This window comes from Ectobacillus funiculus, from assembly GCF_004138295.1.
Classification (GTDB): Bacteria; Bacillota; Bacilli; order Bacillales; family Bacillaceae_G; genus Ectobacillus; species Ectobacillus funiculus.
This window is the reverse complement of the sequence record NZ_SCFM01000004.1, coordinates 1-57,671: the sequence shown is the minus strand read 5'-3', so window position 1 is coordinate 57,671 and position 57,671 is coordinate 1. Positions and strand designations below refer to the sequence as shown.

At 39.5% G+C, this 57,671-nt stretch carries 53 protein-coding genes, 1 pseudogene and 2 riboswitches (1 of these 56 running past the window's edge); of the genes and pseudogenes, 14 read left to right on the top strand and 40 right to left on the bottom strand.

Annotated features, from left to right (window positions below):
• On the bottom strand, nt 1-691 hold the 5' portion of the coding sequence (locus EP737_RS01755; protein ID WP_165350662.1) for a nucleoside-diphosphate kinase. It extends 164 nt beyond the left edge of the window; 691 of the gene's 855 nt are visible here — the first part of the coding sequence; the start codon lies at nt 689-691; the stop codon falls past the left edge of the window.
• A gap of 795 nt (nt 692-1,486) precedes the next feature.
• Here EP737_RS01755 and EP737_RS01750 point away from each other — a divergent pair.
• Both EP737_RS01750 and EP737_RS26480 read left to right on the top strand, forming a co-directional pair.
• Nucleotides 1,487-1,744: pseudogene (locus tag EP737_RS01750) on the top strand (DUF3898 domain-containing protein); the annotation flags it as partial.
• A gap of 367 nt (nt 1,745-2,111) precedes the next feature.
• Nucleotides 2,112-2,648 (top strand): CBO0543 family protein, encoded by a 537-nt coding sequence (locus EP737_RS26480; RefSeq protein WP_342772872.1) that lies wholly within the window; start codon nt 2,112-2,114, stop codon nt 2,646-2,648.
• A gap of 190 nt (nt 2,649-2,838) precedes the next feature.
• On the opposite strand, the gene EP737_RS25330 is transcribed toward EP737_RS26480, so the two are convergent.
• From EP737_RS25330 to EP737_RS01730, 5 genes are all read right to left on the bottom strand, one after another.
• Nucleotides 2,839-2,976 carry a hypothetical protein gene (locus EP737_RS25330; RefSeq protein ID WP_165350661.1) on the bottom strand — a complete coding sequence of 46 codons (138 nt, stop codon included), beginning with the start codon at nt 2,974-2,976 and terminating at the stop codon, nt 2,839-2,841.
• A 611-nt stretch (nt 2,977-3,587) separates the two neighbouring features.
• Entirely contained in the window at nt 3,588-3,794 is a 207-nt protein-coding gene (locus tag EP737_RS25325; RefSeq protein ID WP_205650856.1) for a hypothetical protein, read from the bottom strand.
• Nucleotides 3,795-4,138: 344 nt separating this feature from the next.
• Entirely contained in the window at nt 4,139-6,640 is a 2,502-nt protein-coding gene (locus tag EP737_RS01740) for a U32 family peptidase (protein ID WP_425455826.1), read from the bottom strand.
• A 305-nt stretch (nt 6,641-6,945) separates the two neighbouring features.
• On the bottom strand, nt 6,946-7,347 hold the full coding sequence (locus tag EP737_RS01735; protein WP_129726205.1) for a cytosolic protein: 402 nt from the start codon (nt 7,345-7,347) through the stop codon (nt 6,946-6,948).
• 88 nt (nt 7,348-7,435) lie between these two features.
• The gene (locus tag EP737_RS01730) at nt 7,436-7,696 is read right to left on the bottom strand and encodes a hypothetical protein (protein ID WP_129726204.1); all 261 of its coding nucleotides are present in this window, start codon (nt 7,694-7,696) and stop codon (nt 7,436-7,438) included.
• A 692-nt stretch (nt 7,697-8,388) separates the two neighbouring features.
• On the opposite strand from EP737_RS01730, the gene EP737_RS01725 reads away from it, so the two are divergent.
• Nucleotides 8,389-8,724, top strand: a complete 336-nt coding sequence (locus EP737_RS01725) for a L,D-transpeptidase (RefSeq protein ID WP_129726203.1) — start codon at nt 8,389-8,391, stop codon at nt 8,722-8,724.
• 505 nt (nt 8,725-9,229) lie between these two features.
• Here the strand turns inward: EP737_RS01725 and EP737_RS01715 are convergent.
• The 3 genes from EP737_RS01715 to EP737_RS01705 form a co-directional block, all read right to left on the bottom strand.
• The gene (locus EP737_RS01715; RefSeq protein WP_129726202.1) at nt 9,230-10,210 is read right to left on the bottom strand and encodes an LCP family protein; all 981 of its coding nucleotides are present in this window, start codon (nt 10,208-10,210) and stop codon (nt 9,230-9,232) included.
• 493 nt (nt 10,211-10,703) lie between these two features.
• On the bottom strand, nt 10,704-10,889 hold the full coding sequence (locus tag EP737_RS01710; protein WP_129726201.1) for a YozQ family protein: 186 nt from the start codon (nt 10,887-10,889) through the stop codon (nt 10,704-10,706).
• Nucleotides 10,890-11,194: 305 nt separating this feature from the next.
• Nucleotides 11,195-11,914, bottom strand: a complete 720-nt coding sequence (locus EP737_RS01705) for a metallophosphoesterase family protein (RefSeq protein WP_129726200.1) — start codon at nt 11,912-11,914, stop codon at nt 11,195-11,197.
• A gap of 199 nt (nt 11,915-12,113) precedes the next feature.
• Between EP737_RS01705 and EP737_RS01700 the strand changes: the two genes are divergently transcribed.
• The 4 genes from EP737_RS01700 (at nt 12,114) to EP737_RS01685 (ending at nt 15,975) form a co-directional block, all read left to right on the top strand.
• Complete coding sequence (locus EP737_RS01700; protein ID WP_129726199.1) at nt 12,114-12,326, top strand: methionine aminopeptidase; 213 nt, start codon at nt 12,114-12,116, stop codon at nt 12,324-12,326.
• A 363-nt stretch (nt 12,327-12,689) separates the two neighbouring features.
• Nucleotides 12,690-12,965, top strand: coding sequence for a hypothetical protein (locus EP737_RS01695; RefSeq protein ID WP_129726198.1), 276 nt, complete (start codon nt 12,690-12,692; stop codon nt 12,963-12,965).
• 163 nt (nt 12,966-13,128) lie between these two features.
• Entirely contained in the window at nt 13,129-14,370 is a 1,242-nt protein-coding gene (locus tag EP737_RS01690; RefSeq protein WP_129726197.1) for an NAD(P)/FAD-dependent oxidoreductase, read from the top strand.
• A 348-nt stretch (nt 14,371-14,718) separates the two neighbouring features.
• The gene (locus EP737_RS01685) at nt 14,719-15,975 is read left to right on the top strand and encodes a VanW family protein (RefSeq protein ID WP_129726196.1); all 1,257 of its coding nucleotides are present in this window, start codon (nt 14,719-14,721) and stop codon (nt 15,973-15,975) included.
• A gap of 349 nt (nt 15,976-16,324) precedes the next feature.
• On the opposite strand, the gene EP737_RS01680 is transcribed toward EP737_RS01685, so the two are convergent.
• From EP737_RS01680 to EP737_RS01640, 10 genes are all read right to left on the bottom strand, one after another.
• On the bottom strand, nt 16,325-17,032 hold the full coding sequence (locus EP737_RS01680) for a 4'-phosphopantetheinyl transferase superfamily protein (protein ID WP_129726195.1): 708 nt from the start codon (nt 17,030-17,032) through the stop codon (nt 16,325-16,327).
• The gene (locus EP737_RS01675) at nt 17,029-22,239 is read right to left on the bottom strand and encodes an SDR family NAD(P)-dependent oxidoreductase (protein WP_129726194.1); all 5,211 of its coding nucleotides are present in this window, start codon (nt 22,237-22,239) and stop codon (nt 17,029-17,031) included. The genes EP737_RS01680 and EP737_RS01675 overlap by 4 nt, the downstream gene beginning before the upstream one ends.
• Nucleotides 22,236-22,826 (bottom strand): hypothetical protein, encoded by a 591-nt coding sequence (locus EP737_RS01670; protein WP_205650855.1) that lies wholly within the window; start codon nt 22,824-22,826, stop codon nt 22,236-22,238. The genes EP737_RS01675 and EP737_RS01670 overlap by 4 nt, the downstream gene beginning before the upstream one ends.
• The gene (locus EP737_RS01665; RefSeq protein WP_129726192.1) at nt 22,826-27,685 is read right to left on the bottom strand and encodes a type I polyketide synthase; all 4,860 of its coding nucleotides are present in this window, start codon (nt 27,683-27,685) and stop codon (nt 22,826-22,828) included. The genes EP737_RS01670 and EP737_RS01665 overlap by 1 nt, the downstream gene beginning before the upstream one ends.
• A 544-nt stretch (nt 27,686-28,229) precedes the next feature.
• Nucleotides 28,230-28,469 carry a hypothetical protein gene (locus EP737_RS01660; RefSeq protein WP_246040142.1) on the bottom strand — a complete coding sequence of 80 codons (240 nt, stop codon included), beginning with the start codon at nt 28,467-28,469 and terminating at the stop codon, nt 28,230-28,232.
• Between the two features lie 120 nt (nt 28,470-28,589).
• Complete coding sequence (locus EP737_RS25320; protein WP_165350658.1) at nt 28,590-28,745, bottom strand: hypothetical protein; 156 nt, start codon at nt 28,743-28,745, stop codon at nt 28,590-28,592.
• Nucleotides 28,746-29,138: 393 nt separating this feature from the next.
• Nucleotides 29,139-29,414, bottom strand: a complete 276-nt coding sequence (locus EP737_RS01655; protein WP_129726190.1) for a hypothetical protein — start codon at nt 29,412-29,414, stop codon at nt 29,139-29,141.
• 471 nt (nt 29,415-29,885) lie between these two features.
• Nucleotides 29,886-30,113: a hypothetical protein gene (locus tag EP737_RS01650; protein WP_129726189.1), complete on the bottom strand. Its 228-nt coding sequence runs from the start codon at nt 30,111-30,113 to the stop codon at nt 29,886-29,888.
• 391 nt (nt 30,114-30,504) lie between these two features.
• Entirely contained in the window at nt 30,505-30,846 is a 342-nt protein-coding gene (locus EP737_RS01645) for a hypothetical protein (protein WP_129726188.1), read from the bottom strand.
• Between the two features lie 302 nt (nt 30,847-31,148).
• A complete protein-coding gene (locus EP737_RS01640; RefSeq protein ID WP_129726187.1) occupies nt 31,149-31,403 on the bottom strand; it encodes a hypothetical protein in 255 nt (84 codons plus the stop codon).
• A 184-nt stretch (nt 31,404-31,587) separates the two neighbouring features.
• Here EP737_RS01640 and EP737_RS01635 point away from each other — a divergent pair, with 184 nt between their 5' ends.
• Together EP737_RS01635 and EP737_RS01630 are read left to right on the top strand one after the other, a co-directional pair.
• Nucleotides 31,588-32,238, top strand: coding sequence for a DUF421 domain-containing protein (locus tag EP737_RS01635; protein WP_129726186.1), 651 nt, complete (start codon nt 31,588-31,590; stop codon nt 32,236-32,238).
• Nucleotides 32,239-34,087: 1,849 nt separating this feature from the next.
• Complete coding sequence (locus EP737_RS01630) at nt 34,088-34,438, top strand: hypothetical protein (RefSeq protein ID WP_129726185.1); 351 nt, start codon at nt 34,088-34,090, stop codon at nt 34,436-34,438.
• A gap of 135 nt (nt 34,439-34,573) precedes the next feature.
• Here EP737_RS01630 and EP737_RS25315 read toward each other — a convergent pair whose 3' ends face one another.
• The 6 genes from EP737_RS25315 to EP737_RS01605 all read right to left on the bottom strand — a co-directional run bounded on the left by EP737_RS25315 (nt 34,574) and on the right by EP737_RS01605 (nt 37,341).
• Nucleotides 34,574-34,747: a hypothetical protein gene (locus tag EP737_RS25315; RefSeq protein WP_165350653.1), complete on the bottom strand. Its 174-nt coding sequence runs from the start codon at nt 34,745-34,747 to the stop codon at nt 34,574-34,576.
• Nucleotides 34,748-34,991: 244 nt separating this feature from the next.
• Nucleotides 34,992-35,285 carry a hypothetical protein gene (locus tag EP737_RS01625; protein ID WP_129726184.1) on the bottom strand — a complete coding sequence of 98 codons (294 nt, stop codon included), beginning with the start codon at nt 35,283-35,285 and terminating at the stop codon, nt 34,992-34,994.
• Between the two features lie 56 nt (nt 35,286-35,341).
• A complete protein-coding gene (locus tag EP737_RS01620; protein WP_129726183.1) occupies nt 35,342-35,794 on the bottom strand; it encodes an NUDIX hydrolase in 453 nt (150 codons plus the stop codon).
• Between the two features lie 36 nt (nt 35,795-35,830).
• On the bottom strand, nt 35,831-36,340 hold the full coding sequence (locus EP737_RS01615; protein ID WP_165350657.1) for an RDD family protein: 510 nt from the start codon (nt 36,338-36,340) through the stop codon (nt 35,831-35,833).
• 261 nt (nt 36,341-36,601) lie between these two features.
• Entirely contained in the window at nt 36,602-36,877 is a 276-nt protein-coding gene (locus EP737_RS01610; RefSeq protein WP_129726181.1) for an ArsR/SmtB family transcription factor, read from the bottom strand.
• A 182-nt stretch (nt 36,878-37,059) separates the two neighbouring features.
• Nucleotides 37,060-37,341 (bottom strand): ArsR/SmtB family transcription factor, encoded by a 282-nt coding sequence (locus EP737_RS01605; RefSeq protein WP_129726180.1) that lies wholly within the window; start codon nt 37,339-37,341, stop codon nt 37,060-37,062.
• A gap of 27 nt (nt 37,342-37,368) precedes the next feature.
• Nucleotides 37,369-37,457: riboswitch (cyclic di-GMP riboswitch) on the bottom strand.
• Between the two features lie 834 nt (nt 37,458-38,291).
• On the opposite strand from EP737_RS01605, the gene EP737_RS26475 reads away from it, so the two are divergent.
• On the top strand, nt 38,292-38,420 hold the full coding sequence (locus EP737_RS26475) for a hypothetical protein (protein WP_281278866.1): 129 nt from the start codon (nt 38,292-38,294) through the stop codon (nt 38,418-38,420).
• Nucleotides 38,421-38,486: 66 nt separating this feature from the next.
• On the opposite strand, the gene EP737_RS01600 is transcribed toward EP737_RS26475, so the two are convergent.
• On the bottom strand, nt 38,487-39,173 hold the full coding sequence (locus EP737_RS01600) for a TerC family protein (protein ID WP_129726666.1): 687 nt from the start codon (nt 39,171-39,173) through the stop codon (nt 38,487-38,489).
• A gap of 634 nt (nt 39,174-39,807) precedes the next feature.
• Between EP737_RS01600 and EP737_RS01595 the strand changes: the two genes are divergently transcribed.
• Both EP737_RS01595 and EP737_RS01590 read left to right on the top strand, forming a co-directional pair.
• Nucleotides 39,808-40,029: a spore germination protein gene (locus EP737_RS01595; RefSeq protein WP_129726179.1), complete on the top strand. Its 222-nt coding sequence runs from the start codon at nt 39,808-39,810 to the stop codon at nt 40,027-40,029.
• A 246-nt stretch (nt 40,030-40,275) separates the two neighbouring features.
• Nucleotides 40,276-40,578 carry an iron-sulfur cluster biosynthesis family protein gene (locus EP737_RS01590; protein ID WP_165350656.1) on the top strand — a complete coding sequence of 101 codons (303 nt, stop codon included), beginning with the start codon at nt 40,276-40,278 and terminating at the stop codon, nt 40,576-40,578.
• Between the two features lie 175 nt (nt 40,579-40,753).
• On the opposite strand, the gene EP737_RS01585 is transcribed toward EP737_RS01590, so the two are convergent.
• Nucleotides 40,754-41,920 (bottom strand): DHH family phosphoesterase, encoded by a 1,167-nt coding sequence (locus EP737_RS01585; protein WP_129726177.1) that lies wholly within the window; start codon nt 41,918-41,920, stop codon nt 40,754-40,756.
• A 451-nt stretch (nt 41,921-42,371) separates the two neighbouring features.
• On the opposite strand from EP737_RS01585, the gene EP737_RS01580 reads away from it, so the two are divergent.
• Nucleotides 42,372-42,896 carry a DinB family protein gene (locus tag EP737_RS01580; RefSeq protein WP_342772871.1) on the top strand — a complete coding sequence of 175 codons (525 nt, stop codon included), beginning with the start codon at nt 42,372-42,374 and terminating at the stop codon, nt 42,894-42,896.
• A gap of 252 nt (nt 42,897-43,148) precedes the next feature.
• Here the strand turns inward: EP737_RS01580 and EP737_RS01575 are convergent, their stop codons facing one another.
• The 4 genes from EP737_RS01575 to EP737_RS01560 all read right to left on the bottom strand — a co-directional run bounded on the left by EP737_RS01575 (nt 43,149) and on the right by EP737_RS01560 (nt 46,652).
• A complete protein-coding gene (locus EP737_RS01575) occupies nt 43,149-44,327 on the bottom strand; it encodes a phosphoglycerate dehydrogenase (RefSeq protein ID WP_129726176.1) in 1,179 nt (392 codons plus the stop codon).
• Between the two features lie 12 nt (nt 44,328-44,339).
• Nucleotides 44,340-45,419: a 3-phosphoserine/phosphohydroxythreonine transaminase gene (serC, locus tag EP737_RS01570; RefSeq protein WP_129726175.1), complete on the bottom strand. Its 1,080-nt coding sequence runs from the start codon at nt 45,417-45,419 to the stop codon at nt 44,340-44,342.
• Nucleotides 45,420-45,776: 357 nt separating this feature from the next.
• Nucleotides 45,777-46,175, bottom strand: coding sequence for a hypothetical protein (locus EP737_RS01565; protein WP_129726174.1), 399 nt, complete (start codon nt 46,173-46,175; stop codon nt 45,777-45,779).
• A 282-nt stretch (nt 46,176-46,457) separates the two neighbouring features.
• Nucleotides 46,458-46,652 carry an NETI motif-containing protein gene (locus EP737_RS01560; RefSeq protein WP_129726664.1) on the bottom strand — a complete coding sequence of 65 codons (195 nt, stop codon included), beginning with the start codon at nt 46,650-46,652 and terminating at the stop codon, nt 46,458-46,460.
• A gap of 601 nt (nt 46,653-47,253) precedes the next feature.
• On the opposite strand from EP737_RS01560, the gene EP737_RS01555 reads away from it, so the two are divergent.
• On the top strand, nt 47,254-47,445 hold the full coding sequence (locus EP737_RS01555; protein ID WP_129726173.1) for a hypothetical protein: 192 nt from the start codon (nt 47,254-47,256) through the stop codon (nt 47,443-47,445).
• A 702-nt stretch (nt 47,446-48,147) separates the two neighbouring features.
• On the opposite strand, the gene EP737_RS01550 is transcribed toward EP737_RS01555, so the two are convergent.
• The 9 genes from EP737_RS01550 to rraA all read right to left on the bottom strand — a co-directional run bounded on the left by EP737_RS01550 (nt 48,148) and on the right by rraA (nt 57,606).
• Nucleotides 48,148-48,867: a YwiC-like family protein gene (locus EP737_RS01550; protein ID WP_129726172.1), complete on the bottom strand. Its 720-nt coding sequence runs from the start codon at nt 48,865-48,867 to the stop codon at nt 48,148-48,150.
• 213 nt (nt 48,868-49,080) lie between these two features.
• Nucleotides 49,081-49,827, bottom strand: coding sequence for an SDR family NAD(P)-dependent oxidoreductase (locus tag EP737_RS01545; protein ID WP_129726171.1), 747 nt, complete (start codon nt 49,825-49,827; stop codon nt 49,081-49,083).
• A gap of 634 nt (nt 49,828-50,461) precedes the next feature.
• Complete coding sequence (locus tag EP737_RS01540; protein ID WP_129726170.1) at nt 50,462-50,710, bottom strand: DUF2164 domain-containing protein; 249 nt, start codon at nt 50,708-50,710, stop codon at nt 50,462-50,464.
• Complete coding sequence (locus EP737_RS01535) at nt 50,707-51,414, bottom strand: ECF transporter S component (RefSeq protein ID WP_410776985.1); 708 nt, start codon at nt 51,412-51,414, stop codon at nt 50,707-50,709. The genes EP737_RS01540 and EP737_RS01535 overlap by 4 nt, the downstream gene beginning before the upstream one ends.
• Entirely contained in the window at nt 51,384-53,039 is a 1,656-nt protein-coding gene (locus EP737_RS01530; protein WP_129726168.1) for an ABC transporter ATP-binding protein, read from the bottom strand. The genes EP737_RS01535 and EP737_RS01530 overlap by 31 nt, the downstream gene beginning before the upstream one ends.
• Nucleotides 53,018-53,896: an energy-coupling factor transporter transmembrane component T gene (locus tag EP737_RS01525; RefSeq protein WP_129726663.1), complete on the bottom strand. Its 879-nt coding sequence runs from the start codon at nt 53,894-53,896 to the stop codon at nt 53,018-53,020. The genes EP737_RS01530 and EP737_RS01525 overlap by 22 nt, the downstream gene beginning before the upstream one ends.
• Before the next feature lie 5 nt (nt 53,897-53,901).
• Nucleotides 53,902-54,756 carry a DUF4430 domain-containing protein gene (locus EP737_RS01520; protein ID WP_205650854.1) on the bottom strand — a complete coding sequence of 285 codons (855 nt, stop codon included), beginning with the start codon at nt 54,754-54,756 and terminating at the stop codon, nt 53,902-53,904.
• 97 nt (nt 54,757-54,853) lie between these two features.
• The gene (locus EP737_RS01515; protein WP_129726166.1) at nt 54,854-56,638 is read right to left on the bottom strand and encodes a DUF4430 domain-containing protein; all 1,785 of its coding nucleotides are present in this window, start codon (nt 56,636-56,638) and stop codon (nt 54,854-54,856) included.
• 133 nt (nt 56,639-56,771) lie between these two features.
• Nucleotides 56,772-56,963, bottom strand: a riboswitch (cobalamin riboswitch).
• Between the two features lie 160 nt (nt 56,964-57,123).
• Complete coding sequence (gene rraA, locus EP737_RS01510) at nt 57,124-57,606, bottom strand: ribonuclease E activity regulator RraA (RefSeq protein WP_129726662.1); 483 nt, start codon at nt 57,604-57,606, stop codon at nt 57,124-57,126.
• Nucleotides 57,607-57,671: the final 65 nt, after the last annotated feature.

Sequence of the window (57,671 nt, the reverse complement as noted above, 5' to 3'; positions counted from 1 at the left end):
ACATCTGATATTCCTCCTGTAAGGTTTTATACAGCCAAGTTTGCTTCAAGGAATTGCTTACGCTCATGGCTTGATAATGCTTCTCATCAATGTAGTTTTTATATCTTTTCTTCACTTCGGGATGCATGGATGAAACTTGTATGCATTGCTGCTTGATACGAAAGTATAGATCTGCAATATCAAGATTGTGCTTCTCTTTTTGTTTAAGTGAGTAAGGCACACGTTGATATGGTAATCGTTCTATCTCTTCAGCCGTAAAAAATATTGATGATTCTCTTTTCGTAGCGCTTGTACAATCTGAAGAGTGAAATAGATTAAATATTCCATTCCTCGATCCAAACGTATGCCGTATTGTCCCTTCCTTTGCTTTCTCAGGCCTGAAGTTTCCTTTCCACTTTTTTTCAATCAGATCAGAAACCGATTGGTACGATGATGGTGGTGTACCTTGAACCAGCACACATAAACTTTCTCCTAAATTAAAGAATTCGCTTTCTAGTTCATGCCACCACTCAGAGTAATCTTTATTTTCCTCCCAATATAAACGTCGGCATAGATCCGGTGTAATAGTCACATATTTGTAAGTAAGAATCTGAAAACCCTTTTGCCGCAGAAATGATAAAATATCTTGTTCTAAACCTAAGTACACCGCGTCCGGTTTACATATCACGAATCCTAAGTTGTTCCAATTCAATGTCTGTATCCCCTTTCTACTCTGTGTAATAATATATGACGAAAAAATAAGCTTGCTTGTACACAAAATAAATTGGGCTGTTTATTTTAAATATGAATACCGTATTTATGAGAGGTTTACATAAGTAAGCATTCAGGAAGTAATAGTTCCTTCAAGGTTACAGAAATGGAAAGAGATTTCTCCATTACAGTACATGAAATTATCCTTGTTTAACTATTAACTCTCACGTTTGTATTCCTTCACTTTGCGATAAAACGTTGCTTTTTTCATACCTATAGCTTCCATGAAATGCACTGTCGTTATCTCTTCAGCTTTCTACCGCTTGTAGAAACTCTCCAGTCCTTTGGCATTTCTATGGCAAGACCAACAAATTTGATTCCCTCATAATGAGCCATTATCCACCATACAATAGTATCTATGAGCTGAATAAACAAAAACAGCAACTTTAACCTTTAATCATTAAGATTATTAGGGAATAATAAAATCCTTAGCAAAAACACTGGATAAAAACAAGGGGTCATGTCATACTTAATAAGCTATGTCTCAAAATGCGCGAAAACATAATTAAAAATTTAATTATTTTCGATACCAGAAAGGGTGAGAAAATGCAAAAAAATCTGTTTACTAGTGGTCAAGAAGTAAATATTAGAACGTCTGGTGAATCGGTAACAATCTCTAAATGTAAATATATAAAAAACATGAAAAGGTACGCTTACATTGTCAATGAATATCCATCTACTTTTTTCTTTGAAGAAGAATTAACGAAAGAATAATGGCAAAAATCTTTCTTTATAAGTCATGGAAGTGGCGGCTCAGATTATTTGAGCATACACCTGAGATTGAACTGTCGCTAAAGGCTGACCATATTTCTATCACAGGTTTGCTTGCAGACTTTGGGGAGCGATTCATATTGCGAAGGTGAATGGGCGGTATGTGCTGATGATTGAGGCGGATACGTTGTTGTTTGAAAAAGGCTTTTCGCCGATTGAGTTTTTGAAGCCTGATGAACTCGAGAATGTGATTGATCATATTGGGCGGAAAGTGGAAACTTGACTTGCCCAATTAATACGAGTAGCAGGTCTTTCATCTATATATACTACGTGTGCTTTTTTTATGAGACTGTCCCTTGTCGAATAATGTTTAGGACTTCCTAATTCTGTCCATCCAATTGAAGCAACACTTTTTTCTTCCAAATTGATATTAATTCATTGTCATTGCCTGCACGAACCATCCACCACTTTGTCATTCACCTTATCAAACCTTTCCTATCATGAAAAAGAGCCATACACATTGTATGGCTCACTCATTATTGGAGTTTTCGCTTCTACATGTGTACTTTCTGATACCATTGCAAAGAATATTTACTAACGGCCCTTTAGGTTAAACTATCCAAGGAGATTTACAGGATGGAGGCATCAGCATGAATAAAACTTTTATAAATAACACTTTCGAAAAAGCGACTCTAAGGTTTCTATTCCTTTTTGGGATAATTGCTTTTTTCAACTTGATAAGAAAGCCTCTTATGAAAGACTGGCTCATTATCTTTTTTCTTAAAAGTTACATTTCAACAATTCTAGACGCTGTAGTCGTGAAAAAAGGTTACATAAAATATCCTGTTAATTTGTTTAAAATCTTTGATTTCAGCTTCTTGTTCAGCTACATTCTCTTCCCCATTTCATGTGTGTACTATAATCAACTAAGCAAAAATTCAAATATTTTCGGTATGATAGCAAAATCTCTATGTTTTAGCATCCCTATGACAATTGCTGAAAATTGGCTCGAAAAGAATACACGACTAATTGAGTACAAAAAGTCATGGAATTGGAAATATACGCTTTCTTCTCTAACCACAACATTTTTGATTGTCCGTTTGATTATCGGTATAATCCGAAAGAGTACCAACACAGGACGCACTGCTATTAACAAAAGAACAATAAAAACACCTGTCACACGATAGGTGTTTTTCTACATACCTCACTCATAACGGTTTATTAAATCCATAATCGCAATCTCCAGCAAGTCACTCTAATTGAATCGTTTCTCTTCCAAATTCGTCCAGTTACGCTCTCAGATATAACAATGGTCTTCCTTACCTTCTCAAGCATCATAATGCGTTTATGTAAGACATCTCGCTTTGTTTAATGCTCCTATTCCTTCATGTACTCAGATGCCATCTCCTTGAGTGCTTTAACCTCTTCCTGCGTGAAGTCCGTTGCATTGGCAAGTGAAATACTTGATGCACACTCTCTCACTGCTTGTGATACTTCTTGTCGTACTCGTTTCACAATAGGTGAATCGCTGTATGAACTCACAAAATCAAATGAGGACAGGTTGTTAGTCCTTTCCCTTTTTTACTGGTTACCGTAATGCATCTTTATGATCTGTTGTATATTAATAAACTCCTATCTCTCCAAATGGGGTTGATAAAAATACCCCCAACCTTCCTCCATGAATTTCCCTATTGTATTTCTTTAACTATCGAAATAATATTTAAACCGCTAATTTCATTTTTGTAACGTTTTATCACTATGATTTGCCTTAATTAATTGTCCGCGTGTTATCCCCAACTGATTTGTTGCTTTTAATGCCCTCCATACGCTCGTTCCGTTTCGTTTTCCTTCTAATGCCTTGTAAACATTCTAGAAACTCATTGATATCAAGGTTTTGTTGAATATTTTTCCTTACTATTCCCCCGAAATTGTCGATACAAGCAATCAATTTACATCAGCTAAATGCAACCCTAGCAGCTGTTGGATTTCTGTTTTTTAAGATAATGCTATCGACTGTTTTGTATTTACTGAAAAAAGATATTTTCAAAAAATTAATACGGTATATGAAATTATTAATTATTTAACTACAAACTTTTACGCTCGTATTCCTTATTAAATCGTATCTGTTAGTTGAGTCGTGTCGGATATTTACCGAATGTGTGGATGAGGGTGGTTTCTGCATCCCACCAACACACTAACACATCAACTCCACAGCAGGCTTGCGGAATGGAAGGACCGTCAGATTCAATTAAAGGTAAGGAGAACACCTTAAATGCCTCCATAAGCCATTCAGGGCGTCTTTGAGTGTATGCTTTATAACACACTAAACTCATTTATTATTTGTTGTGAAACTAAAGCACCAGTTGAATAAGTAACAGTATTAAAACAATGTCGTTTTTGTGAAAATTTAATCGGATAATTTCCTTGTTTCTGTAAAGCATATATATACTAAGTAATTGTTTATATGGACTTAAATTACATAATAAACTGCAGATGAATACAAGAAGGCAAGCTACAATTCAATCGTGGCTTACCTTCTTGTTAAGACAGTCATCTTTTTTCAATTTAGCTTTGTATTAAATCAGCAGGAGAGTAATAGGAATGAACCATACCCGTACATTCCGTTGTTCCTTGTTCCGATTTTCAGCGTCTGGCAAAAGCTTTTAAACCGCTAATTTCATTTTTGTAACGTTTTATCACTATGATTTGCCTTAGTTAATTGTCCGCGTGTTACTCCCAACTGATTTGTTGCTTTTAATGCTCGCCATACGCTCGTTCCGCTTCGTTTTCCTTGCAGCGCTTCTCGGTATAATGTTATAACCTCTTTCACTTTATCTGCACCTTCTTCAAGGAACTCTATACGATAATGCTGAACACCATGCTGTATAAAATGATTTAAGTATTCAGCCCCTGATTGTTCAATCGCATTATATACAGTATTACGACAACCGATATCTACCCTGACTGGATGAGACATACCAATACGATCTTGCAGGGAAACTCGATGCGTTTCGCATGGTCGACCACAGTTTGTAAAATCAGTACCTTCACTTAAGAACGTACAGTATACACAATGTTCCGTGTGGAACATTGGTAAGTGTTGGTGAATAACCATTTCCATTTGATCCGTCTTTGCTACCGCAAGCATATCCATCATCTGTTGGATATTTAAATCATAGGATGGCGTAACTCGTTCTAATCCGCGCTCTAAAAACATCTCGACAGCTTTATGGTTTGCGATGTTTAAAGAGAAATCGCCAATGAGCGGTAAAGAAAGCTGTTGTTCAATATAATAATGTGCTGCTCCTAAGCTTCTTACGAGAATAGCATCTGGGCCCGCCTTGACAATGCCATTTAAAATTCCGTTTTCGCCTGGCATATGAATGCGTGGTGTTGCTAGAGCTATATGTTTTCCTGCTTTACGTACGGCTTGTACCGCCTTCGGATAATCTGTTGTAAATTCAAAATCAGCATAGATAAAGGTAACATCTGTTTCACACGCTGCATGAATTTGTTCCATTGTGCGGCAAAGCACTAACAGCTGAGGAGCTTCTGCACTTATGTGATTCTGTTTTTGAACTGCTGTTGATACTGCATGCTTTTTATATTGCTTCGGCTCCTGTCTTAGTGCAAGTAATGCCTCAGAAGCTTCACGGCGCATACGATTCAGTTCTTTTACAGGAACAATAACATTGCCTGAGAAATGTGCGGTAACATGTGCTAGTTCAAACACAGTGCCTCCTAAGCGGCCCCATTGCTCCTGCAAATATTCTGATGTTAACGGTCGTTTTATTGCCTCCTGCAGCAGCTCTTCTGATTCAACTGTTACAGTATAACCTGTCACTTCGTCACGCCATACAGAAACAAGAGGCTTTCCTGCTTTTCCATATGCGTCAATCGTTATAGGAAATAGCTTATAGGTATATTCTGCTTCAAATGTTTTACGCAGACGACGATCTAATTCTTGATCACTCGTTTTCCAAATACGATCGCCCACACGTACCTTCGTTAAGTTCACATCATGACGGCCCGGGACAATTTCAATTAGACCATTTTGCACTTCGCCTTCAACTTTTTGCCCCATTTTACGAAGATCGTAGATGCGCCCGCCTTCTTCTTTCTCCTCCGGACGGCCAGCATCAAAAACAATACCGTCACCGCGTTTTACCGGTGCCTGTAATTCACATAATACAGCATCCTTTAATACTTTTTTCACCGTACCTAAAAACACACCGCGGCTTTTTGGAAATGTTCCGTCAAGCAGCTGTTTATGATTCGTCCCGCTTAAAAAGCCATATGTGAATCCGCGGCTGAAGCTTTGCTGTAGTTCGCGCAAATCTTCTTTTGTAGGGTTGTAATCACGGCCGGCTATATATTCATCAATTGCCTTCCGGTATTTACTTACTACGTTTGCTACGTATTCGGGAGATTTTAAACGACCTTCGATTTTAAAGGTAGAAACGCCTGCTTCAATTAACTCAGGTACAAGCTCTAATGCAGCCAAATCCTTTGGTGACAGTAAATAAGCAATATTTCCCATTTCCCGCTTTTCTCCGTCTACAATTAAATCATAAGGAAGACGGCATGCCTGTGCACATTCCCCGCGGTTCGCAGAACGTCCACCCCACATTTCCGAAGTTAAACATTGTCCAGAGTATGATACACACAATGCACCATGCACAAATACTTCAAGAGGCACATCTGTTTTATTTGCGATAGTTTGAATTTGCTTTAAGTTATTCTCACGGCCAAGCACGATAACTTCTAAATCATACGGCTGCAAAAATTGTACGGCTTCTGGAGATGTAATCGTCATTTGTGTAGAACCATGGATTGGAAAATCAGGTGAAATTTCACGAATTAACTGTACTAATCCCATATCCTGCACAATCAGAGCATCCACTCCTGCCTCAATACATGCTTCTACTAACTTGCGTGCATCCTCTAATTCCTGTTCAAATACTAATATATTAAACGTAACGTATCCTTTTACATTGTATTTATGCAAGTACTTCATCACATCTGGCAGTTCTTCCATTGTGAAGTTTTTTGCACGTACACGGGCGTTAAATTTATCTACTCCAAAAAATACGGCATCTGCTCCGTTAGCAACAGCGGCACGTAAACATTCCCAATTACCAACAGGTGCTAATAATTCTATTGCACGTTTGCCCTTCAAGCATCTCAATCCTTCCTAGTTTAAACTCACGACTTTAATATTACTGCATAAACAGTTTGTTTACAAATGTGTTTGTATATGTTCTTGCAATTTGTAAAAAACTAATTATTAAATTCGAATTACGCTACATGAAATTTTATAGCGTGTGAGATAATGTGGTTGATTTTAGACAACAAAAGCAAACTTTCACTATAAATATACGAGTGTGCTTTTTACTAATTCGGCTGACGTTTTTTAAAAATAAATTTTTATTTCGATACGTGAAATTAACCCCCTCAGAAGTATAAAGCAGGTGTCTTCCTGCTTTATACTTCTACATCCTTCCCCTCTTCTGCTACGTGATAAAGCAAGTGGGCAAGATGATGGATTGAACCGTACTCCTGCTCCTCTTCATTCTCATCCTCTTCCCCTTGGAACTCAAGGTCATTTAAATATAATGCCATGAATTCATAAAAATCCTTAAGTTGGAACGAATAACAAGCAATAGGATCTTCCCCATCCTCTTCATATTGCAAAGATAAGTAATATTCGGTCCCATCTGTATCTTCCGCATCAAAAAACACGAAAAAGCCGATATTTGTATCAAGTTCAAACAAATGTCTAGTTCCACCCGCTGTAACTCGGTTAAAATCATCCTCATTTAACTTTTGTACCGTTATCATAGGCATTTCATCTTCGGCGTGAAACGTTACCGTAAAAGATTTCATATTACCACCTCCGCATTTAATACCTCTAGGATACACAAGTTTTTTTCATTTCAAACCAGTCAATATCCCTGCATTTTACTTAGAAATCCTATCCCTTATATTGTAAATAGCCCTCCAGCAACTGTTTCTTCATTTGTACATGATTCTCTGAATCACGCAAAGATTCGATATATAAATGAAGGGCAGCCCTTGCTTTTTCTCGAAAATTCGCTTCTTCGGCTAGTTTCTGTAAATCCTTCGGTACAAACAAAAGCTGCTCCTTCACCTTTCCCTCTAGTTCATCCCCTATGTATCCCTCTTGCTCAAGTTTTTTTCTTATCCATGTATGAAAACTGTTTTCTTCTTCCACAAACATATCCTCCTTTCTATTCGTCTTGTTATGCTTATTGTATCTATTTCGCTTTACACGTGTACAGAGATTATTAATTTTTATAAAACAGCTAACATTTGTTTCTTAATTACTGCAATAAATGGATAGTGCTCTCGTTGAACATTTAATTACTATTTAAGGTCACTTGATGAGCGACTTTTGTTACAAATAGCACAAAGACAAAGACCACTTAATTGTAACCCTCAATTGTTTTTTAACTGAACTTCCATTAGGCTAGTATGGATTTATCCCAGAATCTTATGTAGTAAGGGTTGTTATTTAGCAACTTTAAAATTTAAAAGGAACATGAAAGTAAGCTATTAGGAAGACAATAATAAATAAGGAGAGGATATAGGCTCGGAATGGATAACGCTGATCCAGTGCAATAACCGAGAACATAACAATGTCAAATAAAAAAGAATACCAAAATTGGCAATTAGTTCACCCCCTTTCCTTAAAACTCTGTAAACATTAGTGTTGATAATTTGAACAAAGGAAGAAAGGTCCAATTTGGTCCTTCTGCTGTATGTCTTATAAAGCTAAATCCTTCATTGAACAAGTAGTACCTTCTTTTCATTGCGAATAATCTTCGTATTGTTCAATCAATTCCTAATTAATTAACAAATTCCTGAGTTCCTTCATACGATATTCAAAAAATGGAGTTGATTTTCATGGTGAGATGGATTGACGTATCTGTATCACAACATCAATTAAAACTTTTTGATGGAAACAGGCTTATAAAAGCTTACCCAATTGCAGTTGGGAAAATATTGTCACCAACACCCTCTGGGACATACACGATTATCAATAAACAACATAATCCTGGTGGACCATTTGGAGTGCTTTGGATGGGGTTGTCAAAACCTCATTACGGTATACATGGAACAAATAACCCAGCTTCAATCGGTAAGAATGTCTCACATGGATGTATTAGGATGTTTAATCATGATGTTCTGGAATTATCCTCTAGAGTTCCCGTTGGTACTGGGGTTTTTATTCATACATGACTCTATTAATCTCGCCTCCTTTACTGCATACTTTTGTAAAATGCTTCCATTTCCTTTTTTTGCAACTGCTGGAGACTGATTATAGGCTTCCCACTGGCTTCTGCTACACGCTGCAAGGATTTCAGTCTGAGCAGTCATTCTCGTTCGTTTACGCTTAAACTGCGGCAAATCCTTTAGCTTCAATTCAATCCCAGCAATACTTTCACCATTCGCAAGTCCATATTTCAATTTTAGACTTCTGCTCTTCCTCTTTATTCCCGTATTCGTCTACATTCTCGACTTCGAGTAAGAGGAATGTTTGTTTTGTAAACTCCTCCTTGTGCTAAATGCTTTTCAAAATAAAAAGCCATCTTTTTAAAAAGACGGCACACTAATCCTGTTGAATGCTGTTATTGTGTTTAGAGAAAAACCACTTATAGTACCTATATGATTACAAAGCTTTATAGTGCTTTTATTTTAGCATTGTATAAATTGATGATAAGATAATCTACAACCTCATTTTCACCTATTGCTTAAAATGTTGGTCAATAATTTCTTCCAGTTGAGCTTTATCCATAACGAGCTGGTCGTTATTATTCTTTAAGATATCATCGTACATGGTCTTCCACTCGCCACCAACTTGATAGTAGTGGAGTTGCGTATCCGGATTAAAGTCTTTTATAGCTACGCCTAAACTTATCATATCGGATGTATTCATATTGGATGCAATCAAGAAATTCGGCACTTGTTTTATAACCCCAGGCAACTTTGTCACATTAGAAGGCTTTAATGCTGTTTTTGCAATCCCTATCAAGGCTTCTTCTTGTAATTTTTGACGATCATATTCTCCATTCTTTAGAGAATAACGCTCATGCACAAGTTCTGTTACCATCTTGCCATCAACTGAATGAACACCAGCGTTTACCACTTTATTTTTATTTTCTGGGTACCAAGGATGGGTCAATTTCACATCGAATGGTACGTTCATATCGATACCACCTATAGCATCCACCATCCCCTGCAGTCCTTGGTAATTTGTTTCTACATAATAATTAATTGGAACACCTGTCAATTCACTAACAGCATTTACAGCTGCATCTACACCTTTTTGGGCACCCTCTGTTGCCTGCTTAATATATTGTACACTTGTAAGCTTTGTATAACCATAACCATCCAAATGCACTCTGGTATCTCGTGGTATGCTTATCGCCTGATATTGATTTCTATTTAAATCCACATGAAAAAGCATCATAGAATCAGAGTGTCCAACGTTCTGTCCTTTTCTTTCATCTGACCCAATTAGTAAAACATTAAATACACCGTATTGAGATTGTGTATTATTAGGGGTCTTGCTTACTACAGGAACTTCTTTGAAATGATTTTGGGGCTGTAGTTGTTTATATACAAACCCTGTAATCGCCAAAAGTATAATAGCCAATACACCTACACTATAACCAATAATTTTACGTTTGTTTCTTTTTCTTCTTTTTTTCCTTATTTCACCCATAAGCTCTAATATCCCCTCAATTTAATTAATCTTTTAAAATATAAAATCATTCTACTATTAAGTGAAGTGATTTCCAAATCTATTTTAAAAAAGTAAAACTTACCGGTGGATAAAATAGTAATTGAATTGCAAGCAACGTTTCTTTGCTTCATTCAGCTACCTCATATGCTTCTCGATACCAACCATAGGAAGTAGCTCAAAAAAGCGGAAGAGGCGGATATCCCTCCACTCAAGCCAAAAGCATTTTATGAAGAACTGGTATTGTCGAATCATATTCTCCACAATGAACAAACAGCAGTTTCCGCTACCGCTTGTCTACATATCGAACACACAATAACCAAAGTATACATATATAGGTGGCAATCGTACGACAAAAAAGCGAACTGCCGCAGCAATCCGCTTTCGAATAATTTATTTACTAATAGCTAGTAACACTTAAGCACTAACTATCGCATCAAGGATAATTTCGACTCGCTTGTCCTTTACTTCGTAATTATTGCGGGTTTTCAAGTGAAGCAGAATCATTACCTATGGTATCAATTGTACCGTCTGTATACATACTGCTCACTTGTCTATGCGTGATTGCAAACCCTTGTACCGTTTCCGAATCATCATGATGCTCAGCCGGATTGTAATGCAACAAATCCGCCATAAATAAGCTTGGTTTCTTTTCTGTCATATGGCACGTCTCCTTTAACTATTGTCTTACCTACTTTTTGTTTAAGTAGAAAAAAATATAATAGGAAGAATAATCCAATCCTCCTTATCAAATATCACTTAGTTTCTTTATATGAATTTTCTTATGGTAGATGTTTTTGAGGATAAATAAATTAAATACAGTAAATGAAATTTCGTGGTTTTTTTTGCATCATCAAAAAAACGTTTCCACCGTTGAAGTTTCACACTCAAAAAACAAATCCCCCATAACTCACACATTGTATCGTTATGGAGGATTTGTTTTATTGTAAGCTTAAAAAGATTTGCCTATATTCTAGCTTTACGCAAAACTTGTGTCATCATATCTGCGTTAGGATAATCCTTTTCTTGATATTGTTGAATCACCTTTTCTATAGCAAAACTCACGCGCTCAATAGATGTTCTAAAACCATCCTCCTGTATCTCGACAATACCATAGGAAGCTTTATTCATTCCATCGAAGGGCAAGCCAACACTCCCAATATTCATAATTACTTTACCATCAAGATAGCGAATATACGGCTTATGAATGTGCGCGTATACATACAGATTGGCTTCCACAGTTGACATCATTTTAGATTGTAAAGTTTCATCATCCGCGTTTGGCGGTATAATATCGAACAGACTGTTCGGCGTTGCATGAAATGCATGAAATGATATACCTTCGACTGTAGAATTTATTTCTGTAGGCAAGCTGTCTAAGTATTCAATATCAGCTTGGTCTAACTGAGATACAATCCAGTCACGTTCCGTGTTCATTAGTTGCAAAATCTTATCAGGCACTTCTCCCTGACGAACTCCACGGACTACCCATTCATCTGCATTCCCCTTAATAACCTCTGTATGTAATGAACGAATTAAATCAAGAGAACGCTTAGGTTCTGGACCACGGTAACAAATATCACCAAGCACATACACTTTATCAACCTGTTTTTTACTTACATCCTCTAATACAGCCTCAAGTGCAACTGCGTTTCCGTGGATATCAGATATAAATGCTAGCTTCATTCCCATTCAACCCCCATTCTTACTTACAACATCCCTTTTCAAAGCTATAAAGAATGATAAGACAAGATTACCTTGTTAACCATTTTTATTCAAGTTCAAATCGCACTTCTTTTGTAAAAGAAAAGTGAAGCTGATCATGATCCGAGAATAAAATATCATCCTTCCTCACAAACTAAAGAAATGAATGGGAGGTGAGTAAATGGGACTCTTTAGTACAATTTCTAACTGGAGAACCGCAAGTTATGAAAAACATAAATCTAATATGCAATCACTAGGTCATTGTCCCGATTGCAGCGGAGCAGGCATGATTCTTTACCCTGCACTCAGCAGCTCGTTTTATATTCCTACGTATGATTGCCCAGGCTGTAATGGAAGCGGTTTATACACTGACTGGTTTGAGGCCAATCAATAAATCTTTTATTAAAAGGGATATCTCGTCTCTGAAAAGCCCAAAGAAGGGACAACTGCTACCTTAAAATTGTTAAAAATTATCGATCTAGGCAGTTTAAAACAAGTTAAGTTTACTATTGAACTTAATTTGTTTTTTTGTTCATAAAGCTTCTAGTTTCGTGCTTAACGCTAACCTTTAGTAAATTTTATGATTTTGCTTTTGACGACATGATTGTGACAACTTCTATAGACAAATAAAAAAATATATCTATTTAAAAACCTCCTCCCTAAAAATTATCTACAAATTAGTTAGCAGGAATGAATCCCCTAAACAGCGAACTATACTAACGTACGTAGACTTTTAATTGGGAAAGGGGTAAAGATGATGATATTTTCCGAATGGGATGAAGCATTCAGCCACCAGGACCCGCAGACAGAAACAGAAGCAGTTTCTCAACAACCTATCAATGATAATAATATTTTGCTTTTGTTGGACATAGCAAAGCAGCTAGACAAATGCATTAAAAGTTTAGAAGCGGAATACGGAGCAAAAGCTACAAAGCTTGCAGAAATTCCATTTAATCAGCTAATAGATTATATTTTCAATATTTGCAAAATAACTCCCTCTATCAACACCCGTAATATAAATCTTTCTAAATAAAAAGCAGTGCTACAGCTGCTTTTTTTTGTGTGCCGAACAATCTTCCTTTTGTTTTATAAACGAAATATGCACATATAAGTTAACCTTCGAAAGATAATGATAGTTACTTTTATCCTGATAATTAAGTGTAACGCTAGTATCTATAGGCAGGAGGCAGGGAAGGATGAAACAAAATTATGATGTCATCATTGTTGGAGCCCGTATTGCAGGGTCTACATTAGCTTATGAGCTATCAAAAAAAGGATATGACATTCTCCTCTTAGAGCGAAGTACCTTTCCAAGCGATATTTTGTCCACTCATAACTTTTTTAATAATTCTGTAGGTATGCTCAGAGAAATGGGTGTATTAGATCGATTACTTGCAACCAGAACACCAACATATAAGCGAGCTTATATACAATTTGACCAAAATATAATTGACGGTTCCTTTCCTGAAGTAAATGGTGAAACGGATTGTTTATGTATACGTCGTACATATCTTGATCAGATTTTGTTCGAACATGCCTCAGAGCACGAAAAAGTCACTGCGATAGAAGGATTTCGTGTGACTGACGTAGTTTCTAAGAATGGCAGAATAGAAGGAGTCATCGGAATAGATCAAGCAGGAAATACAAGCATCTATATGGCCAAACTCGTGATTGGGGCAGATGGCAGAAATTCCACAATTCGAAGATTAGTCAACAGTGAGAGATTAAAATCTGTCCCCACAGATTTTGCCTCCTATGTCGCCTATTTAGATCACTATCCCCAGAAGAATGAAATATGTACTGAATTCTATAAAATTAATGATAAATTATTAATTTCGTTTCCAACAAGTGATAATTTGTGCGTGATGGGCATTATGTTCCCACTAGAGGATATAGAATGGAGAGAAACCTTTAGGAGCAACCCTGTGCTAGGCTTCCGCTCCCTCATTAATACCGAATTTAGCAATACTGATCTTCCTGCTCGAATGCAAGACGCCCGCTTCGTAGGGCCGATTAGAGGACTTTTAGGCTACGACAACGATTGGTATAAAGGGATGGGCAAAGGATGGGCCTTAGTCGGAGATGCCGTGTCCTTTAAAGATCCTGCTGTAGGTCAAGGCATGCATGATGCGATCTATGAATCACGAATACTAAGTGAGATATTAAATACACATAGCTCTTGGGATGACAACTGGGAGGAAATGGCGAACACTTATCAAAACTTGATGGAATCAAAAATGAAAACACGATTTGAAATGGCATGCCAATTCACAAAAAATATTCCATTTTCAGATCAACAGCACTTCATAAACAGTATGATTGCCTCTGACTCTAACCTAACGCAAATGTTTCTCGGTGTATATAACTATACGTTTGAACCCCAAGATTTAGAGAATAAAATTAAAGAACTCATTGCTAGAGGACTTAAAAATGAATAGGGATTTTATCGTATTGAAAAAGATAGGTCTGATACAAAGATCTTTTACAAAAAACGTAAAAAGAACTTCTTGTTAAATCTCGGATTATGATCCAATCCCAAAACATTTATCCATAAATGTTTTCGATTTTGGACAGATTTCACTTTGGTGAAGCTGTCCCTTTTTTAGTAGCTGATAGCTTTATTATTTTTCAAAGTCACAGCAGCCTTACACATAACAAAACAATAACAAAACTTGTTTTATAATTACAATTTTTACCATAAAATGTTATAATAGTTTAAGAATATTCTAAATTTTCATATCATTCATATACTGCATCACTATACTGTTTGCTATAGGAGGAGACAAATGAATGTACGAAAGTGGATTATCGGATCTGTAGTGGCTAGTGGAATTGGTCTTTGTATTACAGGGGGGGTAGCCTATCAATATGTTTCTGCCATGAACAAACAGTTAGATACCTACGTTTTGCCCCATACGACTTTTGAAGATACCCCCCTAGGCGGAAAAACAAAGCAGGAAGTTGAAGAAATTGTCCAAAAAAGAATAGATCAGATGAATCAACAATCTATGAGGTATTCCCTACAAAATACTATAAGCACCTATACATGGCAGGAGATAGGAGTTCAGTACAAGGGTACGAATATTGCGGATCAAATCTTTAAAAATCAAAAAGGGACAATTCTAGAACGCTACAAACTGCGCAAACAGGCAGAGAACGGAAAAACACAGCAAAACTATCATCTCAATGCTTACTTAGACTCTTCAAAATATGACGTATTTATCAAAGATAAATATAACGAAATTGTCTCATCCCCACAAAATGCTTCTCTTTCTGCTACAGGACCAAATATCACTATTATCCCAAGCAAGGATGGAGAAAAAGTAGATAAAGGGAAGATGAAATCTTTAACAGAACAAGCAGTGAAATCCATAAATACGGATATTCAAGTACCTATTGCTGCAGTAAAACCGGAGCGGACAACAGAGGATATACAAAATATGGGGGTAAAGGAAATTATTGCAGAATATCGTACACCTACGAGCGGCAGAAATAGCAATCAACTATTTAATGAAAGTCGAGCAGCTGCGGCGTTAAGCAATACGCTTGTCGCGCCAAATGAAGTCTTCAGCTTTAATGGCCGAGTCGGAGTAACCGATGCTGCTAATGGGTATAAGCTAGCAGCTGCATACGTGAATGGAAAAGTGCAACAAAGTGCAGGCGGTGGCGTTTGCCAAGTGAGCACTACATTATATGGTGCTGTCTTACGTGCAGACCTTTCTATTGAAGAGCGAAGCAATCACTCTATGCCTGTTCATTACGTGCCGCTCGGACAAGACGCTACTGTCGCAGATTACGGACCAGATTTCAAGTTTAAAAACAATACCGAACATTATATCTATCTTCAGGCTGGAATTGAAGGTAATCAGGTTGTTGTTCGTATTTTTGGAACAAGCACAGGAAAAAGCGTCGATATTTCCTCCAAAGTAGTAAGTGAAACGAATAACAGCATAGTGGCCGTAACTTACAAAACAGTAACACAAAATGGCCAAGTGATTCAGAGTGGTCTGCTCGATAGAAGCATTTACAAAAAATCTACCTGAAAATACATATTATAATACCATCCCTTCTTACCGATAACGAAATTAGCTGTAAGAAGGGATGGTTTCTATAACATAAAGAAAACTCGCCGATTGGCGAGCCCTGCTCTTGGGCGAAGACAGAGGCGTAGTTGCCCTTATACTGTATTCCTAAAATTTCTCTCTACGTCGAATGACCTTCTAGCTAGAAATTTATACTTTCCTACAGTGTAAAAAAGATGGATTCTAAAACTGCACAAAGAACTACATGCCAATTCATCATATAAAAAATATAAGGAAGAAGAAATTTAGCTCTTTCCCCATCCTATGCAGCATGTCTGATGCTCACCGTAGTTTTATTTGTTTCATCTGGCTATTCCCCTGTCAACAATACAATAACCTGCCGGTCTTGAATGGAGAAGTATCCATCAAGTATCCTTAGTTCTGGCGCGTCCCCCGTTTCATGATGCACATAGCATGCAGCATGAAACTGCTTCTGGAAAAACAAGCTTTGAGAGACTGTTTGGGAAAGAGGAATAATTTGTGTCATCGGCAATGTACCGCGCAGTCCGATCCCCAGCCATTTTAGAAAAGCCTCCTTTGCAGCAAAACCAGTACACACTGCAAGTGGATGGTTGCAGTCGCTCCTGAGCCAATCTGCCCATGCTTGTAGTTCCTCTGGTTGAAACACATCCTGAACAAAAGCGTCATTGTACGTCTCTATAGTAACGTTATCAATTCCTATTCGGGTATGCGAGGCTGCTGCATACGCTTTTTTGTCAGCATGTGTAATCGAGAGATGTATCTCTGGCAATATTGTTCCTGCATCATCACTCACAGCGCAGGGCTTCCCAGCTTCATTTCCATGTTCCGTTCGCAAAATAGAAAGTGGAAGGGAATCCGGGAGAGAGAGATGCGAGCGAATGGCCAGTTTAGCAGCCACTCTTCCCGCAATAAAATCTCCAATACGTTTTGGCGTTGCTTTTTCACTTAATAGCTTCCTCTCGCTCACCGTAATGCACGACAAAGCTTGAAGCGGTGGGCTTACTGGACAGAAAGCCAACGAAAAACCCTCTGTCATCGTATAATCCTCCTTGCAAGGAACTTGTCAATTTCCATAATCGTATCTCCATTTTCGCCAATAACATATATATTGGAGGTAATATCCATATCGCTTCTCTCACAGATCCGGCTGTATACCTTGACTCGCTCATCATCTCTTCTTCTTCTGCCGAACAAAATCGTTTCCATAGAAACCGGCAGGCTAACTTCAGAGGAATGGAAGGAATCAACATTTACGGCAATTTGCATCGCAATATCGACTAAGAACGGATCAATCTGAAACGTCGGCGCACTTGTGAAGGAAAACAGCTTCCGTTGAATGGGAGGTGCCGCTTCTGCCGTCCCCTCTCTCCTATTCACCATGTATTCTCCGGCCCGACAAAACAGCGGACCGATTTGTAGAGCGTCATAACGTAAGTTATCGTATACACTTGCGTAAGCAGTACCCTTAACAGCAGGAATGAACCTCTTTACTATATCCGTTCCCTGCTTTGTAAAAGTAAACAGAGCAAAGGCTGTTACACGATCCTTTTGCAAAATTCGCCCTTTTACGAGTAAATCCGTTAATCCTCTCACCGCTATAATTCGCTGTCCGTTCTTCTCTTCTACGAGAGAAGCTTCTGCTCGTATGATGACAGGCTGATCTGAAAATAATTTTACAGGGTGGACTACTTGAAATTGTTGAACAGATTGAACAGTCCATCCAGGTGAGCTAACAGCGGCAGCCTCAGCAAGCATTTCTAAATGGCAAACCATCGGAAAAATAGGAATTCCATCTAAGCAATGCTGCTCCAAATACAAATCTTTCTCTCTTGTAATCGTCCGCTCAATGACTGTTGTTTGTAATGTGCTCTCCTTGAGAGAATCAATAAATGGCCAATCCCCAGAGTTAATAGGAATATGGCGATCCTGGAATACCAACAAACGTTTCCCTTGTCCATCTGCCCCAGCGCCGCTAAAGGGCCATTTTCTCAAAAACTTCTCTCCAACATTTAAAACTTCCTTATCTCTCCCTAGCGTCAATTCACTGATAAACCAGTAAATACCCTCTTCTGTAGAAGTAAACGGGACACCGCTGCTTTTCAATGCTTCCGTCACAGATGAGTCAGAAACAGCTGCACCGACAGATTGCCATGCTGTCCAGTTAAGTGTAGCGTGGTGTAACCCTGCCCGTTGACGGCATTTCGCAACAAGCAGAGCTGACATTAAGGAATTTGCCGCACTATAATCAGCCTGACCCTTGTTGCCAAATCGTCCTGCTCCGGAACCAAAGCAAAGAAAAGATTGCAGTGGAATGTTCTTCGTCGCTTCCAAAAGATGACACATTCCGATAACCTTTGTTTCAATTGTACGCTGAATAATTTCTTTTGTCTTTTTCGGAATAATCATTGACCACTCGACCATCGCCCCGTGAATAACCCCATCAAGTCTGCCATATCGCTTCAGAATGTCCTGAACCATATTATGAACCTGATTACTATCATTGATATCGCATACTTCATATACAATGCCCAACCGCTTTGCTTTTTTCATATTTTGATAGAGTTCTCGTTCCTTTACTAAGCGGGCAAACGCCTTTTTAAAACTGGCAGGAGTAAACGAGGATACTGTTTGATGCTGCTTGATAAGCTGCTCCCGTTCGTAGGCAGCAAATTCTTCATCATCCATCTCTAACCATGGAGCAGATTCATCCTCTATTTTTGTCCGACCGCAAACAATAACTGTCACTCCTAATAACGCAAGTGCAACAGCACACTCAAACACAATACCGCGGCCGCCGCCGGAAAATACATATACGTCGCCTTCGCGGATAAAACGTGCCAACGGTGTCTGGTCAGAAAAATTGGCTTGTTTATGATGAACAACATAACGTCTATCCCCATATGCCACTTCCATTCGATCATTTCCGTCTTCTACTTCCTGTATTACGCTCGAAATCATAGTCTCCATTAATGCATGAGCAGGAAAGTCAATCGTTTTTGCCAGAACGGCTGGCAACTCTTGTTTAATAGATTTTAGCACCCCCTGCAAAAAAGCACCTAGCACATTACCATAGTCACAATCTGTGAGACCAAGATTCCCTCCTAAACATGTAACAGCGATATAACAGGAAGTAAGCGGCTTTGCCTGTTCAAAGCGGTCATAAAAGTATCGCAGCAGCATAAACGTAAAATCACTCATTCTCCCTATCTCTTCAGATAATTTATCAGCTGGCATTCTGAGCAATTCCGGTCTCTCCTGCAGGGCGCGAAGATCAAGAATACCATTCAACTCGCCGTACCTCTTCTCCCATAAGGCAAGCTTTGTATGAAACATCTCCTCTGTTATCACTTCTGCAGGAAAGAGGGAAAGAACCGTAGCACCGCGTTGCTCAAGTGATTTTTGGTATACACGCCATTTATCACCCCCATCCTGTACAAGGACGATTCGTTTTCCTTGAAGCGGAAACAATGCTGTCCTTTGAGGGAGTGATACGGGTACAAGTTCTACAGTAAAACGGTCAGACTGAAGGGGATGAAGAGGTCGGTGGATAGGCTGTGAGAATAGAGCTGGCATAGTTTCCTTATTAAATTCCTTCCACTCTTCCAAAACAAGAAAATAGTTAATGCCCCCAAGTCCAAACGCGCTTACCCCTGCGCGTCGAGTGTCTTCTTCTCTGCTTCCCCATATCCTGGCCTCCGTAGCAAGATTAGGCAGCAATAGAGAAGAGCGACGATCCGTATAGCTGGGCGGAATAACCTTTTCATGTAAGGCTAGTACTGTTTTAATAAGACCAATTATGCCTGCTGCGGAGCTGAGATGTCCGATCTGTGACTTGATAGCACCGATGGAATATGGTTTATAGTTATGATAGTCCCCAAATACCATTTGATATGTGCTCATTTCAGTTTCATCACCTAGGCGAGTTCCGGTGCCGTGTGCTTCTATATGCGAAAGATCCGCAGCTTTCAGATGCGCTGCTTGTATCGCTCTCTCAATGGAGCGTTTTTGCCCTTGACTGCTCGGCGCAAGCACTGAAGTCCCTCTTCCATCACTGGAAGCACCAATGCCACCAACAACAGCATAAATATGATTGTTGTCACGAATGGCATCAGACAACCTTTTTAGCACGATGGCTCCTGCTCCTTCCGCTGGCACAAATCCATCAGAATCTTGATGAAATGGCGGTATGCCTTTTGTAGACAGGGCACCTATAACGTGCAGCGTCAAGTTATATTCAGGAACCAAATGATGCGCGACACCCCCAGCAATAACAACATCCGCAAGATTGGCGCGCAGGTGATGAACAGCAGCTTCCACAGCAGCCAGAGACGAAGCACAAGTAGCATCGACTGATAGAATACTTCCGCCCGCCCCTAGAACCTTTGCCACATAATAGGCATTTGTTATGCCTGTGCTTGCTGCGTAAAAATCATATGTTTGCACATTCTCTTGCTTATAATGAGAGATCATGCTCTGGAGCACCCTTGAACTTATATCCAAGGATACACCCTTTTTTTGAAAAACTGTACGGACACGCTTCATGTAGTCTGTAAAAAACACTAGCTTATTTTTAGCATTTTCCGACTCTCGAATCGGTAATTGGCCAAATACAACATCAATTCTGCTTTTATCCGCTTCTAGATTCGTTAGTCCTGCTTGCCCGGCCGCCTCCATAGCAGCTAGCAGGGAAAGGGTAACGCCCCCGTCCAGACAGCTCAGCTCCTCTGCGGAAAGTCCCCATTCCTCTGTGTTAAGCTCCGGTATTTGTACGACTCCTGCCAGACGTGACGGAGCGTACGTATTCAATTCTTCATTCTTGGCAATGATTTTGTCAAAGCTCCATTTTCGCTCCGGTAAATTGCCAAAACTTCGGTAGCCGAGCTTTGTATGCTTCCAAAACAGCTCAAGGTTCCCTGAACCAGGAACAATTGCCCCCATGCCGACAATAGCAATTGGCTCTGTCGACATGCACAAATCCCCAACTTGGTGTTTTAACGATATAGCCCGAGCGCTTAAAATAGCATGATAAGCAGCTGGAGCAATTCCTGTATCACTTACTGCGCTGAAACCAGACGTATTTTCATTATAAAATAATGTCAGTGCTTCCCTTACGATTGCTATCATCCCAGATGCAGCCTGCAGGAATCCAATATGAGGCACACAGGATGTGACTGACACATTCCCTCCCCGCTGTTGAACCTCGTATACAGAGGAGAGTCCTTTTAACTCAGCCTTTTCCCAAAAGCTAAGACCACGATTCCGACTCTCAATCCTCGTCACACTGCCAGGGGAGGTTCCTGCGCGTTGTAAAGCCTGTCGGGCAGCTTTTTCTACAGCAAGCGCGACGTCTCGTTCGTTCGTACGATTGTGTATGACGGAAGATGCAATTCCTTCTATATATCCGTATACCTTTCTCTCTCCAATATCATTCTCACGCATCAGAACGATTGCCGCTCCCCCCTCGCCTAAAACCGGCATAAAAGAGAAGGATGGATCTTCCATATATTCTACAATGCTGGATGCTGTAATAAGCGGGGAAATTCCAGCAACTACAGCAAACTCGCACACATTTTCACGAAGTGCAAGAACCGCCTCCTCGACCGCGGCCAAGGAACTGCAAGTTCCAGCATCAATTGCGGTATGACCGCCGTGCATATTGTACAAGTTCGCGATTCTCCCAGCAACGATACTAGCAGATGTTGTCATCGTATCAGGACGGATCGAGGGTACTGTTTGCTTATGCAGCGCTAACACTTCATCGCGTATACTTGCCAAGCGGGGAGAGACATCCTGTAATGCCAATTCTAATATGTGGGTGAACTCTCCTTGACGAATACGCGGACCGTGATCTGTTTCCGGTGAAGGACCAAATGTACTAGATGCAACGTACACTCTCCCTTTTGCTGCAAGCTCCGTTCCCTGCTTGATTCCTCCATCGCGCAGCGCCTCATGCATAACAGAAAGTCCTACCTTCTCCATTGGATGCATATGGCGAATTTGTTCTGGCGGAATCGGGAAATCACGGTAATCAATCTCAGGAATTTCGACAAGCGCCCCAACATTCTCCCCTTTTCCTCCCAACCCCCAGCAGACTTCATACATATTTCTATCAAAGCGCTCTAGTGGAATACTTCCCGTCACCAGCTTACCCTCTGACACTAGTTCCCAGAACCCTTGCAATGTATGGGCACCAGGCACTCTACATGACATGCCGACGATGGCAATTCGTGTTTTCACGCTCATTCCTCTCCCTTCCCCCTGTCCGTTTCACCAATTGTCAGTGACTGATCTAGCTTCACTGCAGCATCCGTTCCCTTCTCTCTGCTTCCAGACATCTCTTTCCAATAAGCCAGTACGCGTCCGTGCCTATCAATGAGGGTGAGATCAGCCCGATACTCTGTATATCGCATGGACAACAGCTCCACAATTAAATACTTTTCTCGCTGATGTATATCATCACTGCAGCATATCATATCCCCTATATCGCTTATCCTGACTTTCCGTCCATACTGATACCACCAGGTGTAAACAGCGACGAAGCATGCGGCCTCGGTCAAAGACTGGAATCGTTCAGCAAGAGTTTTATCCATCTGTTTCATGTTCACTTTCGCAATCATACCCCAACTTCCATCATGCTGAAGCCATTCAATAACCATACCTGCTCCTAAAAACGCCCTGCTTTCCTCCTGTACCCCAGCATACTGCAATTGACTTGCTGCGCGTTGGTTCATAGCTCGGATTGTTTCTGTAAAATCAGATCGCAGCCTATGAGTCGTTGGCTTATAGGCTGCAATCCACTTTTTTGACTCGAGCTCGGGATTAGAGGGCATTATTCGAAAAAAGACGGTTTCTTTCCTTCTGTTAATCGAGTCTGGAAATACGTTATAATTTTTCGGAGGGTATGATAATCACGGACGCGAAAACCTGATTCTTGTTCCAAGCCAAATTGTTGCCGGACATCTGCTAAAATAGCGACTTGCTTGACTGTGTCAATGCCAAGGTCGGCTTCTAAATCCAGGTCAAGTTCCAGCATGTCTGCCGGGTATCCTGTGCGTTCTACAATACGATCTACGATAACCTGGCGTACGTCCTGCTCCGCGAAGAGTGTAGATTTTTTGACGTTGCTTTCAGTTGCCGGCTGCGGCGGTTCTTCGTTTACAAAAGACTTTCTTGCGGCATATACCGCCTCTGTTCGTTTTGAAAACTTCTCTGGCTCCTTCCATACCGTCGCCTGTTGCTCCAATTGCGGCTGCATTGCGTCTTGCAGTGCTGTCGGCTCCTCTACCACTCTTAAGCTGTCCGACACGGGTACCTTCACCTCTTTGCTGCCGGATTTCAATTGTACAAATGCATCAATCATGTCTCGTAACGACTTGAGGAATAAAAGGGTCGCATCATCTTCTCCCTTTCCCGAAACAACTTTGGATACCCCTTGCAGTAAACCGGCTGCGGCAGTTGTCTCTTCACTTGTTTGGTTTTTATATTCCATGCTCTTAACCGTCCTTTCTTTATTAGCAGATACAGGTGTTAATCGGCCTTTTCCATGTACAAACATACAAGCCAGTGCGCGGTGAATTTGTTCAACTTCGCCAATCTTAGGATGCAAAGAGGCTTGCACATAAAAGTCTTTCCCTTCCAATATTTCTGAAATAAACGTACTAATTGCCCACTTAGGGCCACATTCTATAAACAATTGCATCCCCGCCTCATGGGCATTCTCAACTGCCTGCTGCAGGCGGACAGGTTCAACAAATTGACTTTCGAGCAATGCCGGATAATCATCAACACGCAGATAACGAAGACTGCTTCCCGTAATCGTTGAGATGATATCGTACACTGGTTGATAGAATGTACACGTATCTAATGCACTCCGATACGGCTTTTTTGCATGTGAAATCAGCAAAGAATGATAGCCATGCGATACAGGAAGCAACTCTGTCTGGATACCCGCCTTTTCATAGATACCACGCAAAGCCCGAATTGCTTCGGTTTCCCCTGACACAATACACATCCGTGGACTGTTGTCGGCAGAAATATCACAATAGCCGCTCACTTCCTTAAAGTACTCCCTCGCTTCCATGGCACTGCAGTAAACTGTCAGCATTTTTCCTGCATCCTCTGTTGATAAGGAGAGGACTGACAACGTTCTTTCTCTTACCACCCTGAGGGCATCTCGAAGTGACAGAGCTTCAGCGGCGACAAATGCGGCCAACTCCCCTGCGCTCTGTCCGATTGCTGCATCAAATTCTAATCCGTACGCCCGCAGTAACGTAAACATGGCACAATTTATAGCGAACACCGCACAATGAATATCCTCATCCGTTTGTTGAAAATCCTTTGAACGCTCCGTGAAAAAAGTACTGCTCAAGGTTCTCCCGCATAGCACCTGATATTCTTCGTCTACCTGCGCCATAAACTCAGCTGCCAAAGGGAAGTGCTCGAGCGCTTCTCTCAGCATGTTTGGGTATTGGCTCCCTTGACCAGGAAAGACAACCGCAACTTTCAAGTTCGGATCGATTTCAGCTGTGAATATCCCTTGTTGCCGTAAAAAGTTAAGATTAATTCCTTTAGAAATAGCTGTTACAAGTAGTCTGGTCTTTCTTAACAGCTCCCGTGAATTGTTGGCAACGATGGCCACGCGATACAGACCGGGATGCATGGGAGGAACGGCCTGCTGCATCCTGCGTATCACTAACAAGTACTTCTCATCAGGCTGTTCTTCTAGAGTTTGCGCAGCCTGAAGCAAGCTCAAGGCACAATCTGAGAGGCTCGCCCCCTGTGTGACTGCAATCGGCAGAACATTGCTGCACTGCGAAGTTTCATGGGAAAGGAAAGAATCAAACTGCTGCTCGGTCACTTTATATTCTTCGAGTATCATATGACTGTTAGCTCCGCCTAATCCAAATCCGCTTACTCCAGCCCTCCGCGGTTCATGATATTCCGTCTCCCATCGCTCACAGGATGTCACAACTTGGATTATTTCCCTAGTACTGTTCAGCTTTGGATTTACAACTTCTATATTAATAGACGGCGGGATTACTCCCTCACGCAAAGCAAACACGGTTTTCATTACCGCCGGAACAGCAGCAGCGGCCAATAGATGACCTATATTCGATTTTACTGATCCGATTTGCAGTGGTTTTGTTCTATCCGTACCATACGCCTTCAAAAGCGCCTCAATCTCAGTTGCATCTCCCATGACCGTTCCAGTACCATGGCACTCCACGTAATCAACTTGTTCCGGAGACACTCTGGCCTGCCTAAGCGCCTGCACCATTGCACTTGCTTCACCTTCGAGCGACGGCGAGAGAATAGAACCGCTTTTCCCATCAGATGTAGCTGCAACCGAGCGAATAAGAGTAAGTATATTCTGTCCATCACGTTTTGCATCCGATAAACGTCGCAAAACAAAAAATCCTGCTCCTTCTCCGGGAACAAAGCCATCTGCCCGTGCATCAAACGGCCGAATCCCATCAGCTGATAATGCTTGAATTCCGCATCCCCCCACATAAAATTCTGGGGTCATATCAGCATTAATGCCTCCTACTAACACAACATCACTTTTTTTATGACGGAGAGATTGCACAGCAGCTAAAAAAGCAAGGTGGGTTGAACAACAGGCACCATCGATGGCCAGCTGCGTTCCCTTAAAATTAAAATGCTTTGCAACACGGCCGGCTGCAAGACTGCCTAAATAGCCCGCCAGCGTATCTTCTGTAATCTTTGGACGCTGATCCATAAAACATTGTTCTGCCTCATCCAAAATACAGCGCTGTAGGGCAGGAGAAATGATGTATTCCTGCTCTTCGAGAACTCTCGCAAAAATATTGCGGATTTCCTGATAGTTTACACGAACATCAGCAAGAAGCTTTTTAGTTTGGTAAGGTAAAAATCCCAGCATAACAGACACTTGCTCTCCATCCCATATGTTCGGATCATAGCCGGCATTTTGAAGGGCTTGTTCAACACAAGTTAAAGCAAGTTGATGAGCTTCATCAATATATGGGGCAGAGGATGGGGGGATTCGCCATTTTAAAGGGTCCCGCTCTGTATGGGAAAGAAACCCACCTAACTTTGTATAAGATTTTTCTGGAACTGCCCGGGAACTATCATAAAATAATTCACTGTCAAATCGTTCATCGGGGATTTCTGTAACCGAATCCTTTCCTTGCAGCAAGTTTGACCAAAATGTTTCCTTATCAGCAGCATCAGGAAATATCCCTGACATTCCAATAATCGCGATTGGCTCCTCCTCAAAATCGGAATATACTCCAGTTTTACATGCTGTATATTGGGAAGAATATGCTTCTAGCACAGCATGATAATTAATTCCTCCAAAGGCAAAAGAACTAATACCTGCCCGCGGTAAGAATGTTCCGTCTTGTGGCTGCAATGCAATCGGTTGTAAAGGAACGGTAAATGGAGTGGATGCGAGCTGCATTTGTAGGTTTGACGTATGAAAGCTAACTTGAGGAGGGATGAGTCCATGGTACAGCGTCAATATCGTTCGCAACAGTCCCGCAGCGCCTGCGGCCGCCCCTAAGTGGCCAATATTTGCCTTCACTGATCCAAGGATAATGCGATACGAGGCTTCTTCATGAAAGCTAGAGAGAGCTTTCACTTCACTCACATCTCCTAACTGTGTGCCTGTAGCATGACACTCAATATAGCTAATTGTTTTCGGATCTACATGAGCGTCTTCATAAGCACGTTTCATCGCAAGGGCCTGACCTTGATGATCCGGCGCAAGCAGAGATCTTCCACTCCCATCAGAAGAGCTGCCGATCCCTTTAATGACAGCATAAATATGCTCTTCATCCCGCACTGCGTCCTCCAGCCTCTTTAAGGCAAACATAGCTGTTCCTTCCCCTAGAAGTGTTCCATCCGCCTCCCCATCGAGCGGTCGGATAATAGACTTCGACAGGCCGCCTAGCTTAGAGAAAGCAATCATGTTCAGCGGGGTCAAAATTTCGCTTGCCCCTCCGACAAGCGAAAGATCCACACTTCCTTCCTGCAGCGAGCGAATTCCTATCTCCAGCGCAGCCAGCGAGGAAGCGTATCCAGCATCAACAGCAACGTGAGGACCTTTTATATCGAAATACTGCGCAATTCGGCCACACGCAACGCTTGCGAGTGAATGAACAATTAAATTTTCAACCCCCGCTGAGTTTAGGGATTTTCCTATACTATGCTTTATAGAACCTATAACTTTTTCCTGGATGTTATTAGGTAAGGATAAAAAGCTTGAACTCATCTTGAGAGCCTCAAGCATTACATCTCTATGAATTTGTAAACCAGTATCCTTTTGCCATCCTGATCCAATAGACCCAATGTAAATTCCGGTCCGATCCGTTGGCAGCAGCCGAACACCCTCTAACGCCTGTGCACCTGCATCTAAAATCATAAATTGCATCGGACTGCTTGCTTGCACCTCAGATGGCGGAATGCGAAACTTTTTCCAATCAAACTCATAATTTTCAATTGCTCCAGCTGTAATCGTGTATGTTTTATCTACTGCATCAGGATCTGAGTCGTGAAAAACCTCCCAATTCCATCTATGGTGAACGTTTAGGGAGCGTAACGATGTATGTCCCTTCCTATTATTCTCCCAAAACTGCTGCGGCGTAAACGCATCGGGCAAAACACAACCAAGTCCGACAACCGCTATTTCTTTTCCATACTGATTCAACTACTATTCCTCCTTGCCTGGATACTGTCTCACTTCCTTTGAGGAATGGCTCCTTCCCCCGTCCTTACCTTCCTACCCCACGCTTTATACAATAATCTGAAACTATAAAAAGAAGACCAGTTACAAGAATATTCAGTAAACAGCAGTTCTATTCATTCACTATAGATCTTCACACTTTTTGGCTATCGGAAATACATGAAGGAATCGGGCTGAAGGTACAAAAAAGTTCGCGTAAAGAAAACTCACCGACTGGCGAGCCCTGCCCTTTTGGGAAGACAAAGGCGTAGCCCTACTTATACTGTATTCCTAACATTTCCAACTACGTCGAATTTACTTCCAGCTGGAAATTTATACATTCCTACAATGTAAAAAGAAAAGAAGCAAATCACTTACTGGATTGTAAACAATTCACTTCTTTTCTTTTTTTGTATATTGATCAAACCCTCATACTTACTCAAAGTAGGTACTTTCTCAACACTCTCGTTACACGTCAATCAATTAAATATTATCCTATTAAGGTCTTTATATTAATATTTTTAGACGTTTAATTAGACTGCTTCTTGTTTCTGTTCATTAATGCTTCTAATTTTCTAACAGCTAGGTTGAACTCATTTTTAGATAGTTTCCCCTGTGCATACAATGAGCATAACATCGCATAAGCAATTGGCTTAGTATCCACTTCGATATGAGTAAAAACATCAACATCTGAATTTCCACTATGACCAATGTTCGCTTGTACTTGGGTTGATTCCTCATCATTTGTTGTATTAAGATATCCGAACATAATCATTCATTCCTTCTTTTCCTATACACATGGTATAAAAAGGGAAAGGATATTATCTTTATATCGTTTCCCCTTCTATTGGCATTACTATAAAACTTGATTAGGCGCCCTTTTCTGTACTTATTCTTCTTCTTCAACATTTACTCTTACATTAACAGTAGAATTGCCACTATTCTGTACAGAAGCTGTATTAGTATTGCGATCAACAATTCTATTTGTGTTATCGTTATCAGAGCGGACATTTGTTTCTTGCTCATTCTCAAATCTGTTCCACATTGTATTTATCCCCCCCTTGTAATCTGTATTCGTTATACTATATGTAAAATTCATCAAAAAGATTGGACAGGTTACCAAGTATGATAGAACAGAAGAAAATTTTTTATAAAATAGGATTATGTAAGAATGGACATACATCATAACCACATCAAAAAGCCCTCACGTACGGACACAAAAAAACTTTTTATTAATGTAAAAAAGAAAGTCCCTGGCTGATGAAGCAGGAACTTTCTTAATTGATTTTGCGTTCAAATGAAGCGCTGGTTATACCATTAAGAAGCTGTCAATTGAAAATACAATTCTAGACAGATCCCTAATCCTCTAAGAAACTATGCTTTTCCACTTTCTCATAACTAACACTAGGAAAAACTCACACTCTTTTATTTACCAAGTTTACTTTTGAAGTACTAGCATACTCTGTCTAAATGTTGCTCGATTGCTCCAGATAAAATCCACAGCCTCTTTTTCAGTTAAGAAAGTTTCTCCCTCGTCGCAGTACTCGGCCCCTTTACCGTGCACACTCCACTGCCCTTCTTTCAACATGAGTGTCCACACCCCTTTTCGTTTACGGTCCTCAAACACAATGTAATGCTTTTGTAACATCTCATCAAACGAAGCAAACTGAGTAAAGTTAGAAATTGTAGCTATAATATCTTTCTTTGTTCTCATCCTCTTACCAACTCCCTGAAATAAATTTTATAAATTCAGTAAACAATTTCATTAATAAAGAAATCATTTAGATAATAATACAATATATTCCTGCTTTTTGTATATTTCACCATTTATTGCTAATCGCTTCGTTCCTTAGTCTTTGACTTGACAGGGCTGCTATATGGGGATATTGCTACTTTGAGGAAACAAAAAACCAGACAAATTAGTATGCAATAAACCACACTTTGTCTGACGCAAATTCATCGCCTCCATCTCAAGCCATACTCTTGAGGAAGAAGTGCTCCTTGCGTATTTTGATAGAAACCAACCATGACTTTTATATCAAGCACAATCGTATTAGCTTTTATAACATTCTAACTTAAAACACTTCTTTTCCTCTTACACTCTCGCATTATACTCACCTCAGCTTCCGGCGTTAATCGCTTTTATAAAATAAAAAGCATCCCCCGAAGGAATGCTAAATTTAAATTAGCCCACTGCATTTTCAATATCTTCAAGGGTAAAAATCTCGAAATTTACTGCCTCAAGCGATGAAATATGTTGAGGATTAATAAATATATTATCAAACTGAAGCATTCCCCTCAGAATGTTTCCAAACTCATCTGTAATGTGTATCGCGAACAATTCAGGATGCATGCTAACTATGTATTCCTTTCCGCTATCCATAATTACCTTGGTTTTAACTTTTTGTAACATTACAGCACCCCCTGTTTAAATAATTGTATTCTTCTTATGAATAGGATTTTCCTCCTATGGCACCCTTAAAACATCTTATATTATCCATTATTTTTAAATTTATTACACTTTTATACTCATGAAACATTTTAAACCTTCTTTTCTTTTGAATACCACGTAAAATTACTTTCCACTGTCTAAGTTTAGCTTTCGCCATTTTATCCTGAGTCTTTTAAGAACGGACTTCTATAAGGGTAACGACTCCGATGACTGCTTTTTTCAAGATGATAAAAAGAATGAGAGCCGTATAGAAAAAGCCCCTCCGTGCAGGAGAGGACCTCGTTCATTTATATCAAGCTTGTATTTAAGAAAAAAATTTCTGTAATACAATAAAAACTATACTATTTTATTTTTATTGTATAGAGTCGCTTAAAGCCGTCATTGCAGAAGTTGCAGTAGCTTGTGCCTGCTGAACTTTTGCTTGTGCCATTCTAACCTCCTGTTGTTCTTGCTTAACTTTTTGTTGCGCTTGCAGTAATTGTTGCGTTTCTATTTCCACCTGTTGTTGTGCTTGCAGTAATTGTTGATTCTCTAATTGCAGTTGTTGATATGCCTCCTGGACATCCTGCTGTGCTTGTTGTAATCGTTGATTTGGCTGAGAGTTAGTAGCTTGGATACTTTTTAGTTCCTGTTCCGCTTGTTGGACATCTTGAATAGCTTGTTTTAATTGCTCCTGTGGATTTTTTTGTGTCATAAAGCAAAAGCCTCCAAATAATTATTATTTTGATACTTAAACTTCCGACAATTATTGTGCGCATTATACCGCTTTCTATACTATAGCTCAATTCAGCCGATTCACTATACCCTTTTTTAAGATGACTTGGTTTACTAAAGAAAACTCGCTGATTGACGAGCCCTGCTCTTGGACGAAGCCAAGGGCATAGTGGTCCTTATACTTTATTGCTAAAATTTCTCTCTACGTTACATTCTCCTCCAGCTAGAAATTTATATCTTAAGGTGAAATAAAAGCACTCCCGAGGGAATGCTCAAATTCACTTAAAGTATTTCAGTAAGGCGGCTTGCGCCTTTACGGGTTACACTAGTATTAGAGTCGAACCAAACTGTTAAAACTTTATTGTCCTGCCCCCCTGTTGCTTTCTTCACACCCAGTAAATAGCCATCTTTCTCAAGTTGAAGAGCTGCTTCCTTAAAGATCCTACCCTCCAATTCAGTTGTAGCGCTATTAATGTTACTGAGATTGGCTGTTTCTTTATTGAACTCTTCATAAATTGCTCTTAAAATTTGATCCATTGCATTAATACCAACACCCCCTTTTTCATATCTTTCCTCTTATCCGAAAAGAAGTATCACCCTTCTGAAAAAGTAAGGGAGCAATTATTAAAGTAAGCATGTGCTACTATACACACTAGTTTAAAGTAAAAAAAATATGTCCATAACAGAGTTATAAGGAAGATGGTTAGGGGTTAGATAAAACATGAGTTACTTACAGGTTCTAATTGAACTCACAGTTGGATACTTAGCTCTTTTCATGCTTGTGAAATGGCTAGGAAAAACACAAATTAGTCAGATCACTACTTTCGATTTTATATCTGCCCTAGTATTGGGAGATATAGTTGGAGGGGCTATATTTGATGGAGATGTCGGCCTTTTAAAACTCCTCTTAGCAATCGGATTATGGGGCCTCCTTATTTTTATTACCGAGATTGTTACACAGAAATTTCGAAAACTGCGCTATATACTAGAAGGAAAACCTGCCATCATTATTAACCAAGGAAGATTAGATTGGAACGAAATGAAAAAGAACCACTTGGATATTAACCAATTACAGCAATTATTGCGCTCCAAAGATATTTTCTCACTTCAGGGTGTAGAATATGCCATATTGGAAAACGATGGAAGTATTAGTGTTTTACAAAAAGCAAATGCTGGTGAACAAAAGAAAACTCTCCCCCTTACTATTATTAGTGATGGCGAGGTTATCCTCAAAAACCTCCAGAAAGCAGGTTTAAATAAAGACTGGCTGTATCAGCAGCTAAATACTCATGGGATAAGTCAACCTGCAGAAATCAGTTATGCAGAATGGCAACCAGGAAAAAACCTTTTTATTCAAAAGTATTGGCCATGACACTATTAAAGGAATGCTACAAAAAAACAGAATATAGGGAGGTCCTAATCCCTCCCTACTCATACATTACAAGAAAGATTAGCAGCATATGAACTTCATTCAAGGAATATTTTTGTTTTCGTACAAAAGTTCAAGGTCTGATATTAATTTACTTTTGAAGTTAATGTGCAGTATTTCACAAAACTTGAGAAGTTGCTTTCTCTACTCGTTTCATAAAGAGAATGAGGTTAGACAAATCAAGAACAATATCCCAAAAGGGCTAATGAATTGTATGACCAAATCGCTGCTGCACGTAGCGAAAAAGTAAAATTTTGGAGTGGAAATGTCGTTTTCACTTGGCAGTGGTGGTTAGGAGTTGTTTTAGCAGTTGTTCCGTGAATTTTATACTGTATTCCTAAAATTTCCGACTACGTCGAATTGACTCCTGTCTGGAAGTTTATACTTCTTACAGTGAAAAAAGAGAGCTATGCAGCTCCCTTATGGTAAATGTTTAAATTTCTATAACAATTTTACGTTTTAAAAAAATTCACATTTCTCAAGCGAAGAAATGAAAGCCAGTAATAATTATACCCCAAAGAGGTACGCTCAACAGGGATCCCCATAGAAGCCCTTTAAACATATTTCCTTCCTGTTCCAGAGGAGTTTGATAGATTGTTGATTGAATATTGATAACTCCTTGTCCATTTTGACTTTGCTCAAGTATAATCATTTGGCTTCGCCTTCCTTTCCATCACTATTCTCATCATAACAGTTTACAGATTACCTTTATTAAATGAAAACTTGGTGAAAAATCTAAATATGAATCGATTCCAAAAGCATCCTTAAATAACTATGAAACAGAGCTTCACCATGTTCTCTCCATCATTCTAACTGCTATTAAATTAAGATTTAGCTATCTTTAACTTTGTATACTCATTATAAATGAAAACGCTTTCTTTGTATATACTTTTTACAAACTTTACGTTTTCTAATTAAGAAAAGCGGACAAGGCCCGCCTTTTATGGCAACGTAGGGGTGGGCCGGAGTAAAAGGCGCTTTTTGCCTTTTGCGGAGATTCAGCCTGGAGTCTGCCTGTTGGGCCTTGGGAGCTAGACATCACCCCGAAAAGCTATCCTTTCTTATCCTGTAAAGAAAACTCGCCGAATGGCAAGCCCTGCTCTCGGGCGAAGACAGAGGCGTAGCCCTACTTATACTGTATTCCTAAAATTTCCGGCTACGTCGCATTCACTTCCAGATGGAAATTTACACCCTTTTGCAGTGTGAAATAACAAGCTTATATCATCCAAGTTAAGATATGACCATAAAAAGGCAGTCGGTTCTGATCTGTTCACACATTCTTCTCACCGCCTTTCGATTTCAAGGCAAAAGAAAAAAGACCGGAAATAGGACTCTTCCAGTTATAAAGCTATTCAATAACGCTCTTAACCAACCAGATAAGTGCAATCCATAATGGAATAGAGATTACCAATCCCCAAAGGCATCCTCTCGCAAAATTCCCTTCTCTCTCCATAATATCGACCTCTCTTTTTTGACTTATTATTAAGATAGTCAGGTTTAGAGGAAATAAAACCAATTGCAAATAAAAAGGACGGCTAAGAGCGGCCCGTAAATTACTAACAATGATGTTTTGATTCGATTCAACTCGTTCCCCACTTAAACAAATCTTGTCAGGCTTTAGTAACGACACATTAAGGAATAACTATACATTTTATGTTCTCACAATAGCCTAGTACGTTTTTCCCCTGTTTTTAAGAGTAGTACCATGTTAAAGAGAGATGTTTAATTTATCAATATTCTGATAAAACTGATAAATAGGTATGATGATATCTAAAAGTGAGGTGTGTCGAATTTGAATCAAGCTGCTAAATTGTTGGCACAAAGAGCATTAAGAGCGAAATTCGAACTTGTCTCCCAAACAGCGGCCGATATGTACAATGTCTATTGTCGGGAAGGAAAGATTGGCCATATCTATCGTGAGCATAAATGGAGCAACTATAGGTGCGTTGATGTTGATCATAGTGAATCATTTGCAGCTTCTACAAAAGATAAATGGGAAGCTGCTGAAGAATTATGGGAACACGTTATGACTTCTCCTTTTTGCCACTCAGCAGTACTGTTGAGTGATTTTTTGTGTATAAAGAAAACGCCTCGGCAAATAGCCAAAGCGCACCATAACATATTAGGGGTAACTTCATTATAACACATTTTCCCTATTTTGGTAATTTAAACAACAAAAAGCGGTCTAGAATAAATAAAAAGAGAGCTATGCAGCTAGCTCCCTCTGGTAAATGGTTAAATGTCTATAATAATTTTACGTTAAAAAAATTCACATTTCTTAAGAGAAGAAATGAAAGCCAGCAATGATTATACCCCAAAGAGGTACGCTCAATAACGATCCCCACAGAACTCCTTTAAACACACTTCCTTCCTGTTCTAGAGGAGTTTGATAGACTGTTGATTGGGCGTTGATAACTCCCTGTCCATTTTGCATTTGCTCAAGTATAATCATTTGACTTCGCCTTCCTTTCCTAGCACTATTCTCATCGTAACTGTCTATAGATTACCTTTCTTACATGAAAATTTGGTGAAAAACCTAAATATCACTTACTTTCACAAATTCAACTTTGTACATTAATTATAAATGAAAACGCTTTCTTTGTATAGACCTTTTACAAATCTTTTAAACCCACACTTTTCTTAAAACAACACCCCCATCTTATCCGAGCCCAGATTTAAACATAAAAGCCTATTTATTAGATCTTGCCTAGTGTGAAAAATATTAACCACCATATAACCGGCAATACACTCCACAAAACCAATTGTAAATATTTCTTCTTCATGAAGGTGATCCATCCCATAATAATTGAAACAATAACAAATAGCGGGTAACTTGTTACAAAGATAGTTGCTACTGATGCAAATGCATCCTCAGCAAATGCCATGGCCCAACCCATAAACCAAAACAGTGTTGATAATACCGCCACAATCTGGGTAATAATTAACCAAACCAACGATATAATTTTAATTCGTTTCTCTTGAGTCCCCATCGCTTACCCTCCCTGTTAACCCTGCCCGCTCCTTTCACTACAGAACATCCGCTTCACTATTCGGTTTTCCCACTTACATATTTATCCAACATTACTTTACTTGTTTTCATTATGTTTTCTGGGAAGGATTGAATATCAAAATATCTAAGTTCTTTACTCTCTTCATCAAGTCTAATCTCTCCAGCGATATCAGAAGAATAGTAACAAATAATAACATTATATACTTGATCACCATTAGGGTATTCATAATACATTTGGTCCCCTGAAAAAATATGAAAAAGCTTTAATTCCCCCACCGTTAACCCTGTTTCTTCAAAAATCTCTCTTCTCGCTGTATCCTCAATCGTTTCACCAATTTCCATAAAACCACCCGGTAACCCCCAGTCGTTTGTATCTGTTCTATGCTGCAACAGAATTCTGCCTTCAGTATCGAGTAAGATCACACCTGCAGCAGTTAATATTAATGGACGAGTTCCTACAGCAGATCTTAATTCTTGAATGTAATTCATGTTAAATCCTCCTATGACACTAACCTCAGTTCAATTTTATGAATACCTTTTTAACTTTTCGCCTCTTATTAAGTTTTCATCTATTCTCTTATAGACAACAGCAGTTTTGGCAACAAAGTCATGGATAGCGCGTCTATCTTTTCGAAATATCACCATAAAAATACTGATCACATATGTAGTTCCTAATGTAAGCATACCTAATCCTACTTTTCCAATAAATTCTCGAACTAGCATTGTACGAAAATTCAGCTGTTTTCCGTCTATCTTAATCAATTTTAACCCTAATACAAGCCTACCAATTGTGCCACCTTTTAAAATTAAAGGTATTAATGCGAAATAAATCCCATCAATCCATAGGGATTTCCAGCCTTTATAAAATGTATCAGAGTGATTTGCCGTAAGAAAAAAGGATATAGTGACTAATACTGCTGTTACACAAAACACATCTATGACGATTGCAGAGAATCGCTTTCCTACGCTTGCAAAACACATTGTCTGTTGGATATTCTGCTGTCTAACTACTACATATTTAGCCTTAGCATACATATACTGAAATCTCCTTATATAGCTTTTCATTCTTAATAATTCTTTAGAGAATATATTTATGTTAAATTGTGCATTGGAATAAATGTAAATAACTCCCTTGTAAGTGTACGCTTTTTATGTCTAATTAGCAATATATAGATTTATTCAAAATAAAAACCGCTCACCCATTGGCAAGCGGCATACATAAAAGTGGATAAAGCTTTTGCTTCATTCAGCTACTTCGTGTGCTCAGTCGTGCAGGACCCATGACCCAAATCGTACTTAAGCGTTGATCATTGCATTCAGGATAGGTTTTACTCTCTCGTCCTTTATCTCATAATAAATCTCTAAACCTTTGCGCGTTCCTGAAATAATCTTGGCAGTCTTTAATTTTGATAGATGTTGGCTAACTGTACTTTGTGGCGCTTCAAGCTCTTCGTAAAGAGAGGTTACATTTGTTGGTCCTTTTTCAATCATAAATTTCACAAGCGCAATTCGTGCAGGATGGGCTAATACCTTTAAAATTTCCGCACTGTCATTAAACTTTTCAATGTTCATTCTACTACTCTCCTAACTTTATTTATCGACTATAATGCAATAATATTCGAAATTTATGAAAAAAGTATGAAGTTTTCCTAATAACTTTTTTATTCAACCTCTAATCTTATACTTTCTTACAATGCAAAAAAGCACCTGATTTCCACCAGATGCTTCAAAATAATTCGGTTTGGTAATAACCCTTAAGCACTAACTACCGCATTAAGGATATTTTCTACCCGTTTGTCCTTTACCTCATAATAAATCTCCAAACCCCTACGTGTTCCCGAAACAATCTTAACAGATTTTAATCTTGATAAATGCTGGCTAATGGTGCTTTGCGGCATTCCGAACGCCTCATAAAGGGTAGTTACATTTACCGGACCTTTTTCAATCATAAAATTCACAAGCGCGATTCGCGTAGGGTGGGCTAATACTTTTAAGACTTCTGCCCCATCATTAAATCTTTCAATTTGCATATACATTCACTCCTCTAATTTTTCTTTCCCGTGAACGGCAGCTGGCTAGCTTGATAGCATTCACTATTTTAGCCCCTAAAGCTTTGCGTCCCAAGTTTTCACAAGGTTTGCCCTTAATAATTATAATTTTTTGTCGAGTTTTAGTACAGAGAAAAATATTACAAAATTTTTATAACTGGTTCTAAAAAAATAGCAATTAACACGGAACTTTACACATTCTATATATTTATCTTAATATTTTTTTCGTTTTCTCCAAAAGAAAAAAGCATTCACTATATGAACACTTCGTATTATTATAATGAAGTTAAGTTAAAATGTATAGGTAAAACCAATAAAAGAACCGATTAAACAAGGATACGGTCTAGACAAAGTATACAGTTACAAAGAGCACCCTGATAAAATTTTCGTTACTTATAACCCTTGAGATAAAGAATAATAATAGTTAGAACTATTACTCCTATCAATAATAAAGAACCGATACCTGAGCTATACACAATATATATCTTAATATGGAGGATAGCATTCACAACAAGAACTATTGACAAGAAGATACACAAGAAAATGATGATAGGCATATTTTTATTTCTATTCAAACCAAACAATCCCTTCACAGAAGGTTATTTATACATTAAGGAATAAGAAATTAAATCATAAAGATTATTAGAAATTAGAGTAGAAAATTGTAAGTATTATAGCAATCACCATTATATATTTTAGTCCGTTATAAAACACTATGTTAACCAAGTCTTGTATTATTATAGAAATAACAAAATATTTTTTATGTGACTAAACTTGAATAAATATTTTACCGCCGGCACTTCCTCAACAAGATTAACCTTATTAATTATTAATCTAATAAAAATTTACACTTGATAAAATTTATGATTGGCATTATTATCTTTATTAAATACTTTTATATTATTCTTGTTAAATTATTTTGAAACGGAGGGAATACAATGCATTGGTTTCGTCTAGTCCCTGTTATTTTCTTTTCTTTATCAGCATTGTCATTATTTACATTTCAATTTGGCGAAATAATCCATTCCATTCAGGAATTAATTGGATTTTATAAACAACAGCAATAAAAAATAACTCAAATCCCCTCACACAGATTTTTTTTGAAAATCAGTCATATGTTGCAGAGAAGGGCATTAGCCCCTCTCCAACGAAGCCTTGTCCGTTTTTTTCAGCTCTTTATTTTTTAACTTGCCAGTTATAATAACCAAAATTGCTAATGTAACTGGAATAATAATATGTCCTAAAGGAAATTTGCTCTCCACAAAACGGGCAATCACTTTATCGTTTAACATCATTTCTCCGGCCGTATATCCAAGTAGAGCTGCACCTAATACAATAAGGATGGGAAAACGATTCATTAAATTCATTAATAGTTGACTACACCAAATGATTAACGGGATACTAACAGCTAATCCGATTATAATAAGCAAAAGGTTTCCTTCTGCTACTCCTGCAATCGCTATGACATTATCAAGACTCATTACTAAATCCGCCATAATGATGGTTCTAATCGCCTGAACCATACTGCTGCTACCTTCAAGATCTTCTCCCTCGTCTTCACCATCTATTAGCTTAACCGCGATCCACAGTAATAAAATTCCTCCTACGATTTGAAAGTAAGGGATCTGCAATAACCAAACCGTCACAAAAGTAAGGACTATCCGTAAAGCAATAGCACCAACCCCCCCCCAAAAAACTGCTTTTTTCTTCTTATTTTCAGGAAGATTTCGACAAGCTAATGCAATCACAACTGCATTGTCACCGCTTAGAATGATATTAATAAAAATGATTTTAACTAAGTCTACGAACAACCCTTCTATCAACTTCAATTCCTCCAATGAATCGTGCTGTAATTCTATTTTTCACTTGTAGCAACAAACTTATCTTACGACCAACATATTTCACATCCTTGTGAAAGTAATGACTAACATAACTAGTTGCAAATACACTGATAATCCAAGGCATATTTAACTTGCCCTGAATTCTATTTATTAACCGTCCATTATCAAATGTCCATAGCCTGCGAGTCTTTTCCGCCAGTATGAGGTACACAGAATATAGTCTCCGCATTCATCCGCTCGAAAAGATTACTCCTTTCTCTTCATCGTCGCCTCCCATTTCCAGCGCGTCATTTGTTGTATCTTCCTTACACATCCATACCCGCGCTTTCTTTATCCAGAATGAAGAGAGAGAAGCACATTGTGAATTGGACGGTAATGTGGGATTATGTCAAACTTGACATGTATGCGATATACAAATGAATAACTTAGAAAGCAAAGAATGTAAAACATATTAATAAAAGAACAAAACACCACTCCTAAAACATTTATCATATACTGAAAAAGGTATTACCAAACTTCACAGAGTTTATACATTAAGATTGTAACTTTCAATATATAAAGGTTCCTTACCTTTTGTTAGTGGAATAAAAATATTGGGAAAGTAGGCGAAACAATGCCTTCAATTGTTAAAGGAATTGTAATAAGCAACATTGACGTCACTGGTGCTTTTAACATAGGAGATACTTATGAGGTAACACCAATATCAACTGAAAAGGGCTATCATGGAGCTGGATCATCAAATACTGGATATTCTGTAAACACATTTAATGGTGTTAGTAAAACAAATGTAGGAAATGCTAATAAATCTGATGAAAACCAAACATTTACTCTATAAGTATTCGTAAGTCACTTGAGACTAGTCCGATCGCAAAAAATCTAAAGCTTTGACTTCCTGTATCAAATGTTATGTTAAAACACATATAGCCATGTGGTCCCGCATTGCAGGATGAAGCTGCACAAAAGTTTGAAGATTTGCTATTTAAACGTGTACAATGAAAAAGCCAAGCTACAATCATATTTCGCACTGTGAATAATCTCAATGTGGTCAAAATGTGAGCAAATCAAAAAAGGGGGACTTTTTATGGAATTTATTATTACTGAAAGCGCAGAGGAACAACTTAAAAAGCTTAATATAGTGCCGCTTTGCCTGCGTATTGATATTCAGCCGGTAGGTACATGCAGCGCTGTCGTCGATATCGACCTAACTCTAGATGAGCGACAACATGATGATGTTATTTTTGAAAAAAACGGACTCACCATTTTGGCGAATTCCTTTGCAAGGGACTATCTTGGAAGCAAAGTAAAGCTAGATCATGTAGCTGCCTTTCGACTTACTACACCAAACGAAACACTTGCCTATGGTTTATCTGTAAAACGTAAGTAAAGTGAAAATGAACGCAAAGAAATGAGTTTCTATACGGCTGCATATAAGCAAAAAGGTAGTATATCCATTTCTAAAAAACAATGCCCCCTTTCCTACTGAAACAGGGGGTATTGTTTTAGCTGCTGTATACCGTCTCAAATCGGCGAGACAATGCCTTTTCTATGTTTACTTTACACTATTTGCTTACCGGAATATAATTCACGAATTTCTCATCATCCGCTAGCCAACAAGTGTAGTGTCGCTTTATAAAGCGTTCTGCTTCTTCAAATGAAGGAAATTCCTTCTCCAATTTATTTTCTTGGTGAATAATTCCCCATTTTTCATTTAGAGGATGAATGAAAATCAATTCTTTTTCATGATTTTGATACAGTGAACCATGCTCAGACTGTTTTAGGTTACGTGTATTTTTAGGTGCATCTTCCTTTACAGCAGGAAGATGGAATATATTTGTCACATACACACTAAATGCCTCTTCAGTAAGAGGACAGCCAGATGCCTTCACATGACCGCCACCGCCAAAAAGGCCGGCGATTTCCGAAACATCTACACTATCATGAATGGTCCGAAATCCTACTTTCTTCCCTCCCATGTTTACAATCGCAATGTAATCCAAATGCTCGTATTCCTTTCCTAACTCATTACCAAGCTCTGAATGATACGATTCAGCGTGTACAACCCCAACACAAAGATCATTAATCGTGGTTTGTATCAGTTCGCGCTTTTTCTTACGCACATATCTTTTAATTTTTTCCTGTTCCATCTCTAACAGCTTTTCTTCAAAGTCATCAAACTGAAATGATTCAGCAGCCTTTAGACGCTCAACCATCTTTTCTTCGAATTCCTCTATCGAGAGCAAATAAAGAAGATCGTTCAGCATTTTTGCCTTTAGATTCTGATGCTTTTCCCATTCCCAAGTATCATATTGACGTACGAGTTCCACAAATTCAGCAGCAGCAGTTGATGGCTCCAAAAAGCCTTGATTTACTAGAAACTCATAAAACAATGAAGTTGCACATGCCAATCTGTCATCCTCGTACTTCACCTGTACAGATGACCACTCATGTTTATTTAAATGCAAGGCTGTTTTATGATGATCTAACAGTCTTGCTTTCCCTCCTCTATGTACAAATTCACTTATTCTTGCTTCATTCTCCTCATTCACAGATAAATCCGTAATAAATAACTGGTCTTCTAACCGAGCTGTGTCTAAAAAACGGCCCACTCGATCGTTCAAGCCCGCAATCGAGTTATAGCGAATCTCAATCTCGTTTCCAAATGCCAGCTTTGCTACAATGCCGCATCCGATACCGTCTAGATCGTTATGAGAGTATACATGATACATGAGTTCATCTCCTTGTTTTTCCTTAGTATGGTTTACAGTAGGTTGGAATATCAATACAGATAGTTTCTATTATAATGCACTTTCCATGCTGCATTGTATATAATGCTGTTCTTATTCAAAAGAAAAAGTACATGCCATCAGGACATGTACCTCAAGAACTCAATCGCTTATAGGAAAATTTCAAATCAAACGAGAAATGGTATGCTGTTTGTCTCATTCCGAAACAACCCAACAACCTGTAAAGTGCATTAAAAACACCTTAAAGATATCATATCCACTTCTATCCTGTCAATTTGTACTTTTCGTGCAGGTTTGCTTACAAGATTACGTTTAATAAGCAACACTTGGTTGGGGAGCAGCTATTTTGAGATGCGAAAATTTCGACAAATGGACAAAAGCGTAGTATGATTAGAAATGGTGGAAATTTACAGAAAGAGAGGAGAAAAGAATGATGATCATCCAAAAGCCAGAAAGAGAAGAATATATAACTTATTATCAAAAATATGTAGATGCTATTTTAGAAGGAGATTTATGTTCCCTACTAACACGTCAAGCTGAGGAAATCATAACATTGCTTGGGACAATTTCAGAAGAACAAAGCGGCTATCGCTATGCTCAAGGGAAATGGAGCATAAAGGAAGTACTTGGTCATATAACAGATACCGAACGTATTATGAGCTATCGCCTTTTACGGATTGGGCGTGGTGATACAACAGATCTGGCTGGCTTTGATGAAAATGTATATGTACAGCACGCTTCTTATGAACGACTCTCTATGCAGCAGCTCCTAAATGATTTTTCTGCGGTGCGGCATGCGACTATTTCACTTATTCGTATACTTCCTGAAGACGCGTGGACGAGAAGCGGAACAGCAAATGGCGGTCCTGTGACTGCGCGTGCACTTGCTTACATTATTGCTGGACATGCGCTCCATCATGCAACAATCCTCCAAGAAAGATACTTACAGGCATTGTAAAATAAAGAAAACTCGCGCTGATTGGCGAGCCCTGCTCTTGGGCGAAGACAGAGGCGTAGTTGCACTTATACTGTATTCCTAAAATTACCCGCTACGTCGAATTCACTTCTAGCTGGGAATTTTTACTTTCTTACAGTGCAAAAAAGTAAAAATAAGCTGACTGAACGGCTCATAATTCGCCTGTTCAATCAGCTTATTTTTACACAGAGGAACAAGATAAAGTCCGCATATGCGGACTTTATCTTGGAAGTCTTATTGGAAAATACGAACTGCAGCTACACCTTCAATGCTGCGAATTCTAGTTGCGATATCATCTTTAATTGTCGCATCAAAACTATTATCAATATCAATAACTGTGTAAGCATAACCGCCTTTGCTGCGATTAATCATATCGGCAATATTAATACCGTGCTCAGCCAAAGCAGCCGTCATTTGTCCAACCATGTTTGGAACATTTTTATGCGCAACTGTAATACGCTTTTGTCCAAAGTAAGGAAGCTCAACATTCGGATAGTTTACAGAGTTTTTGATATTTCCTGTTTCTAAATAATCACGCATTTGTCTTGCAGCCATAATTGCACAGTTCTCCTCAGACTCAAGCGTGGATGCGCCAAGGTGAGGAATTGGAATAACATTTTTCATACCAAGAACATTCTCGTTCGGGAAATCTGTTATATAAGAACCAAGAATTCCTTCTTCTAATGCCACTCTTAAGTCCTCTTCATTCACAAGCTCACCGCGTGAGAAGTTCATAAGGCAAACACCTTTTTTCATTAAGCCAAATGCTTGTGCATTAATGCTTTCCTTCGTTTGCTCTGTAAGCGGAACGTGAATTGTAATAAAGTCACATGTAGAGAAAATTTGCTCAATGCTAAGAGCACGCTGCACTTGGCGAGATAATCTCCATGCTGTTTCTACGGACACATATGGATCATAGCCGATTACTTCCATATCTAATGACAATGCATCATTTGCAACCAATGCACCTATTGCACCAAGACCGATAATTCCAAGCTTTTTGCCTTTGATTTCTCTACCTACGTATTCTTTTTTGCCGGCTTCTACAAGCTTTGGTACAACATCACCTTGTCCTTGCAATGATTTTGCCCAAGATACGCCCTCTAACAAATTACGGGATGATAAAAGCATACTTGCTAGTACCATTTCCTTCACCGCATTTGCATTTGCGCCAGGAGTATTAAATACGACAATTCCTTTTTCCGTACATGTATCTACTGGAATGTTATTAACGCCCGCTCCCGCGCGCGCAATCGCCTTTAGGTTTTCTGGCAACTCCATGTCATGCATATAATAGCTGCGAAGCAGGATGCCATCTGGTGACTCGCACTCTTTTTCAATTGTATAACGTTCATTCGAAAATATATCAAGACCGCAGGAAGCGATATTGTTTAACGTTTGAATCTTAAACACGAGCAAATCCCCCTATCGATTGTTCCGTTCGAATTCCTTCATAAATGCCACTAGCTTTTGTACTCCTTCTACAGGCATCGCATTATAGATACTCGCACGCATACCGCCAACGGAGCGGTGGCCCTTCAACGTCTCTAAGCCAGCAGCCTTTGCTTCTTGAACAAACTTTTTATCCAGCTCAGCTGAAGGACTTGTAAATGGAATATTCATAAGAGAACGATATTTTGGTGCGACAGGTGATTGGAACATTTCAGATTCATCTAAAAAGTCATACAACAGCTTCGCTTTTTCACGATTGATTTTCTCCATTGCTGGAATACCGCCAAGATCCTTTAACCATTCAAATACAAGCTTCGCCATATAAATTGCAAACGTTGGAGGTGTGTTATACATTGATTCGTTATCAGCATGTATTTTATAGTCAAGCATTGTCGGACAGAATGCCGGAGCATGACCAATTAAATCTTCACGGATGATTACGACTGTTACACCTGCAGGACCAATATTCTTTTGCGCACCTGCGTAAATCAAACCAAACTTGGAAACATCATACACTTCAGACAAAATATTAGAAGACATATCCGCAATGAGCGGTACATGGCCTGTATCTGGAATTTCTGCATAGCAGGTTCCTTCAATCGTATTGTTCGTCGTAATATGAACATAGTCCGCCTCAGGATCAAACATAGAACGGTGCAGCTCTGGAATAGTTGTAAAACGATCTTGTTCAGAAGATGCTACAACGCGCGCCTCTCCATACTTCTTTGCTTCAGAAGCTGCTTTTTTCGACCAAGAACCTGTGTTTACATAGTCAGCCTTCTTGTTACGGAATAAGTTTAGCGGAATCATAGAAAATTGTAGAGAAGCGCCACCTTGCAAAAACAGCACCTTATAATTTTCTGGAATATTCATCAACTCTCTTAAAAGAGTCTCCGCTTCTGTTACAATATTTTGGTATACACCAGAACGATGGCTCATTTCCATCACGGACATACCAGTACTTCCAAGTGAAACTAGCTCTTTTTGCGCTTTTTCCAATACAGGAAGTGGTAGCATTGATGGACCGGCAGAAAAGTTATACACTCTTTCCATACCATTCCCTCCCCCTTCATCTAGAAACTGTCAAGTTTTCGTAATGTTTAAACTTTCTGAATTATACCCTACAAAAGCCGCCTTGGTCAATGAATTCCGAACTTTTTTGTCAACACGCAATGGAATCGTTTGCAATTACAGTTATGCTATACGAAATAGTTAACAAATGATTCCATTTCATTATCTTACTATACCTACCTCTCTTCTTGTTATTCACCATAAAAACAGCAGGACATTATCCTAAGTTTCACCTTTTATAAATTCCCATAATACATTACTATCTATGTATACTTTTTTCCACCTATCCATTTTGCAATAAATTATGCTAGAAAAGCCTACTGTGAACAGCTGGCTTTTCTAATATACACCGGATCCTAATTGAATTGTTCGCAAAAGGTTCATAATTAAAAATAATGCTTGTCCAATCTTGGGCTCTAACTGTTTTACTGCCTCTTCATTATAATAACCTTCAAAATCCTCAATATTCATAATGTGACGGCGACCTGCGTATAAAGGCGGCATTGGCAGTTGCAGTTGTCCCTCCTCGTTCTTCACACAATCTGACAACAGAAATAACGAGCTTTGAATCGAAAAGTCCTCCTGCACAACCATCAATATTAAATTGTATCTAGGAAAGGAAACAAAAACAGAATCTCCGGTTTTAATTGCCTGCATCACAGCATCTCCGATAGCCTCCATCAATGCTTGATTGTCTTCTTCTGTGAGCAAATTGTTCGATTGAAAAGTTTCGGACATATCGTTCCCCCTGTTTGTAGGTTATACATCTGAATAGATAACTAAAAAAACGTTTACAATCATTGTATCATTATTTAATTATATCTGCACTAGCATCCTGTAGAAATTCAAGGCCCTTTCCCTAAAAATCTATTTTTACTTGTGTTTCGTACCCAATATAATGGAAAGGTAGTTTCTCTCAAGGCAAACTACCCTAGAGTTTCTACACAAGATTCGCTTCCTAAGAGACAGAATATATAATGAAGAAATAAAGCATAGGTGTAATAAAAAGCTAGGGGTCCCCTAGCTTTTTAACTTTCCTTCAAATGTAATTCGTCTCCCGCACGGCTCTATGACCATCTCCCCATCTCGTTCCACTTCCTGAAAAACCGGCTCCTCCGTGCGTCGCGCTGGGATATATCCTTCTCTTTCCATTCTTTCAATGCAGCTTGATATCGATTCATCCGGCTGCACTTCAAATTTTTTCTTTTTTGGCATTACTTGCAAATCATTCACCCCCTTTCTTTATCCTTCCCCTTCTTCATTCCATTAAGAAGAGATACCACTTAAAAGTTCTCCTGCTTATGAATAATTGGATACGGGAAACGGCTCATACTAATCCATACATTTAGAAAAGGTATGAGCCAGAGCTTATTTCCAGCATCTATAACAGCCGCTGCCATCCTGTCCGTTAACGGCTGCTCTCAAAGCTCTATGTATTGATAAGCCCATAAGGCCTTCGCTGATATGCAAGAGCGTACCCAAACAAAATCCGTATAATCTTCAGCACAAAAAATAGCTCCACATATTCCCTTTTGACAAGTAAATTCAACCATGATAATCTATACCTTGTCAAAAAGCGAGTCTTTTATGACAGAAACAGCCGGCACCTTTTGGCGAAGGTGTCTTTTTATTTGAATAAAACACTACACACTCAGCACCATTTTGTTAGACTGCTTTATGCAGTCTTTTCTTTTTTCTCTTATCATGCCGTTTCAAATACTCACTTTCCCCTCTGATATTCCCAAACACTTAGGTTATATGCCCTTACGGTTTAGCCCATACTACATATGTATCTCATACAAGGGAGGCATAGAATATGCAAAAGAATGCAAGAGGTCACGTTCAAGATTCATGCAGCGCGCTAGAACAAGCAAGAAGCTGCCTACAGAATGCACTACAAACAGTAGAAGAAGCCGACAACCGTCAGCGCATTGAACAATCTCTTCACTCTGTTGAGAGCGCACTTCAACAATGTGACAGTACAGCCCAAATTTTATCACAAAAATAAGACAGGCAGCACAAATTATCCTTTTTGAAGAAAACTCGCTAAATTTCTGACTACGTCGAATGACTTGTAGCTAGAAGTTTATACTTTCCTACAATATAAAAAACGCCCGATCCCCAAACAGGATCGGGTGTTTTTTATGAATAGGGGCGTTTAAGCATTTTCAATACTCTGGCTGCTTCCCGCGAAAGATGCCCTCTTCTTTTTTTTCTATACTCGCACATCGCAATATAACACGCAATGCTTGCATTATTCTTACGTTTCCTCATGCGTTGTCATCCTCCTGTGCCCATCATATGAAAAGGCCTAGGAATTTGTGACTTTAAAGAAAATTCGCTGATTGGTGAGCCCTGCCCTTGGGCGAAGACAGAAGCGTAGTTGCACTTATACTGTATTCCTAAAATTTCTCGCTACGTCGAATGGGCTCCCTGCTAGAAATTTATACTTTCTTAAAGTGTAAAGAAACCTCGCCGACTGGCGAGCCCTGCCTTTGGACGAAGACAGAGGCGTAGTTGCACTTACACTGTGTTCCTAAAATTTCCGACTACGTCGAATGACCTTCTAGCTGGAAATTTATGCTTTCCTACAGTGTAAAGAAGATAGTTTGGCTATGAACAGCCATAAAGCTCCAACAAATCAGACCCTCCTGAAGCCTAACATAAAACTGCCTTCTCACTTATTTCAGCAAGAAGGTATGGTATCTATTCACAGCTTGTTTACCATAAGCAAAATGACAAAGAAGAAGTAAACAGAGTTCGCAATTTCTAAAGTACCGACCTTTAAGACCGGCATATTCTTGCCATAAAACAGGATAGCCCGCACAAGACTTGGTACGAATGCAATAGCTAGTGCAGGAGAAAGCATAATCATCCCGATGATTAACAGCGCATGATAGCCCCACGAAACGATTCGATAGATTGGGTTATGCTTCTCACGGAGCATCGTTTTCATATAAAATGTACTTCCAACAAAATAACAGAAGCATAAAGTGAAAATCCACCATGCTGTTTGGTTAAGGATGCCCGTTCCAAAATAATAACTCATCATACCGCCAGATGAAAATGTAATAATAGCAGCGATATCATTTAGCAGCGCTCGCTCATTCTTAGTTATTGCAAAACATACATTCACAAGAAACAATGGAAGCATTATAACTGCTGCATATACAATTCGCCATTCATGCATAAGTGAAATACTACCAAAAATAAGGGCCGCCACAAAATAAGTAAGAGCCCATTGCAGCAGATGCTTCTTACGTCTCTGTTTGATATACATAAGAAGCGGATATGTACCTAAATAAACAAACAACCATGCGAGCAGTAAAGGAAGATGATATAATGTAGGACTTCCAGCAGCGATGCCGATAATAAACGGGATAAACAACATAGCCCAAGCTCCATGTTGGGTCGGGATAATCGGTTTCATGTAAACTGCCACCTCAAGCCATTTCGTTTTATATATGTTCATTATATCACCCAACCATAATGTTCCATCCTCCAGAAAATGAAGATTTTATGTCAGCGCGTAAGCAACATCCAACGAAAAAAGCACTTCTTTTATAAGAAGTGCAATGGAGGCAAACTAAAAGTATGTAGTCGCGACTCTACACGATATATCCATATTCATGGACTGAAGAATCTATTCCTCATAAATCATTTTCTTCGTCATCCCTCCATCCAATATAATATTCTCCCCATTGATAAAATCATTTTGTTCTTCTGTTAAAAATAAACAAGCACGCGCAACATCAGCAGGTTTGCCAACACGACGTGATGGATGCTGTCTATGATCCTGCTCCCGCAACTCCTCATAACCTATCGTTTGAATCCAACCAGGACTAATACAATTAACTGTGATATTTTCTTCTGCCAAAGATAAGGCAAGCGCATGTGTGACCGCTACGATCCCCCCTTTTGAAGCAGCATATGCCTCCGAATGAGGTTCAGACATAAACGCACGTGTCGATGCAATATTAATAATTCTTCCATAGGAGCACCCTCTGTTTTGCTTTGCAAACTCCTGAGATGCAAATACCAATGCACGCAAATTCACATGAAGCACCTCATCCCAATCCTCTTCCGTCAGGTCCAAAAACGGTTTAAATTTACTCAGACCAGCATTATTAATCAATACATCCACTTTTCCATATTCACTCTGAACGGAAGCAAACAACTCGGTAATATTAGCAATCCCTCGCAAATCAACCTCATAAAAATAAGCTTGGTATCCTTGCTCCCGATAGAAAGCAGCCGTCCGTTCTCCCGCTTCTTTATCTTTATCCACTAGGATTACAATATCACCCGCTTCAGCGTACATCTCACTGATAGCTCTACCAATCCCATTTGCAGCTCCTGTTATCATAACAATCTTATTTATATAATTCATCTTACAGCTCCTTGTCCTTACTTCCTCGGTAGAGATTTTGACAAAACAATCCAACAGTCCTTTCTCTTCTAAAAAAACCGTTAGATTTTCTGACAACAAATCCCGTCAAAAAGCTATCCTATCCTATAATAGCAAAGAAGGTATTTTTCTTCATAATCTATGACCATGACCATATTTTCTTTCCGCTTAACTCGCCTTGTTAAGCGGTCTTTTCTTATTTGGGATTTTAATCCAACAATTCAAAAATTAGCAAAATATACTATCACTGTTTTTTTAACATACAAACATCTTCAATTGTAGAAAGAATCCAAAATGTACCTTAGCTCCTTTCAAAAACATTGTCAGATTTCCTGACAACACATGTGTAATTTCGATAATATACATATATAATCATTTTGTAAGGAACGCGTTCCTTTGAATCCCTAATCATTTTTGCCGCTTAGTTTTCATGGCTGAGTGGTCTTTTTTATTTATCAAAAAAACTTAGGCTTGAGAGAGCAAAGCTGTATTTATAGTTTAACCTCATATTCCCCTATGCTCCTTACAATACAAAAAAACACAGTTCTACCAGCTAACGGATCATAATATCTTGACAAAAGAAAGTATAAAAAAAGATGGAGAAAGTCTCCATCTGCTAACGATGCACAGGCCGCTGCAACGTGTATAAATCATCCTCAATAGCCTGCATCCGCTCTAACACTGCCCTTCTGGCATCCTCAACTGCACGATTGTACACATATGGTCCTGCTTCCTGAAGAAAAAACTCTAACAAACTTTCAGCCTGCAAATTCCCGATTGCTTCAAGTCCTTCCTTTTCGAAATACTCTTGTATTCCTTGAATAAGCTCTTCCTTCTGCTCACGTGGTAACTTTATCGAGATCATCTAACCTGCTCCTTCCCTTCATCTAATAAACCATACTTTCCTTTAAAACGCGTTAGTACCTTAATCCATTGTGTACTAAACAATCCAAGAAAAAAAACATTCGAAAGTGCATGTGCCAAATCAAAATACACACTGGCCGCATAAGCACCGAGAAAAGTAACCCATGTAATTTCTTGCAAAAACGTGAGTAAAAAAGAGAGGTTCATAATCCAGCCAAATAAAAATCCCCATACAAACCCAAACAGTATACGCCCCCACTTGTTTTGCAGAATAAACGTTCGACCGAGCAACCCCGCTGTCAGTCCCATTAATCCCCAGGAAAACATCTGCCACAATGTCCACGGTCCTTGCCCCAAAAACAAATTAGACACAAGAGCAGCTGTTGCTCCAATAAGAAATCCAGCCTCCTTTCCAAGCACAATGGCTGATACAATAATAACGAAGGAAGTTGGCTGTACACTTGGAAGCGGCGCAAACGGTACGCGGCTAATAGCGGCAATCGCAGCAAGAACGGCAATAAGAACAATCTCTCTTGAGGAAAAGGCCTTTCTTTCAAACCGAACGTAAAATGGCAGCATCACCAGGATAAGAAGCAATAAGCTTAGCCACAAGAAATAACGATCCGTAACAAAAGCGGAAAAGGCAAGAACCCCTACAAAAACAGCAACCACAGCTATAATGAAGAGAGAAGACCACTTGGACACGATTGTACCACATCCTCCCATATTAATGCCTCTGGAAGCTGTTTGCGAACAAGGCGATTTACGGCTGTTGTATAAAAAAAGTTTTCACTGAAAAAGCGACGAGGTGTGTCTTCAGCGATAATTTGCCCGTCAAATAGAAGTACACATCGATTGACAAACCTAGCCGCAAACTCCACATCATGGGTTGCCATCAAAATGGTTGTACCATCCTGCTGCAGCTGTTGGAACAATCCCCCCAGTTTCTCCTTTTTTTCAGGATCGAGTCCTTTAGTCGGTTCATCTAAAAGGAGGATGCGCGGATTGGAAAGAAGCACTGTACAAATAGCAATTAGCTGCTGCTCTCCGCCGCTGCAATCATGCGGATGACGTCCACTTAAAAATGAGAGGGAAAAACGTTCCATCATTTCTCTAGCTGCTTGTTCCGAATATTCATAACCTAATTCTTGAGCACGATTGTATAATTCCTCCCAAACAGTATCATGTGTAAAATGATAGTAAGGTTGCTGCGACACGTAGCCGATTTGCTTATAGCGTTTCGCCGGAGGAATCTTATCAAGACGCTCTCCATCAAGGAACACCTTTCCTCTTCTGGATTTTTGCAATCCTGCTAATACTGTTAAAAGCGTCGACTTTCCTGTTCCATTTTTCCCCACAAGAGCAACCCATTCACCTTGCTGAACCGAAAAAGCTAAATCATCTAAAATGCATACTCCATTTTTTTCATACTGAAACGTTATCGCTTGTGCCCGAAACAATTCCTTTCCTTGGCGAGGATTAGTTTTCTCAAGCGGGTGCAGGGTCTTCGCTAAAACCGGAAGAGTTTTTTGACCATCGCGTACGGTAAATGGAACATCTTCGCTCCCCCATTCCAAAAACAAACGGGGGATTTGCGGAATATACGAACGGAATGGTTCTTGTACCCATAGCTGTTCCACTACTTCCTTTGGAGTCCCCTCGCAAATGATACTTCCTCCGTCCATAAATACGAGACGATCTGCTAATGGAAGGATGTCATCCAAACGGTGCTCACTGACAATAATTGTCATACCAAGCTCTTCGTGAATACGTTTCAGCAATGTTAAAAATTCCTTCGCTGCAATTGGATCGAGCTGGGCTGTCGGTTCATCCAACAAAAGCAGCTTCGGCTGCAAAATAAGAACAGCTGCCAAATTCACGAGCTGTTTTTGCCCTCCTGACAACGTATGGACAGATTGATGCAGTAAATCCTGAAAGCCAAGAAAGCTAATAAGTTCCGCAATTCGTTTTTGAATCACAGTTGTACTACAACCTATGTTTTCAAGTGAAAAGGCGAGCTCTTGTATAACCGTATCCATTACAAGTTGATTTTCAGGATTTTGGAACACCATTCCAATTTCTTGCGCGGATGTTATACTCGGTACATCCTTTAGCTGCATTTGATTGTAAAACAGTTCTCCAGTTCGCATGCCGATAGGCTGCAATTCCTTTTTGAAATGCTTCAACAAGGTCGTTTTACCACAGCCAGATCTACCAGCCAATACAACAAACTCTCCTTGCTCAACGGATAATGAGACAGAAGATAAGGCTGGGCGTTCCTCATTTGCGTATTGAAAAGAAAGCTGTTTTATTTCTGCATATGCCACCATGCCCACTCCCTTCCTTCTATTATAATAGGAACACTTATATACAAACAAAAGGCGGTGTATAACACACCGTCTTTTGTTTGAAAAGCAAGCGGCTCTACTTTTGGATAAATTGCTAAAACTCCCGCCCCGAATATCGGACCTACAACACAGAAAAACAGAAGAATGATAAAGATAGAAAGCAAGAACCAATCTCTTCGAGCCATACGATATCGAATGTATGCACTTCGTTTGGTTGTTCCAAAACCGCGTGCCTGCATAGAATCAGCAGTTTGCAATGCTTCCTCTAACGAACAAACGAGCAATACGGACAACAGCTTCATTCCATTTTGCGCTCTGCTTCGAAGCGAACCCGCTTCAAGTTGTACCCCTTTTGTTTTTTGAACAAGCGTAATATAGGACAATCTCCTCAAAAACAAAGGAACAAATCGAATCGCAATCATCGTTAAAAGCGCTGCCTTCGGGGAAATACGTGAGAATAAATAGAGAAACTTATGACTTGAAATCGTCGCATTGTATGAAATAAACGCGAAGGAAATCGTTAAAAATGACAGCGCCATCGTAATACCATACAGAGTCGCCTCAAGTGTCACTGGATTATCAAACAGATAAAACAGCATGGTGCTTCCTCGATGTGTAAATAGCGGATTAGCAATTGCAACAATGACTGCCATGCCAATTGATGCCATCATCATCTTCTTCATGAGTGCACCACTGCCCTGCAATATGTTTAGGAGCAGCAGCAGACAAACTGATGTAGCTAAAAACACCGGATGAAGAAGCATCATGCTCATCACAGCAACGCCTATAAAATATAGAAGGCTGACGATTGGATGCACAGAAGAAAAAGCTGACTTCATCTTTATCACTGACCATCCTTTTTGTAATCATTTGTATATCGCCACTCTACTTGATCACCCTTAGACAATTTAATAGCACCCGCACTTCTATTACCGATTACCCCATTTACATAATATCTCCAGCCGCTATTCGGACCGCGATCCATTTCGTACAAGTTATTAATTCCCTGCACATAAACACTCTGACCTGCCCCTGTATATTCCATTTGAATTCCCTTTTGCTTCACAGTACGCGCCAGTACAGCAAATACTGTATCTCCCTCCTGCAATTCAACTGTTGTTTTTGAAAGAACTGTCGTTTGGTTATCTTGTATTGAAAGAGTAACCATAGCTGTTTCCTTCTTTTGCTCCTGCTGCGGTTCGGATACAGCTTGAGCTGGGGCAGGAGCTGGGGCAGGAGCTGGCGCTGGCGCCACTGCTACTTGAGAAGACTGGGATGCTGCCGATCCTTGGGAAGGTTGGGAAGCCGGCGTTTGTGTAGACGCTGCTGGTTTACTGCTGCCCTCCTGCGCCTGATTTGCAGAAGTGGCTGCATTTGCATTTGAGGAAGGCGTCTGATTTGCAGGAGCAACTGTATTTGCAGAAGCAACTGTGTTTGCAGAAGCAACTGTGTTTGCAGAAGCAACTGTGTTTGCAGGAGCCGCTTTATTAGTATCCTCTGCTGTCCTGCTTTCTTCAGACGGATCAGCCGACTGTTCTGTTGTCTCTGTAGGTGTTTGCGCTGCTTGTTGCGTTTCCTCTGTTTGCGCTTGTTCTGTAGCATCCGTAGCATCAACAGTTGTCTCTTTGTCCTCTTTGTTCTTGTTTCCGCTCGTTTCAGACTTTGCAGAACAGCCTGTCAAAAGAACGAGTACAGCCATAATAGAAAAAAAATATTTTATATGTCTCATATCTTCACATACCTTTCTAAAAGCAATTAGGAGCAAGTGCTTGCTCCTAATCATGTTGGTTATAAAATTATGCGGCCTTCTTTCTTCTCCAAAGAATAGCCCCTGCAGTCATAAGGACTGCACCTGCTGCAGTCATCACAATTGTTTCCGTTCCAAACATAGCTGTATCTGGCAGCTTTTGCTTTTTGGAAGCTGACGCAGCTGATGCAGGAGTTGTTGTTGTTTTTTTCGATGACGACACCGTAACAATTTCCTCTGTATCCGTATTATTTTCTGTAGATGGTGCTTCAGCTGACGCAGTTGGACTTTCAGTGACTACTGTGACTACTTCATTAGAAGACTCACTATCTTCACTAGCTGTCTCTTCAGCGCTTCCATTATCGACAGAAACCGGATTGCCTGTCCAGTGGAAGATAGAACCTTTTCCTTCTGTATAGAACTTATATTGAACAAGAGCATATAAAGCTTGCTCTGACGCAAGAGAACTGCTTTCTGAATCTGTACTTAACCATTTAAAGCTTCCATCTGATAATTGGAAGGATTGTAGATTTTGAATAAGAGTATGTCCATCCTTTGTAAATTCACTTCCTGCTGGATCCACTCCAATTGCAGCTAAGCCTGTTACCACTTGCGCTGCACTGTTAGCATTTTCTACTCCGTCAGACTCATATCCGCCATTTGACGTTTGTAATGTTTTTAATAGACTTACTGCATTGTCAATTGCTGGTTTTACTTCTGCGCGGCTCTTATAAGGAGCCAGTGCTGTTAATGCCATGCCTGTCATATCTGGATCACCTGTTTCACTACTGAAAGACCAACCGCCATCAGCATGCTGCTCTTTCAAAATCTCTGAGATTAAGCTATCACGTGTCCACTTTGCATCGCTCGGAATCTCGTAATCTCTGCTATCTAACGCAAGCAGCGCATATATATATGAATTAATACTGCCCACTGTCTCATCATTATAAAGCTTAGAAACTAGGTTTTGTCCTGCAAAATTCGTTGGATCTGCTCCAAGCGCATTAATTGCTAAAATCGTTCTAGCAAGTGCCATATTGTTAAGTCGCGCACTCGTATTTACACGATCTTCTAAAGATTTTAAATAAGTTGCTTTCGCTTCATCAGAAACAGCCGCTGCGGACTGCAATACTCCAATTACTTCCCAATCACTTTGTAGCTCTCTGCTTAGCATAAATTGCACTGCATTATCAATTGTCTTATTCACACTTTCCATTAAAACAGGTGCAGAGTCCTCATCAGTTTTCCCTGGTTGCCCAGATTCACCGTCCGTCGGATCTGTTTGTCCTGGTTGCTCGGAATTACCATCCGTTGGACCTGATTGTCCTGGTTGATCCGGGGTTGTAGGAGCTGGTTCGCTTTGCTCTTCACATCCACCAAGCTCTGCAATGCTCTCTTCAAGTGTTTTATTCCCTAATCCTACGTTCCAATCTGTTACATAACGAAATGCGACAGTGTCACCACTATGTACCTTGTATGCATCAGCTCCAACATTCGCAGCTGCTCCATTTACTTCAAATGACCAGTAGCTGTTTGGCTTCTCTCCCCCTGAAAGAAGACCATCAACTCCAGTTAAATACTCTCCAAAAGATGACTGCTCCGTAACGATACCATTCGGAAATTCTCTCTTTAATACATCCAATGCGGTTTCATCCGGCTGCACTGCCACTTCTTTCGGGCATAAAATCACTTTTCGCTCCGCATCCCCAACTACCGCAAGCGTAATCGTATTTGCCGTTTCTGCAAATACCGTATGTACCGTATTTACAAAAGATACAGCAACTAGCAGTATCGCTGTAAGAGATACGATCATCCATTTTTTCAACTGTCTCATGTACCTTGTCTCCCTCTTTTAAAAAAAGTCATAAAAAAAGGCCCTCTATACAGGGCATGCGTAAGCAATGTTCAACAGAATACCAAATGTTAGACTTTGCTGTGCACAACACCTCCCTATGCCTCGTAGGTTTATTGGCGTTCAAGCTTAGGCAGGTCTCCTGACTCGTGTATCGCTAACCATTTTTGCGCTTTCCCAAAAAACGGTGTGGCGCGCAACAAAAAGCCTCTTCACTTACAGTGGCGGGACCGTGTTGGATTTTCACCAAATCTTTCCCATTTAACGCAATGGCAGAGCCATTACGACCTGAACTCGTCACAATATCCGAAATTCCGCTCTTCATTTTACTATCTTTTCTTATATTTGTCGATTTATATTTTTAAAAAACGGAAGTGGGCTATAAGACTACGAGGGTGCTTCCTTACTATAAAGAAAAGAACACTGCCACGGCAGCGCTCTCGTATTCACTTCTGTCTTCTATTCATTTATTCTTCAACAAGAAGGCGATCAGAAACGATTACACCATCTTCATCGGCATACACATAATGATTAGGATACCATTCAATCCCCCCAAATGAGAGCGGTCTATTTTCCTCTCCCTTTCCTTCCTTTTTACTTTTTTTGGGCATACTTGCAAGTGCGAAAATGCCAAGCTCAACTTCCTTTAGCTCAGCAACATCTCTTACACAGCCATTTATAATAATACCAGCAAGTTGTCGTGCTGCTGCAATGACTGCTAAATTATCACCGAGAAGCGCACAGCGTGTGGAGCCCCCACCATCTACAACAAGAACTGTGCCTGCCGGTAAAGTTTCCAAAGCCTTCTTTACAAGCACGTTATCATCTAACACCTTCAGCGTTGCCATTGGTCCATAAAAACATTGCTTCTTTCCATAAGAGCGGAATAGCGGTTCACATATGTCTATGTATTCGCTATATACATCACATAAATCTGCTGTTTTTATCATCATGTTTCGTCACCTTCCTAGGCTCGAAATTAGAGTACGCTAATAGATTCGAGTTTCCATATCCA

What these genes read in the sequence shown, in the direction of transcription:
- EP737_RS26480 (WP_342772872.1), top strand. Translation starts at nt 2,112, where the DNA reads ATGAATAAAACTTTTATAAATAACACTTTCGAAAAAGCGACTCTAAGG.
- EP737_RS25325 (WP_205650856.1), bottom strand. Translation starts at nt 3,794, where the DNA reads ATGAGTTTAGTGTGTTATAAAGCATACACTCAAAGACGCCCTGAATGG.
- EP737_RS01735 (WP_129726205.1), bottom strand. Translation starts at nt 7,347, where the DNA reads ATGAAATCTTTTACGGTAACGTTTCACGCCGAAGATGAAATGCCTATG.
- EP737_RS01725 (WP_129726203.1), top strand. Translation starts at nt 8,389, where the DNA reads ATGGTGAGATGGATTGACGTATCTGTATCACAACATCAATTAAAACTT.
- EP737_RS01715 (WP_129726202.1), bottom strand. Translation starts at nt 10,210, where the DNA reads ATGGGTGAAATAAGGAAAAAAAGAAGAAAAAGAAACAAACGTAAAATT.
- EP737_RS01710 (WP_129726201.1), bottom strand. Translation starts at nt 10,889, where the DNA reads ATGACAGAAAAGAAACCAAGCTTATTTATGGCGGATTTGTTGCATTAC.
- EP737_RS01705 (WP_129726200.1), bottom strand. Translation starts at nt 11,914, where the DNA reads ATGAAGCTAGCATTTATATCTGATATCCACGGAAACGCAGTTGCACTT.
- EP737_RS01700 (WP_129726199.1), top strand. Translation starts at nt 12,114, where the DNA reads ATGGGACTCTTTAGTACAATTTCTAACTGGAGAACCGCAAGTTATGAA.
- EP737_RS01695 (WP_129726198.1), top strand. Translation starts at nt 12,690, where the DNA reads ATGATATTTTCCGAATGGGATGAAGCATTCAGCCACCAGGACCCGCAG.
- EP737_RS01690 (WP_129726197.1), top strand. Translation starts at nt 13,129, where the DNA reads ATGAAACAAAATTATGATGTCATCATTGTTGGAGCCCGTATTGCAGGG.
- EP737_RS01685 (WP_129726196.1), top strand. Translation starts at nt 14,719, where the DNA reads ATGAATGTACGAAAGTGGATTATCGGATCTGTAGTGGCTAGTGGAATT.
- EP737_RS01680 (WP_129726195.1), bottom strand. Translation starts at nt 17,032, where the DNA reads ATGACAGAGGGTTTTTCGTTGGCTTTCTGTCCAGTAAGCCCACCGCTT.
- EP737_RS01675 (WP_129726194.1), bottom strand. Translation starts at nt 22,239, where the DNA reads ATGAGCGTGAAAACACGAATTGCCATCGTCGGCATGTCATGTAGAGTG.
- EP737_RS01670 (WP_205650855.1), bottom strand. Translation starts at nt 22,826, where the DNA reads ATGCCCTCTAATCCCGAGCTCGAGTCAAAAAAGTGGATTGCAGCCTAT.
- EP737_RS01660 (WP_246040142.1), bottom strand. Translation starts at nt 28,469, where the DNA reads ATGTTCGGATATCTTAATACAACAAATGATGAGGAATCAACCCAAGTA.
- EP737_RS25320 (WP_165350658.1), bottom strand. Translation starts at nt 28,745, where the DNA reads ATGTGGAACAGATTTGAGAATGAGCAAGAAACAAATGTCCGCTCTGAT.
- EP737_RS01655 (WP_129726190.1), bottom strand. Translation starts at nt 29,414, where the DNA reads ATGAGAACAAAGAAAGATATTATAGCTACAATTTCTAACTTTACTCAG.
- EP737_RS01650 (WP_129726189.1), bottom strand. Translation starts at nt 30,113, where the DNA reads ATGTTACAAAAAGTTAAAACCAAGGTAATTATGGATAGCGGAAAGGAA.
- EP737_RS01645 (WP_129726188.1), bottom strand. Translation starts at nt 30,846, where the DNA reads ATGACACAAAAAAATCCACAGGAGCAATTAAAACAAGCTATTCAAGAT.
- EP737_RS01640 (WP_129726187.1), bottom strand. Translation starts at nt 31,403, where the DNA reads ATGGATCAAATTTTAAGAGCAATTTATGAAGAGTTCAATAAAGAAACA.
- EP737_RS01635 (WP_129726186.1), top strand. Translation starts at nt 31,588, where the DNA reads ATGAGTTACTTACAGGTTCTAATTGAACTCACAGTTGGATACTTAGCT.
- EP737_RS25315 (WP_165350653.1), bottom strand. Translation starts at nt 34,747, where the DNA reads ATGATTATACTTGAGCAAATGCAAAATGGACAGGGAGTTATCAACGCC.
- EP737_RS01625 (WP_129726184.1), bottom strand. Translation starts at nt 35,285, where the DNA reads ATGGGGACTCAAGAGAAACGAATTAAAATTATATCGTTGGTTTGGTTA.
- EP737_RS01620 (WP_129726183.1), bottom strand. Translation starts at nt 35,794, where the DNA reads ATGAATTACATTCAAGAATTAAGATCTGCTGTAGGAACTCGTCCATTA.
- EP737_RS01615 (WP_165350657.1), bottom strand. Translation starts at nt 36,340, where the DNA reads ATGTATGCTAAGGCTAAATATGTAGTAGTTAGACAGCAGAATATCCAA.
- EP737_RS01610 (WP_129726181.1), bottom strand. Translation starts at nt 36,877, where the DNA reads ATGAACATTGAAAAGTTTAATGACAGTGCGGAAATTTTAAAGGTATTA.
- EP737_RS01605 (WP_129726180.1), bottom strand. Translation starts at nt 37,341, where the DNA reads ATGTATATGCAAATTGAAAGATTTAATGATGGGGCAGAAGTCTTAAAA.
- EP737_RS26475 (WP_281278866.1), top strand. Translation starts at nt 38,292, where the DNA reads ATGCATTGGTTTCGTCTAGTCCCTGTTATTTTCTTTTCTTTATCAGCA.
- EP737_RS01595 (WP_129726179.1), top strand. Translation starts at nt 39,808, where the DNA reads ATGCCTTCAATTGTTAAAGGAATTGTAATAAGCAACATTGACGTCACT.
- EP737_RS01590 (WP_165350656.1), top strand. Translation starts at nt 40,276, where the DNA reads ATGGAATTTATTATTACTGAAAGCGCAGAGGAACAACTTAAAAAGCTT.
- EP737_RS01585 (WP_129726177.1), bottom strand. Translation starts at nt 41,920, where the DNA reads ATGTATCATGTATACTCTCATAACGATCTAGACGGTATCGGATGCGGC.
- EP737_RS01580 (WP_342772871.1), top strand. Translation starts at nt 42,372, where the DNA reads ATGATCATCCAAAAGCCAGAAAGAGAAGAATATATAACTTATTATCAA.
- serC (WP_129726175.1), bottom strand. Translation starts at nt 45,419, where the DNA reads ATGGAAAGAGTGTATAACTTTTCTGCCGGTCCATCAATGCTACCACTT.
- EP737_RS01565 (WP_129726174.1), bottom strand. Translation starts at nt 46,175, where the DNA reads ATGTCCGAAACTTTTCAATCGAACAATTTGCTCACAGAAGAAGACAAT.
- EP737_RS01560 (WP_129726664.1), bottom strand. Translation starts at nt 46,652, where the DNA reads ATGCCAAAAAAGAAAAAATTTGAAGTGCAGCCGGATGAATCGATATCA.
- EP737_RS01555 (WP_129726173.1), top strand. Translation starts at nt 47,254, where the DNA reads ATGCAAAAGAATGCAAGAGGTCACGTTCAAGATTCATGCAGCGCGCTA.
- EP737_RS01550 (WP_129726172.1), bottom strand. Translation starts at nt 48,867, where the DNA reads ATGAAACCGATTATCCCGACCCAACATGGAGCTTGGGCTATGTTGTTT.
- EP737_RS01545 (WP_129726171.1), bottom strand. Translation starts at nt 49,827, where the DNA reads ATGAATTATATAAATAAGATTGTTATGATAACAGGAGCTGCAAATGGG.
- EP737_RS01540 (WP_129726170.1), bottom strand. Translation starts at nt 50,710, where the DNA reads ATGATCTCGATAAAGTTACCACGTGAGCAGAAGGAAGAGCTTATTCAA.
- EP737_RS01530 (WP_129726168.1), bottom strand. Translation starts at nt 53,039, where the DNA reads ATGGTGGCATATGCAGAAATAAAACAGCTTTCTTTTCAATACGCAAAT.
- EP737_RS01525 (WP_129726663.1), bottom strand. Translation starts at nt 53,896, where the DNA reads ATGAAGTCAGCTTTTTCTTCTGTGCATCCAATCGTCAGCCTTCTATAT.
- EP737_RS01520 (WP_205650854.1), bottom strand. Translation starts at nt 54,756, where the DNA reads ATGGCTGTACTCGTTCTTTTGACAGGCTGTTCTGCAAAGTCTGAAACG.
- EP737_RS01515 (WP_129726166.1), bottom strand. Translation starts at nt 56,638, where the DNA reads ATGAGACAGTTGAAAAAATGGATGATCGTATCTCTTACAGCGATACTG.
- rraA (WP_129726662.1), bottom strand. Translation starts at nt 57,606, where the DNA reads ATGATAAAAACAGCAGATTTATGTGATGTATATAGCGAATACATAGAC.